Origin of the sequence: Clostridium sp. N3C (assembly GCF_900095445.1) — a bacterium.
In the GTDB taxonomy this organism is placed as follows: Bacteria; Bacillota; Clostridia; order Clostridiales; family Clostridiaceae; genus Clostridium_AU.
In genome coordinates, this window is record NZ_FMJL01000001.1 from 1 (window position 1) to 57,671 (window position 57,671).

General features: G+C 33.1%; 43 protein-coding genes and 1 pseudogene (1 of these 44 running past the window's edge). 38 read left to right on the forward strand and 6 right to left on the reverse strand.

Annotated features, from left to right (window positions below):
• The first annotated feature begins 20 nt into the window (after nucleotides 1-20).
• The 6 genes from N3C_RS00005 to N3C_RS00025 all read left to right on the forward strand — a co-directional run bounded on the left by N3C_RS00005 (nucleotide 21) and on the right by N3C_RS00025 (nucleotide 4,977).
• Nucleotides 21-2,078 carry a methyl-accepting chemotaxis protein gene (locus N3C_RS00005; RefSeq protein ID WP_074364140.1) on the forward strand — a complete coding sequence of 686 codons (2,058 nt, stop codon included), beginning with the start codon at nucleotides 21-23 and terminating at the stop codon, nucleotides 2,076-2,078.
• 349 nt (nucleotides 2,079-2,427) lie between these two features.
• Nucleotides 2,428-2,595, forward strand: a complete 168-nt coding sequence (locus tag N3C_RS15485) for a hypothetical protein (protein ID WP_373432789.1) — start codon at nucleotides 2,428-2,430, stop codon at nucleotides 2,593-2,595.
• Nucleotides 2,564-2,896, forward strand: coding sequence for a hypothetical protein (locus N3C_RS15490; RefSeq protein WP_373432790.1), 333 nt, complete (start codon nucleotides 2,564-2,566; stop codon nucleotides 2,894-2,896). The genes N3C_RS15485 and N3C_RS15490 overlap by 32 nt, the downstream gene beginning before the upstream one ends.
• 227 nt (nucleotides 2,897-3,123) lie before the next feature.
• Nucleotides 3,124-3,576 carry a peroxiredoxin gene (locus N3C_RS00015; RefSeq protein WP_074364008.1) on the forward strand — a complete coding sequence of 151 codons (453 nt, stop codon included), beginning with the start codon at nucleotides 3,124-3,126 and terminating at the stop codon, nucleotides 3,574-3,576.
• Nucleotides 3,577-3,579: 3 nt separating this feature from the next.
• Nucleotides 3,580-4,329, forward strand: a complete 750-nt coding sequence (yaaA, locus tag N3C_RS00020; RefSeq protein ID WP_074364009.1) for a peroxide stress protein YaaA — start codon at nucleotides 3,580-3,582, stop codon at nucleotides 4,327-4,329.
• 168 nt (nucleotides 4,330-4,497) lie between these two features.
• Nucleotides 4,498-4,977: a ferritin gene (locus N3C_RS00025; protein WP_074364010.1), complete on the forward strand. Its 480-nt coding sequence runs from the start codon at nucleotides 4,498-4,500 to the stop codon at nucleotides 4,975-4,977.
• Between the two features lie 94 nt (nucleotides 4,978-5,071).
• Here the strand turns inward: N3C_RS00025 and gdhA are convergent, their stop codons facing one another.
• Complete coding sequence (gdhA, locus tag N3C_RS00030; RefSeq protein WP_074364011.1) at nucleotides 5,072-6,406, reverse strand: NADP-specific glutamate dehydrogenase; 1,335 nt, start codon at nucleotides 6,404-6,406, stop codon at nucleotides 5,072-5,074.
• A gap of 474 nt (nucleotides 6,407-6,880) precedes the next feature.
• Between gdhA and N3C_RS00035 the strand changes: the two genes are divergently transcribed.
• The 10 genes from N3C_RS00035 (at nucleotide 6,881) to N3C_RS00080 (ending at nucleotide 23,357) form a co-directional block, all read left to right on the forward strand.
• The gene (locus N3C_RS00035; RefSeq protein ID WP_074364012.1) at nucleotides 6,881-8,152 is read left to right on the forward strand and encodes an adenylosuccinate synthase; all 1,272 of its coding nucleotides are present in this window, start codon (nucleotides 6,881-6,883) and stop codon (nucleotides 8,150-8,152) included.
• 93 nt (nucleotides 8,153-8,245) lie between these two features.
• On the forward strand, nucleotides 8,246-9,565 hold the full coding sequence (locus N3C_RS00040) for a glutamine synthetase family protein (protein ID WP_074364013.1): 1,320 nt from the start codon (nucleotides 8,246-8,248) through the stop codon (nucleotides 9,563-9,565).
• A gap of 162 nt (nucleotides 9,566-9,727) precedes the next feature.
• A complete protein-coding gene (locus N3C_RS00045; RefSeq protein WP_242944017.1) occupies nucleotides 9,728-10,174 on the forward strand; it encodes an ANTAR domain-containing response regulator in 447 nt (148 codons plus the stop codon).
• A 54-nt stretch (nucleotides 10,175-10,228) separates the two neighbouring features.
• A complete protein-coding gene (locus N3C_RS00050) occupies nucleotides 10,229-11,302 on the forward strand; it encodes a carbamoyl phosphate synthase small subunit (RefSeq protein ID WP_074364014.1) in 1,074 nt (357 codons plus the stop codon).
• Nucleotides 11,303-11,306: 4 nt separating this feature from the next.
• On the forward strand, nucleotides 11,307-15,302 hold the full coding sequence (gene carB, locus N3C_RS00055) for a carbamoyl-phosphate synthase large subunit (RefSeq protein WP_074364015.1): 3,996 nt from the start codon (nucleotides 11,307-11,309) through the stop codon (nucleotides 15,300-15,302).
• Nucleotides 15,302-16,900: a CTP synthase gene (locus N3C_RS00060; RefSeq protein WP_074364016.1), complete on the forward strand. Its 1,599-nt coding sequence runs from the start codon at nucleotides 15,302-15,304 to the stop codon at nucleotides 16,898-16,900. The genes carB and N3C_RS00060 overlap by 1 nt, the downstream gene beginning before the upstream one ends.
• 115 nt (nucleotides 16,901-17,015) lie before the next feature.
• Nucleotides 17,016-18,188, forward strand: coding sequence for an LL-diaminopimelate aminotransferase (locus N3C_RS00065; RefSeq protein WP_074364017.1), 1,173 nt, complete (start codon nucleotides 17,016-17,018; stop codon nucleotides 18,186-18,188).
• Nucleotides 18,189-18,314: 126 nt separating this feature from the next.
• Nucleotides 18,315-20,189 (forward strand): asparagine synthase (glutamine-hydrolyzing), encoded by a 1,875-nt coding sequence (asnB, locus tag N3C_RS00070; RefSeq protein WP_074364142.1) that lies wholly within the window; start codon nucleotides 18,315-18,317, stop codon nucleotides 20,187-20,189.
• Nucleotides 20,190-20,411: 222 nt separating this feature from the next.
• Complete coding sequence (locus N3C_RS00075) at nucleotides 20,412-22,499, forward strand: glutamine synthetase III family protein (RefSeq protein ID WP_074364018.1); 2,088 nt, start codon at nucleotides 20,412-20,414, stop codon at nucleotides 22,497-22,499.
• Between the two features lie 165 nt (nucleotides 22,500-22,664).
• On the forward strand, nucleotides 22,665-23,357 hold the full coding sequence (locus N3C_RS00080; RefSeq protein ID WP_074364019.1) for a manganese catalase family protein: 693 nt from the start codon (nucleotides 22,665-22,667) through the stop codon (nucleotides 23,355-23,357).
• Nucleotides 23,358-23,574: 217 nt separating this feature from the next.
• On the opposite strand, the gene N3C_RS15190 is transcribed toward N3C_RS00080, so the two are convergent.
• Nucleotides 23,575-24,489: a collagen-like protein gene (locus tag N3C_RS15190; RefSeq protein ID WP_074364020.1), complete on the reverse strand. Its 915-nt coding sequence runs from the start codon at nucleotides 24,487-24,489 to the stop codon at nucleotides 23,575-23,577.
• Nucleotides 24,490-24,968: 479 nt separating this feature from the next.
• Here N3C_RS15190 and N3C_RS00090 point away from each other — a divergent pair, with 479 nt between their 5' ends.
• On the forward strand, nucleotides 24,969-26,306 hold the full coding sequence (locus N3C_RS00090) for an MATE family efflux transporter (RefSeq protein ID WP_074364021.1): 1,338 nt from the start codon (nucleotides 24,969-24,971) through the stop codon (nucleotides 26,304-26,306).
• A gap of 92 nt (nucleotides 26,307-26,398) precedes the next feature.
• Here N3C_RS00090 and N3C_RS00095 read toward each other — a convergent pair whose 3' ends face one another.
• The 3 genes from N3C_RS00095 to N3C_RS00105 are packed head-to-tail and all read right to left on the reverse strand — an operon-like array spanning nucleotide 26,399 to nucleotide 28,949.
• Complete coding sequence (locus N3C_RS00095; RefSeq protein WP_074364022.1) at nucleotides 26,399-27,064, reverse strand: P-II family nitrogen regulator; 666 nt, start codon at nucleotides 27,062-27,064, stop codon at nucleotides 26,399-26,401.
• Nucleotides 27,054-28,547, reverse strand: coding sequence for a DUF1538 domain-containing protein (locus tag N3C_RS00100; protein WP_074364023.1), 1,494 nt, complete (start codon nucleotides 28,545-28,547; stop codon nucleotides 27,054-27,056). Before N3C_RS00100 ends, N3C_RS00095 begins: the two co-directional genes overlap by 11 nt.
• A gap of 27 nt (nucleotides 28,548-28,574) precedes the next feature.
• Nucleotides 28,575-28,949, reverse strand: coding sequence for a hypothetical protein (locus tag N3C_RS00105; RefSeq protein ID WP_074364024.1), 375 nt, complete (start codon nucleotides 28,947-28,949; stop codon nucleotides 28,575-28,577).
• Nucleotides 28,950-29,815: 866 nt separating this feature from the next.
• On the opposite strand from N3C_RS00105, the gene N3C_RS00110 reads away from it, so the two are divergent.
• From N3C_RS00110 to N3C_RS00120, 3 genes are all read left to right on the forward strand, one after another.
• The gene (locus N3C_RS00110; protein WP_074364025.1) at nucleotides 29,816-30,283 is read left to right on the forward strand and encodes a flavodoxin domain-containing protein; all 468 of its coding nucleotides are present in this window, start codon (nucleotides 29,816-29,818) and stop codon (nucleotides 30,281-30,283) included.
• A gap of 274 nt (nucleotides 30,284-30,557) precedes the next feature.
• Nucleotides 30,558-30,878 carry a glutaredoxin gene (locus tag N3C_RS00115; protein ID WP_074364026.1) on the forward strand — a complete coding sequence of 107 codons (321 nt, stop codon included), beginning with the start codon at nucleotides 30,558-30,560 and terminating at the stop codon, nucleotides 30,876-30,878.
• A gap of 104 nt (nucleotides 30,879-30,982) precedes the next feature.
• Nucleotides 30,983-32,335 carry an MATE family efflux transporter gene (locus N3C_RS00120; RefSeq protein WP_074364027.1) on the forward strand — a complete coding sequence of 451 codons (1,353 nt, stop codon included), beginning with the start codon at nucleotides 30,983-30,985 and terminating at the stop codon, nucleotides 32,333-32,335.
• 92 nt (nucleotides 32,336-32,427) lie between these two features.
• Here the strand turns inward: N3C_RS00120 and N3C_RS00125 are convergent, their stop codons facing one another.
• The gene (locus tag N3C_RS00125) at nucleotides 32,428-32,991 is read right to left on the reverse strand and encodes a cupin domain-containing protein (RefSeq protein ID WP_178377745.1); all 564 of its coding nucleotides are present in this window, start codon (nucleotides 32,989-32,991) and stop codon (nucleotides 32,428-32,430) included.
• A 245-nt stretch (nucleotides 32,992-33,236) separates the two neighbouring features.
• Here N3C_RS00125 and N3C_RS00130 point away from each other — a divergent pair.
• From N3C_RS00130 to N3C_RS00215, 18 genes and pseudogenes are all read left to right on the forward strand, one after another.
• Nucleotides 33,237-34,289 (forward strand): annotated as a pseudogene (locus N3C_RS00130) (anion permease).
• 21 nt (nucleotides 34,290-34,310) lie between these two features.
• Complete coding sequence (locus N3C_RS00135; protein WP_074364028.1) at nucleotides 34,311-34,934, forward strand: DUF47 domain-containing protein; 624 nt, start codon at nucleotides 34,311-34,313, stop codon at nucleotides 34,932-34,934.
• Between the two features lie 161 nt (nucleotides 34,935-35,095).
• Nucleotides 35,096-35,350: a hypothetical protein gene (locus N3C_RS00140; protein ID WP_074364029.1), complete on the forward strand. Its 255-nt coding sequence runs from the start codon at nucleotides 35,096-35,098 to the stop codon at nucleotides 35,348-35,350.
• Nucleotides 35,351-35,635: 285 nt separating this feature from the next.
• Entirely contained in the window at nucleotides 35,636-36,673 is a 1,038-nt protein-coding gene (locus tag N3C_RS00145; RefSeq protein ID WP_074364030.1) for a hypothetical protein, read from the forward strand.
• Between the two features lie 235 nt (nucleotides 36,674-36,908).
• On the forward strand, nucleotides 36,909-38,003 hold the full coding sequence (locus N3C_RS00150; protein WP_074364031.1) for an FAD:protein FMN transferase: 1,095 nt from the start codon (nucleotides 36,909-36,911) through the stop codon (nucleotides 38,001-38,003).
• A gap of 62 nt (nucleotides 38,004-38,065) precedes the next feature.
• Nucleotides 38,066-38,443 carry a hypothetical protein gene (locus N3C_RS00155; protein WP_074364032.1) on the forward strand — a complete coding sequence of 126 codons (378 nt, stop codon included), beginning with the start codon at nucleotides 38,066-38,068 and terminating at the stop codon, nucleotides 38,441-38,443.
• A gap of 519 nt (nucleotides 38,444-38,962) precedes the next feature.
• On the forward strand, nucleotides 38,963-40,918 hold the full coding sequence (locus tag N3C_RS00160) for a DNA gyrase/topoisomerase IV subunit B (RefSeq protein WP_074364033.1): 1,956 nt from the start codon (nucleotides 38,963-38,965) through the stop codon (nucleotides 40,916-40,918).
• An 18-nt stretch (nucleotides 40,919-40,936) separates the two neighbouring features.
• Nucleotides 40,937-43,849, forward strand: a complete 2,913-nt coding sequence (locus N3C_RS00165) for a DNA topoisomerase IV subunit A (RefSeq protein WP_074364034.1) — start codon at nucleotides 40,937-40,939, stop codon at nucleotides 43,847-43,849.
• Nucleotides 43,850-43,979: 130 nt separating this feature from the next.
• Nucleotides 43,980-44,540: a DJ-1 family glyoxalase III gene (locus N3C_RS00170; RefSeq protein WP_074364035.1), complete on the forward strand. Its 561-nt coding sequence runs from the start codon at nucleotides 43,980-43,982 to the stop codon at nucleotides 44,538-44,540.
• Between the two features lie 114 nt (nucleotides 44,541-44,654).
• Nucleotides 44,655-45,878 carry a M16 family metallopeptidase gene (locus N3C_RS00175; protein ID WP_074364036.1) on the forward strand — a complete coding sequence of 408 codons (1,224 nt, stop codon included), beginning with the start codon at nucleotides 44,655-44,657 and terminating at the stop codon, nucleotides 45,876-45,878.
• A 2-nt stretch (nucleotides 45,879-45,880) separates the two neighbouring features.
• Nucleotides 45,881-47,659: a single-stranded-DNA-specific exonuclease RecJ gene (gene recJ / locus N3C_RS00180; protein WP_074364037.1), complete on the forward strand. Its 1,779-nt coding sequence runs from the start codon at nucleotides 45,881-45,883 to the stop codon at nucleotides 47,657-47,659.
• A 33-nt stretch (nucleotides 47,660-47,692) separates the two neighbouring features.
• Nucleotides 47,693-48,763 (forward strand): undecaprenyldiphospho-muramoylpentapeptide beta-N-acetylglucosaminyltransferase, encoded by a 1,071-nt coding sequence (locus N3C_RS00185; RefSeq protein WP_074364038.1) that lies wholly within the window; start codon nucleotides 47,693-47,695, stop codon nucleotides 48,761-48,763.
• A 16-nt stretch (nucleotides 48,764-48,779) separates the two neighbouring features.
• The gene (locus N3C_RS00190; RefSeq protein WP_074364039.1) at nucleotides 48,780-50,312 is read left to right on the forward strand and encodes an MBL fold metallo-hydrolase RNA specificity domain-containing protein; all 1,533 of its coding nucleotides are present in this window, start codon (nucleotides 48,780-48,782) and stop codon (nucleotides 50,310-50,312) included.
• Nucleotides 50,313-50,454: 142 nt separating this feature from the next.
• Entirely contained in the window at nucleotides 50,455-53,970 is a 3,516-nt protein-coding gene (nifJ, locus tag N3C_RS00195; RefSeq protein ID WP_074364040.1) for a pyruvate:ferredoxin (flavodoxin) oxidoreductase, read from the forward strand.
• Nucleotides 53,971-54,129: 159 nt separating this feature from the next.
• Nucleotides 54,130-54,495, forward strand: a complete 366-nt coding sequence (locus N3C_RS00200; RefSeq protein ID WP_074364041.1) for a DUF1292 domain-containing protein — start codon at nucleotides 54,130-54,132, stop codon at nucleotides 54,493-54,495.
• A 93-nt stretch (nucleotides 54,496-54,588) separates the two neighbouring features.
• Nucleotides 54,589-55,230: an HAD-IB family hydrolase gene (locus N3C_RS00205; RefSeq protein WP_074364042.1), complete on the forward strand. Its 642-nt coding sequence runs from the start codon at nucleotides 54,589-54,591 to the stop codon at nucleotides 55,228-55,230.
• An 11-nt stretch (nucleotides 55,231-55,241) separates the two neighbouring features.
• Nucleotides 55,242-56,060 (forward strand): aminotransferase class IV, encoded by an 819-nt coding sequence (locus N3C_RS00210; protein ID WP_074364144.1) that lies wholly within the window; start codon nucleotides 55,242-55,244, stop codon nucleotides 56,058-56,060.
• Between the two features lie 328 nt (nucleotides 56,061-56,388).
• Nucleotides 56,389-57,671, forward strand: the 5' portion of a protein-coding gene (locus tag N3C_RS00215; protein ID WP_074364043.1) for a DUF342 domain-containing protein. Its footprint extends 631 nt past the window's final position; only the first 1,283 of its 1,914 coding nucleotides appear in the window; its start codon is at nucleotides 56,389-56,391; its stop codon lies beyond the right edge, outside the window.

Below are 57,671 nucleotides of genomic sequence, written 5' to 3' on the forward strand. Positions count from 1 at the left end.
TAATTATTAGGGGGGAAAAAATGAAAGCCAAAAGAATAAGTACAAAATTGATGTCAATTCTTTTACCAATCATTATGCTATCTGTATTTACACTTTCTCTATTGGCTTACTCTACCAGTAAGAAAATAATTAGTGATGAAATCGATAGCAAAATGACTACCATTCTAGATAACAACATAGCAAGTATTGACCAGTCTCTGACAAAACACATGAAAATTGCAGAATCTATAGCTAGAACAGTTGAAGTCACTCGTATGAGCCTAAAAAAAGAAGATCTCTTCAAGCTACTTGAGAAGCTCATTAGCACCAATAAAGAAACTTTAGCATCTGGAATATTCTTTGAAGCAAATAAATTTGATCCTGCATTAAAGTATTTCGGTCCCTATGCTTATAAAAATGGTGATACAGTTATTTTTAGCGAGGAGTATAATAATTCCCAGCATGATTATTTCAATCAGGATTGGTACAAATTAGGGGTAAACACTAATAAAAATGTGGAATGGTCCCAAGCTTATTACGATGAAACTATAAATGTAACTATGATAACAACCACAGCACCTTTCTATGACGAAAATAAAAAGTTCTTAGGTGTAGCTACAGCAGATATAGATATCACCTCAATTCAAGAAAATATTTCAAAAATTAAAATTGGTGAGAATGGAAGGGTTGTTCTTATCGATAATCAAGGGTATTACTTAGCTGGTGCAGATATTGATACCAATAAAATTATAAAAAGCAAAATTACAGAGGATGAAGATGAGGGGTTTAAATCACTAGGACAAGCTATCTTGGCTTCCGATAGTGGTAAAACTGAATTTACTAATAATCTTGGTAAAAATATTGCTTATTTTAATACGGTACCATATACCAATTGGAAAATTGCAGTTTATATACCTGAAAAAGAATTATACTCCGTTGTTAATAGCCTATTGTATAAAATGCTAGCAATAGGAATCTTATGCATAGCAGTATTAATTGTATCTTCTATCCTAATGGTAAAATATATAAAAGGTAATATAAATAAGGTTAACTCTTTAGCCCAAAAATTGGGTGAGGGAGATTTCACAAATAAAATTGAAATAAAGACAGAAGATGAGTTTGGTCAAATGGCTGAAAATCTAAATAAGATGATAGATAATATTAAGTCAATTATTTATAATATCACAAATTATTCTAATGATTTGAGCGCAGCAAGCGAAGAATTATCTGCAACTGCAGAAGAAGTTTCTTCACAGTTTGATACTATTAATGAATCTATAGATGAAATCAATGCAGGAATTCAGGAGACCTCCGCTACCGCTGAAGAAATATCTGCCTCTATGCAGCAAATCGATTCTAGCGTAAATATTCTATCTGATAAGGCCGTTGATGGAAATAGTAATTCTATTAAAATAAAGGAAAGAGCTTCAGAAATGCAAAAAAGCAGTACTGAAGCCCTTGAAGAAATTGGACGTGTATATGCTGAGAGACAAAAGAAAATTCTCAAATCTATTGAGGATAGTAAAGTTGTAGAAGAGATCCGCATCATAGCGGATACTATTGCCAATGTAGCGGAGCAAACCAACCTATTGGCCTTAAACGCCGCCATAGAGGCTGCTAGAGCTGGAGAACATGGTAAAGGTTTTGCAGTAGTGGCTGAGGAAGTAAGAAAACTTGCAGAACAGACTTCTGATTCAGTTAACGATATAAAGCTAATAATTGATAAGGTTCATACTGCCTTTACAGATCTTTCTCATAATAGCAGAAAATTATTAGTTTTTATGAATGAAAATGTAAAATCTCAGTTTAGTAACTTTGAGTCTATTGGAAGCCAGTATAATAAAGATGCAGACTTTATCAGCGATATGTCAGAGGAATTGGCATCCATGTCTAGAGACTTAAAAGATACAATTGAGCAAATATCTTACGGGGTTCAATCCTTAGCAGAATTGTCACAAAGTTCATCAGTAAACTCACAGCAAATAAATGAAAGTGTACAGGACTCTACTTTAGCTATGGAGCAAATTGCCAAGACAGCACAAAGCCAAGCCGAATTAGCGCAACAGCTACATGAATTAATCTTAAAATTTAAAATATAGCAGTTACTCTTAGTATAAGTTAAGAAAAAAAGAAGATGTATAATTACAAACATCTTCTTTTTTTGTACAATAAAAATAAACTTTTCTGATATAGAAGAAAAAATATCTTTGATGGACTTGGCGGAAGTAGCACACTTCTCACCATGGTAATCAGCAAAAATTTTTAAATTGCCTTTGATATGGGGGTGAAAGTGTTGATGGATATCAAAGGGCTTTCCGGAGAGAGTTTGGCTGTAACCCAAAGGAATATGCACAAAATCCTGTCTCCGTATCACTGTTCACACCCTATGGCGTAAAATACAGCAAATTATTTAAGAGGGGGGGTATCCAACATGGAAAAATAAAAAATGTGTTCATTCAAGTTATTGAAAAGCCTGAAAGAAAGGCCATTATTAAAAGAGGAAGCAAAGCTGAGGGGTATTGGGATTACTGCGAGGAAGTTGGATGTGATGTTTGCGGTATATTAACAAGTATGAAATCTCTTTGTGGGGAGCCAGTGTGCTTATGGCTACCCTGAAAAGTATCGTAAGGCCAACACTTCAAAATACGTACAAGGCGTTGAAGTAACCATTGACTATGATGGTGAAATTCCTGAAGGTTTTGATATCATAGAGCTACCTAAAGCAAAATACTTAATGTTTCAAGGTGAGCCTTTTAAGGAGGATTATTGTGAAGCTATTGAAACAGTGCAAAGATTAATGGAGAAATATGATCCATCAATTATCGGATATAGTTGGGACGAAGAAAATCCTAGAATTCAATTAGAGCCAATAGGAACAAGGGGCTATATTGGGATGAAAGCTATTAAAAAACTATAACAATGAAAATAATATCATGATTTGTAACAGGAACACTGCTACTAAATTAATCAGAGTTGTGTGCCTATTTTGCATTATTTGCTATCAATGTTTACATAGTAGTTCATTTAAAATAAATCTTTTGAAGTATGGATAATACTTTAATATAATTGGATTATAGATTCTATTGATGGAAGAGAAGCAAAAAATATTATGGCTATTATTAAAAAGAATAAGGAGGTAAAGTTATGTTAGAAATAGGTACCAAGGCGCCGGGATTTTATTTACCGGATCAGAATGGAAAGATGCATAGCCTGGAGGACTACAAGGGTAAGAAGGTAATTTTATATTTCTATCCAAAGGATAATACTCCCGGTTGCACTAAACAAGCTTGTAATTTCGGAGAGATGTATCCTCAGTTTCAGGAAAAGGGAGCGGTGATTATTGGAGTAAGCAAAGACACTGTGGCCTCCCATAAAAAATTTGAAGAGAAATTTGGACTACCATTCATCTTGCTTTCTGATACAGAACTTACTTGTATTAAGGCTTATGATGTATGGAAGAAAAAAAAGAATTATGGCAAGGTAACTATGGGAGTGGTTCGTACTACATATTTAATTAATGAAGATGGTATCATTGTAAAGGCCTATGGTAATGTGAAGACCTCTGAGAAACCAGAATATTTGCTGGAGGAATTATAATATATGAAAATTATTATATCTCCAGCTAAGAAGATGAAGGTAGAGAGGGATGCTTTTGATGTTAATGGAATGCCTGAATTTATAGATAAAGCATCAATGTTAATGGAAAAAATACGGTCTTTATCATATTCAGAGGCAAAGGACCTATGGCAATGCAATGATAAGATAGCAGAATTAAATTATGAGCGTTATCAGAGTATGGACTTAAAGTTAAGATTAACACCAGCCATAGTATCTTATGAAGGTTTACAATATCAGCATATAACTGCTGATATATTGACAGAAAAAGCACTTTCTTACCTATCAAAGCATTTGAGAATTCTATCAGGTTTTTATGGAATACTAAAACCTTTTGATGGAGTGACCCCATATCGACTAGAGATGCAAGCTAAGTTATCTGTTAATGGCTGTAAGGACTTATATGAATTTTGGGGAGACTCATTATATAAGAAACTAGTGGAGGATGATGATAGGACAATTATCAATTTGGCTTCAAAGGAATATTCTCAATGTATAGAAAAGTATATTACAGAAAAGGATAAATTTATTACTATTGATTTTGGTGAGTTAGTGAATGGCAAAGTGAAGCAAAAGGGAACGCTGGCAAAGATGGCTCGGGGAGAAATGGTGAAATTCATGGCGAAAAATCAGATATCAGATTTGAATAACATCAAGGAATTTAGAGAGCTTGGATTCGTTTATTCTGAGGACTTTTCAACTGAAGAAAAATACGTATTTATTAAGAATTTTTAATGTTTTATACAATAAGGTGAGAAATATTCAGCAGTAAAGGATATTTGAAGATAAGGCATCTTCTGACTTTATTAAATTAATTTTCTTTAAAATCTACTCATAGAAGATTGGAAATATTGGAACAATATATTAGGTGTTATTACTAAAATTAATTTGGAGGAATCTTTTATGAGTAAATTATATGATAATTTAAATGAACAAATGAATTTTGAATTAGAGTCTGCATATACCTATGCAACTATGTCTGCTTATTTAAATTATATGAATATGAAAGGTATGGCTCATTTTATGGATGGGCAGGCAAAAGAAGAAATAGAACATGCGTCAAAAATTAAAAATTTCCTTCAGACAACTGGCTATAAAATAAAGTATCGTCCGCTAGACCCAGGAGATGGAAAATTTGCTTCTATTGAAGAGGTATTTAAAAGAGCCTTAGCTCATGAAAAAATAATAACAGCTCACATTGATGATTTAATAAAGGAAGCAAGAGCTGAAGGGGATCAAAGAGTGCTTAATCTTCTTGCTTGGTTTGTAGATGAACAGATTGAAGAAGAGGATATCTTTAGTGTACTTGTTGAAAGATTAGAAAGAATCAATGGACAATGGAATGGTTTATATATCCTTGATAATGAGCTTGCTGCTAGATAATTTGGAAGAATAGTTTACATAAAAAGAAGTAATGTATTATCCACATTACTTCTTTTTTTATGTTATCTTATATAATCTTAGTAGTGCATATGATTTAGATTATTCCTTGAGCTAACATAGCATCTGCTACTTTGATAAATCCAGCAATATTAGCACCAGCTACAAGGTCACCTTCGCAGCCATACTCTTTTGCTGCAGTAGTTATGTTTGTGTAAATATTTTTCATGATGTTTTGTAATTTTGCATCTACTTCTTCAAAAGTCCAGGATAAGCGCATGCTATTTTGAGACATTTCTAAAGCAGAGGTTGCAACTCCCCCTGCATTAGCTGCTTTAGCAGGGGCAAATAAAACATTATTATTCTTAAATACTTCTATAGCCTCAGCAGTTGATGGCATATTTGCACCTTCCGCAACAGCAAAGCATCCATTCTTAACAAGTGTTTCAGCAGCTTCTTTGTTAAGTTCGTTTTGTGTAGCACAAGGAAGGGCAATATGGCAAGGTATATTCCAAATATTAGAACATCCTTCATGATATTCAGCTTTAGGATGATATTTTACATATTCTTTTATTCTGCCTCTTTCCACTTCTTTAATCTGTTTTACAGTATCTAATTTAATACCTTCAGCATCATATACATATCCATTAGAATCACTAAGAGCAACTACTTTAGCTCCTAGTTCCATTGCCTTCTGTGCAGCATATATAGCAACATTTCCTGAACCGGATATAACAGTAGTAGCACCATCCATACTTTTACCGTGATCTTTAAGCATTTCGTTAGTTAGGTAGATTAGACCAAAGCCAGTAGCTTCTGTTCTTGCTAAGCTACCGCCATAGCTAATTCCTTTACCAGTTAATACACCTTCAAAGGAATTTTTAATTCTCTTATATTGTCCAAATAAATAACCTAATTCTCTTCCACCAACACCGATATCACCGGCAGGAACATCTGTGTCTGGTCCAATATGCCTGTACAATTCAGTCATAAAGCTTTGACAAAAACGCATAATTTCTCCATCAGATTTACCTTTTGGATCAAAATCGCTTCCTCCTTTACCACCGCCAATAGGAAGTCCTGTAAGAGAATTTTTAAAAATCTGCTCAAAACCTAAAAATTTAATAATTCCTAGGTTAACTGAAGGATGAAAACGTAGCCCACCTTTGTAAGGACCTATAGCACTGTTAAATTCTACACGATAGCCCCTATTAACTTGTACCTTTCCGTTATCATCTACCCAAGGTACACGGAAAATAATTTGTCTTTCTGGTTCTACAATTCTTTCTAAGATGCCTGCTTTTTCATAGTCTTGACGCTTATTAAATACAGGTTCCAGTGATTCTAGCACTTCTTTTACTGCTTGATGAAATTCTGGTTGTCCAGGATTCCTTTCAATAGTTTTTTCAAGTATTCCTGTTACATATGACATTATACCACTCCCCAATTTTTATCTAAATCAATTTTCAATTGATTTGAATACTTAGGACCATAGAAAATTCCATAAAAAAATTCATCTTTTGAATAAAATGTAAAATAATTTTGCAATTTAAAATTTAGTATACAATTTTGTGTTTGCAATTATAGCACTATATATATTAAAATGCAATATATAAATAAAAAAACTTTAATAAATATACATAAAAAGTTATAAATATAACCGTCCCTTTTTATAGTTAATATATTAGAACTAATTTCTTAAATTCCATTGACTAACTAATGAACATAATGTATAATAGCTTAAAGTGAACAAAGGCGTTCATCAGATAATGTACAAGTAGTGAAAAATCGACTCTATAAGTCGATTAGTTTTTGTGCTACTTTACATTGTGTGATGAGCGTCTTTTTTTATAAGAAAAACACTATTGATCCAATTTTTATTTATAAATTATTAGGAGGTAGATCTATGCTAACTGCAATAGTAGGTATCAATTGGGGGGATGAGGGTAAAGGCCGTATGGTGGACTTACTTTCCTCTGATTATGATGTCATCTGTCGTTATCAAGGTGGAAATAATGCGGGACACACTGTTATTAATGAAAAAGGTAAGTTTATACTGAACCTATTACCATCCGGAATTTTACGTGACACAACTGTTAACGTAATGGGTAACGGTATGGTTATTGATATTGAGCATTTATGTGGTGAGATAAAAACCCTTCAAGAAAAAGGAATTAAAATTACCCCAGAGAACCTAAAAATAAGCGATAAAGCAATCGTATGTATGCCTTATCATAGGTTACAAGACAGACTTGAAGAAGAAAGACTTGGAGATAAAAAATATGGATCAACCTTACGAGGTATTGCACCAGTATATGGTGATAAATACATGAAAAAGGGTATCAGAATGGGAGATTTACTATTAAATTCAGATGCCCTGGAAGAAAAGGTGTCTAATATTGTTGAATGGAAAAGTATGGCGTTAACTGGTTATAAACAATCTAATATATTAAAAGAATCTATTTTGCAATGGCTGGAGGAGTATGGCAAAGCTCTCTTGCCTTTTATAACAGATACAACAGAATACTTGTTAGCTGCAATAAAGGAAAACAAGGATATAATGTTTGAAGCACAGCTTGGTGCATTACGTGATATAGATTTTGGGATTTATCCTTACACCTCCTCTTCATCTACTATAGCAGCTTATGGACCTATTGGTGCAGGTATACCAGGAAAAAAACTTGATAAAGTTATTGGTATAATGAAAGCATATTCAACCTGTGTAGGGGAAGGGCCTTTTGTGGCAGAACTTTTTGGAAATGAAGCTTCAGAATTGAGAGAAGCCGGTGGAGAATACGGCGCTGCCACTGGAAGACCCCGTAGAGTAGGGGGCTTTGATGTAGTAGCTTCTGCTTATGGTGTGAAAGTTCAAGGAGCAGATGAATTAGCTTTAACAAAGTTAGATGTGTTGTCATATCTTAATAAAATTCCTGTGTGTGTAGCCTATGAGGTAGATGGAGAAAGGACAACAGTTTTCCCTAGCACAGATAAACTTCTTAGAGCAAAACCTGTTTATGAATATCTAGAAGGTTTTCATACTGATATAAGCAAATGCAGAAAAGCAGAGGATTTACCTAAAGCTGCACTTAATTATATACGTTTTATTGAAGAGGCGGTAGGCTGTCCTATTAAGTATGTATCAGTAGGCCCAAAGAGGGAAGACTATTTAGAACTATAAAGAATCATGTTTTAGGAATATTGAAGGTGAAGATTTATATGATAAAAATGAACATCAAAAATTGAACATAAAATTGAGACAGGAGGTAAATAGATGACAAACACAGTGAGTGAAGTATTAGAGTTTGTAAGAGAAAATGATGTGAAGTTTGTAAGACTTGCCTTTTGTGATCCTTTCGGCGTACAGAAAAATATATCAATTATGCCTGAATTACTTCCATCGGCCTTTGAGGAGGGAATATACTTTGATGCTTCCGCTATAAAAGGATTTAGGGATGTAACCAAGTCAGATTTGTTATTATTTCCTGATCCTTCTACTTTATCAGTGTTGTCCTGGCGTCCAGGTCCAGGAAGGGTTATACGTTTTTTCTGTGATATAAAAAATCCTGACAAAACTCCTTTTACTCAAGATAGTAGATATATACTCAAAGAAATGATAAAACGTTGCCGAAATTTGGGTTACACTTGCATGATTGGTGTAGAGTGCGAATTCTATTTATTTAAAATCAATGAAGAAGGAGAGCCTACTTTAGAAACCCTTGATTATGGAGATTATCTTGATATTGCACCTTTAGATAAAGGAGAAAATATTAGGCGTGAAATTTGCTTGTGTCTTGAAGAAATGGGCCTTGAACCTGAAACCTCACACCATGAGAGAGGTCCAGGGCAAAACGAAATTGATTTTAAATATAGTGACGCACTAAGTAGTGCTGATAATATGATGACCTTTAAGTCGGTAGTAAAGGCTATTGCAGCACGAAACGGTTTGTTTGCTTCCTTCATGCCTAAACCCTTAAAGTACAAAAGTGGAAGCGGACTTCACATAAATTTATCTCTTTCTAAGAATGGTTTTAATATTTTTAAGAATAAGCAGGGAGAACATTCACATGTAGCAGAAAGCTTTATTGCTGGAATTCTTGAAAAAACCCCTGAAATAACCTTGTTTCTTAATCCTATAGCAAACTCATATGAGCGTTTTGGACAGTTTGAGGCACCTAAATATGTGTCTTGGTCACATCAAAATCGTTCCCAGCTTATTAGAATACCAGCAGCTATAGGAGAAAAGGTGCGAATGGAACTGAGATCACCGGATCCTACTATAAATCCTTATCTTGCATTTGCACTTATTATAGGAGCAGGTTTGGAGGGGATCGAGAAAGGCCTTAAGTTGCCACCAGCTGTTGACTTGGATTTGTATAAGATAGATGAAAGCGTTGCAAAGAACTTGGTTTTATTACCAAATAGCCTTGAAAAAGCTATTGAATTGGCTGAAAACTCCCAGTTTGTAAAAAGCGTTATTGGTGAGGAAATGGCTAGAAAATATATAGAAATAAAAAAGGAAGAAGCTAAACTATATGCTGAAGCAGAAGATAAAGATAGCTTTTACAAGGAGAAATATTTTAGGTTTATGTAGCTCATTTACAACATTTTAATTTGAAAGGTGGCGATTTATACGAAAACTGCCTTAATTGTCACGCTTACCGAAAAAAGTATAGTTTTTTTCACTGAAGTTTTGCAAGCATTTTCCGTAAGCAGAATTGTCACCGTAAAATCTTGTTCGGAAGCCAGGCGCATATTGCTTGAACAGGATTTTGACTTGGTTATCATTAATGCGCCTCTTCGTGATGAAACAGGAGAAAGCTTATCTAGGAATATTGCTACAAAAGGTATTAGTCAAGTAATCCTTGTAGTTAAAAGTGAATATTATGACGATGTATCCAACGTGGTTGAGGATTATGGTGTAATCACTATTGCAAAACCAATAAATAAAAATCTTTTCTGGTCTGCATTAAAGATTGCAAAAGCATCACATAACCGATTAAAGAATATGCAAGTGGAAAATTCTAAACTGATCCAAAAAATCGAAGATATACGTATAGTTGATCGGGCTAAATGTATTCTTATATCTTATTTAAATATGACTGAGGCAGAAGCACATAAATATATCGAACGTCAGGCTATGAATAATAGAATGACAAAAAGAGCTGTTGCTGAAAGTATATTGAGAACCTATGAGAGTTAGTAAAACTCCTCAAAAAATGCACTTAAAGGATTTTTTATGTAGGAGGGATGAGTAATGTCTAAAAAGGCATATTTAATACTGGAGAATGGACAATGTTTTGAGGGGCAGACATTGGGTGCAGTAGGTGAAGTAATAGGTGAAATTGTATTTACCACAGGAATGACTGGATATTTGGAAACTTTAACAGATCAAAGTTACTATGGTCAAATAGTTCTCCAAACCTTTCCGCTAATTGGTAATTACGGCATTATCCCCTCTGATTTTGAAAGTGAGTTTATTGGGGCAAGTGCATATATTGTAAAATATCCTTGCGAAAATCCTTCAAATTTTAGAAGTGAAGGTGAACTTGACGAATTTTTAAAGAAAAGAAATATTATCGGTTTATCTCATATTGATACTAGAGCTGTAACAAAGATAATACGGGAATATGGTGTGATGAACGGTAAAATAACAGATAAGAAACCGGAGAATATAGATCTAGAGGAAATAAAAAATTATAAAATAAAAAATGCTGTTGAAAGTGTTTCTGTTAAAGAGGTAATAGAATATAAATGTGTCAATCCTAAATATAAAGTAGCACTTCTTGATTTTGGGCTTAAGCGAAATATAGTGCGGGAGCTTACTAAACGTGGGTGTAATGTATGGGTATTCCCATATAATAGCACTGTAGAAGATATAAAAAGTATTAATCCAGACGGTATTATGTTATCAAACGGTCCTGGGGACCCTTCTGAAAATTACATTATTATAGAAAATGTAAAAGAAATTATAAATACAAATATACCTATGTTTGGCATATGTCTTGGTCATCAGATTTTAGCCCTTGCCCATGGCTTTAGAACACATAAGCTGAAATATGGTCATCGTGGAGCAAACCAGCCAGTAAAAGACTTGATAAGTGGTAGAGTATATATTTCAAGTCAAAATCATGGATATGCAGTTACTTCGGAAAGCATTGATAAAGATGTGGCCGATCAATGGTTTGTTAATGTGAATGATAAAACTTGTGAGGGAGTTATATATAAAAATTCTCCTATTTTTTCAGTACAATTCCATCCTGAAGCCTGTGGAGGACCGCATGATACAGCCTTTCTCTTTGATAAATTTATAGAAAGTATGGGAGGTTAAGAATATGCCGTTAGATAAAAACATAAAAAAAGTTTTGGTCATAGGTTCAGGCCCTATCGTAATTGGGCAAGCTGCTGAATTTGATTATGCAGGAACACAGGCTTGTCGTGTTCTTCGTAAAGAGGGCATTGAAATTGTGCTTGTTAATTCTAATCCAGCAACTATCATGACTGATAAAAATATTGCAGACAAAATATATATTGAGCCTCTTACTTTAACAACAATCAAGAGAATTATTGAGAAAGAAAGACCAGACAGTATTTTGTCAGGACTTGGAGGCCAGACAGGACTTACTCTTTGCATGCAGTTAGCTAAGGAGGGCTTCCTAGATAAGATGAATGTAAGGTTACTAGGTAGTTCTCCAGAAACTATAGATAAGGCTGAGGATAGACAACTTTTCAAAGAGACTATGGAGAAAATAGGTGAGCCGGTTATTCCATCTATTATAGCTACGGATGTTAGTACAGCAGTAGAGTTTGCTGAGGAAAACGGATATCCTGTTATAATTAGACCTGCCTTCACTCTAGGAGGAAGCGGTGGTGGTATAGCTAACAATAAGGATGAACTTTTGGAAATTGCTAGAAACGGTTTATCTTTATCACCAATTCATCAGATACTTGTAGAAAAATCTATTGCTGGATGGAAGGAAATCGAGTTTGAAGTGATGCGAGATAGAGCTGGTAATGTTATAACGGTATGTTCAATGGAAAATTTCGATCCTGTAGGTGTGCATACCGGGGATAGTATAGTTATAGCTCCAGCTGTTACATTGGCAGATAAAGAATATCAAATGCTTAGAAGTGCGGCATTGAACATTATTACGGCTCTTGAGGTAGAAGGTGGTTGTAACTGTCAGTTTGCTCTACATCCTCACAGCTTTGAATATGCAGTAATAGAGGTAAATCCGAGAGTATCTCGTTCATCTGCTTTAGCATCAAAGGCTACTGGTTATCCTATTGCAAAGGTTGCTACTAAAATTGCTATTGGTTATACCTTAGATGAGATAAAAAATGATGTTACGGGAACAACTTTTGCTGCTTTTGAACCTACTCTTGATTATGTGGCAGTTAAGTTACCTAAGTGGCCTTTTGATAAGTTTGTTTATGCAAAAAAGGAATTAAGTACTCAAATGAAAGCTACCGGTGAAGTGATGGCTATTGCAGATACCTTCGAGGAGGCTCTATTAAAAGCGGTACGAGGTGCAGAAATTGGACTTAACAACCTTGATTTAAAAAGACTTAAAAATAAAAGTGACAGTGAAATAATGGAATTACTTTCTACTGTAACAGATGAGCGTTTGTTTTTGGTGTATGAAGCAATTTTACGTGCATTGAGCAAAGGTACTGTTAAGGAAACTATAGATGAAATTCATTTAATAACTAAAATAGACCGATGGTTTTTGTATGCTCTTAAAAACATAGCCGAGGGAAAGGTTAAAACACAGAGCTTATCATATAAAATGGTTGATACCTGTGGTGGTGAATTTGAAGCTAAGACACCTTACTTTTACTCCATATCAAATAGTGTTGAAAATGAGGCACTGCCATTTGTGGAAAGAAGTAAAAAGGAACGTATACTAGTATTAGGAAGTGGTCCAATACGTATAGGACAAGGTATTGAATTTGATTATGCCTCCGTTCACTGTGTTTGGACTCTTAAGAAAATGGGCTATGAGGTAATAGTAATTAACAACAATCCTGAAACAGTATCTACTGACTTTGATACTGGAGATCGTCTTTATTTTGAGCCTCTTTGTATAGATGATGTTATGAGTGTAGTTGATATTGAAAAGCCAATAGGTGTAATTGTAGCTTTCGGTGGAGGTACAGCAATAAAGCTAGCACAGAAATTGCATCAACGTGGGGTGAATATTATAGGTACATCTGCAGAAAGCATTGATATATGCGAAGACAGAAAGCGCTTCGATGATTTACTTGAAGGTTTAGGTATTAAGAGACCAAAAGGATATGGTGTATTAACAAAAGAAGAAGCACTTGATGCTGCAGAGAAATTAGGCTATCCAGTATTGCTTCGTCCTTCTTATGTTCTTGGTGGTCAAAACATGATTATTGCTTTCTCACCGGAGGACGTTAAGGAGTATATGGATATCATTCTACGTCAGAAGCAGGATAATCCAGTGCTTATTGATAAGTATTTGGCTGGTTTGGAGATAGAAGTTGATGCCATTAGTGATGGTGTTGATGTATTAATACCAGGTATTATGGAGCATATAGAGCGAACAGGTATACATTCAGGTGACAGTATAGCGGTATATCCTGCACCAAATGTAGATGACCAGTTGGCTCAAAAGATATATGAAGAAACAAAAAGACTTTGCATGGCTTTAAATGTGAAAGGTCTTGTGAATATCCAATATGTGCTTTATGATAATGACATTTATGTAATAGAAGTAAATCCACGTGCTTCTAGAACTGTTCCTTATTTAAGTAAGGTAACCGGTGTTCCTATGTGTGAGCTTGCTACAAGGGTAAGTGTAGGTGAAAGTTTAAGTAGTTTAGGATATTCTTCAGGTATAGCTAAAATACCACCCTATGTAGCAGTTAAGGTACCTGTATTTTCTTTTGAGAAACTTACTGATTTAGATACACATTTAGGACCAGAAATGAAGTCCACTGGAGAAGTATTAGGAATTGGAAAAAATATAGAGGAAGCCTTATATAAAGGTCTTATAGCAGCGGGATACAAAATGCACAAAAGCGGTGGCGTATTTTTAACTGTTCGTGATAGCGACAAGATCGAGATACGTGATATAGCAAAGAAGTTTTATGATTTAGGATTTAAGCTTTATGCAACTAGAGGAACAGCAAAAGTACTTGCAAGTAAGGGCTTTGATGTTGAAGTAGTGAACAAGATACATGAATGTGAAGAAAACAATACGGTCACTTTGCTTGAAAGTGGTAAAATCAGTTACATCATATCCACATCAGCAAAGGGGAGAAATCCAGCAACAGATGATGTGAAGATTCGAAGAAAGGCTTGCCTTTTAGGTATTCCTTGTCTTACCTCCATCGACACAGCAAATGCATTAGCAGATTGTTTATTATCAGGATATAGTGAAATTAACACAGAACTTATAAATATAAATAATCTAAGGAGGGAACGTATGAAAATTAATTTTACAAAAATGCAAGGTTGCGGAAATGACTATATTTATATAAATTGCATAGGAAATGCAGCTACAGATGGTATGGAAATAAATTCGCCAGAATCTTTATCAGTATATTTATCTGATAGACATTTTGGTGTAGGTGGAGATGGTATAGTTTTAATCTTACCTTCTAATGTAGCAGATGCAAAAATGAGGATGTTTAACCTTGATGGTAGTGAAGGGAAGATGTGCGGAAATGCTATACGTTGTGTAGCTAAGTATCTATATGATAATGGTATTGTAAAAAAAGAGCAAATATCAATTGAAACTTTATCCGGTATAAAGGAATTACAATTGTTCACACAAAACGGAGCAGTTTCAAAAGTTAAGGTTAACATGGGAAAAGCAGAACTTAGACCAGAAAATATTCCTGTTAGTTTAGAAGGTGACAGCATAATAAACAGAAAAGTGAGTATAAATGATAAAGAGTATGCTATTACTTGTGTTTCTATGGGAAATCCTCATGCTGTTGTATTTTGCGATGAAGAAATCAACGAGGTAGAGTTGGATAGTTTTAAAATTGATGAAATAGGACCTTTATTTGAAAACAATGAAATTTTCCCTGAAAGAGTTAATACAGAATTTGTTAAGGTTCTAGAAAGAAATAGGTTAAAAATGCGTGTATGGGAACGTGGAAGCGGGGAAACCCTTGCTTGTGGTACAGGGGCCTGTGCTTCAGCGGTGGCAGCTGTTTTGAATGGATATTGTGATAAAGATACAGATATTACAGTTGAATTACTTGGTGGTGAACTTACTATTCGTTACACAGATGATGCTGTATATATGACAGGTGATTGCAAAAAAGTATTTGAAGGAACGGTGGAGATATAATGACGAAGTATATATTTGTAACAGGTGGCGTAGTTTCAGGTCTTGGTAAGGGTATAACTGCTGCAAGTCTTGGAAGACTTCTTAAACAAAGAGGATTAAAGATTGCTGCACAAAAGTTAGACCCTTATATGAATGTTGATCCAGGGACCATGAGTCCCTTCCAGCATGGAGAGGTTTTTGTAACAGATGATGGAGCAGAAACAGATTTGGATTTAGGACATTATGAACGTTTTATTGATGAAAACTTAACTAAATTATCTAATCTCACTTCTGGAAAAGTATATTACAATGTGCTTAATCGAGAACGTACCGGAGCTTATTTAGGTCAAACAGTACAGGTTATACCACATATAACTAATGAGATAAAAGATTTTATTTATAGTAGTGCAAAATTAAGTGGTGCAGATGTGCTTATTACAGAAATAGGTGGTACTATCGGTGATATTGAAAGTCAGCCATTTTTGGAAGCAATAAGGCAAATATCTCTTGAGGTAGGAATATCAAATTGTCTATTTATTCATGTTACTTTAGTACCTTATTTAAAAGGTTCAGGAGAGCATAAATCAAAGCCTACCCAACATTCAGTAAAGGAGCTACGTGCACTAGGTATTTCTCCTAATATTATTATTGCCCGTGCTGATGAACCCATTGATAATAGTATAAAGGAAAAAATAGCTTTATTTTGCAATGTAAAGCCTGATTGTGTTATAGAAAACCTTACATTAAACAATCTTTATGAAGCTCCATTAATGCTTCATGAAAATGGTCTTGATGAAGTAGTATGCCGTGAGTTATCACTTCAAACTAAACCTGCTGATTTAACAGAGTGGAAGGATCTAGTATCAAAAATTAGGCAGAGAAAATCCGAAGTGATTATTGCTATTGTTGGTAAGTATGTAAAATTACATGATGCATATTTATCCATAATAGAAAGTCTTAACCACGCAGGCTTTAATTTAGGAGCGGTGGTAAAGATAAAATGGATCGATAGTGAGGATGTTACACCGGAAAGCGTAAGTATATTACTTAATGATATAGATGGTATTATCATACCGGGAGGCTTTGGTGACCGTGGTATAGAAGGTAAAATTGAAGCTTGCCGATATGCAAGGGAAAATAACATCCCTTTCCTAGGGATTTGTCTTGGTATGCAGATTGCTGTTATTGAATATGCTAGAAATGTATGTGGATTAGAAAATGCTCATTCTGCTGAATTTTCACAGAATACACCACATCCTGTAATTCATATTATGGAAGAACAGCTTGGCATTACTAAAAAGGGTGGCACAATGCGTTTAGGAGCTTATGGTTGTAAGATAATTCCAGGAACACGAATGGAAGAAGTGTATAATGCAAACCAAATATCTGAAAGACATAGACATAGATATGAATTTAATAACGAGTACCGTGAGTTGTTAACAGAAAAAGGTCTTGTTATTAGCGGAGTTTCACCGGATGGTACTTTGGTAGAAACAGTGGAGCTTACTGATAAGCCTTTCTATATTGGTGTACAGTTCCATCCTGAATTTAAGAGCAGACCAAATAAACCACACCCCTTATTTGTAGGACTTGTGAAAGCTGCACTTAAGGATAAATAAAAGATTATTCGTAAACTATCTTCCTTGCTTATTAATAATCTATAAAGATTGCTAAAAAAGTTATAGGAATAAATAACGGAATGGAAAAACAAGACAAGACATGAGGAGGGGGATTATGAAAATAAATGAAAACTATTTAAAGCTTCAAGATAGTTATCTCTTTTCTAGAATTGCACAAAAGGTAAATGATTATAAGGTAGAAAATCCTGATAAGGAAATTATTAGATTAGGAATAGGGGATGTTACATTACCTCTTGTTCCTGCCGTAATATCAGCAATGCAGAAAGCTGTTTTGGAAATGGGAGAAAGAGAAACCTTCAAGGGTTATGGAGAAGAACAGGGATATTCATTTTTGCGTCAAGCAATATGCAGATACTATAAGAAAAAAGGAGTATCTCTTTCAGAAGATGAGGTTTTCATAAGTGATGGTGCAAAAAGTGATCTGGGAAATATACTTGATATATTTGATGTGGATAATACTGTTCTCATTCCAGATCCTGTTTATCCAGTTTATGTTGATACAAATATAATGGCTGGACGTAAAATATTATTTGTAGAAGGGGATGAAAATAATTCCTTTTTACCCTTGCCAGATAAAAATGTGAACGCTGATATTATTTATCTATGTTCACCTAATAACCCTACAGGAGCGGTTTATAATAAAGAACAACTTAAAGAGTGGGTTGATTATGCATTAGCTAAGGATGCGGTTATTTTATTTGATAGTGCCTATGAGTTTTTTGTTACAGATGATAGTCTACCTACAAGCATTTATCAGATTGAGGGTGCAAAGGAGTGTGCTATAGAATTTTCTTCTCTATCTAAAACAGCAGGCTTCACAGGCACTCGTTGTGGATATACCGTAGTACCAAAGGAGCTTATTAGAAACAATGTGGCCTTAAATAAATTATGGCTAAGACGTCAATGTACAAAGTTTAATGGAGTTCCTTATATTGTTCAACGAGGAGCTGAAGCTGTATTTACCGATGAAGGGTATAAGCAGATTAAGGAGAATGTTAACTATTACCTAGAAAATGCAAGAATTATGGCAGATACCTTATCACAACTAGATATATGGTTTACTGGAGGAAAAAATTCTCCATATATTTGGTTAAAATGTCCTAAGGGTTTATCTTCCTGGGAGTACTTTGATGAACTTTTGACTAAATATAATATAGTAGGTACACCGGGAGTAGGTTTTGGAGCAAAGGGAGAGGGCTTCTTCCGATTAACAGCTTTTGGTAATAGGGAAAATGTAATCAAAGCCATGGAAAGATTAAAAGGATAATCTTTTCATCATTTTATACTTCCCTACATATATTGATATTATGAACAAAGGCGTTCATTCTTAAGTGCCAATTTTAATTGGCATAGGAGAATGTGCGCCTTTTATTTATTAATGGGAGGTATTGTTGTGTGTGGATTAGCAGGCTTTTGCAGTTTTGAAGAGAATTTTTTATTGCAGAGGGAAAGATATAATAGGGTATTGATAGATATGAGAAAGTCCATAGCCCATCGTGGTAAGGACAGTACTGGAGAATATTTAAGTAAATATAGCGGTTTTAGTCATGCCCGTTTATCAATAAGAGATTTGACATTAGGAACCCAACCTATGATTAAAAAAATAGGAGAAGTAGAATATGCTATTGTATACAATGGAGAAATCTACAATGTAGATGAAATAAAGCCAGATTTGATTATGGCAGGATACAGCTTTGAGACGACTTCTGATACAGAGGTTATTTTATTAGCTTATATACACTATGGGGTAGAATTTGTAAGCAAGCTAAATGGCATATTTGCTTTTTCTATTTGGGATGGAGGAAAAAAACAGCTACTTTTGTATCGAGATCGATTAGGTGTAAAGCCTTTGTTTTATTCAGTGAAGGATAATATGCTAGTGTTTGCTTCAGAACTTAAGGCCCTCTTTTGTCACCCTCAAATTAGACCAGAAATAAATATGAATAGCTTTAGGGAAATCTTTGGACTAGGACCAGCTAGAACGCCAGGTTGCGGAGTTTTTAAAAATATTTTTGAGTTATTACCGGGATATTTTATAGTATTTTCTAAAGAGGGATTGAGAGCATGTAAGTATTGGCAACTAGAAATAAGGGAACACAAAGATGATTATAAGCAGACCATAGAAAGAGTTTCTTATTTGGTACGAGATGCCATTGTAAGACAGATGGTAGCAGATGTGCCAGTATGTAGTTTTTTATCTGGAGGAATCGATTCTAGTATAGTAACCGCTGTGGCCTCAGATTATTTACAAGATAGAGGAGCAACATTAAACACCTTTTCTTTTGATTTTATGGAGAATGAAATTTTTTTTAGTACTAATGCCTTTCAACCGGAAAGGGATAGACCTTTCGTAGATTTAATGAAAAAACATTATCCTGTTAATCACACTTATTTAGAATGTGATGAAGAAAAGTTAGTTGAATTTCTATATAAATCAGTAGATGCCAAAGATTTACCTGGGATGGCAGATGTAGATGCTTCACTTTTGTACTTTTGTTCATTAGTATCTGAGCATAACAAGGTGGCATTAACTGGAGAATGTGCTGATGAAATATTTGGGGGATACCCTTGGTTTTATAGAGAAGACCTATTGAAAGTAAAGGGGTTCCCTTGGTCCCATGATATAAGTATGAGAACAGCTTTGTTATCCGAAGAATTTAAAAAGGAGCTTAGGCTTGAAGAATATGTTAATGACAAATATATGGATTCACTGAAAGCTATGCCAAAGGGAGATAAAGGATTTTCAGCTGATAAAAAGTGTAGAGAGATCACATACTTGAATATTAAGTGGTTCATGCAAACTCTACTTGATCGCATGGATCGAGCAAGTATGTATTCTGGTCTTGAAGCAAGAGTTCCTTTTGCGGATCATCGAATTATTGAATATGTCTTTAATGTACCTTGGGAAATGAAGTATAGGAAGGGTGTTGCAAAATCACTACTTCGAGAAGCCTGCAAGGATTTGCTACCATGTGAAATACTTCATAGAAAAAAAAGCCCTTATCCCAAAACCTATCATCCTAATTATGAAAATCTCTTATCTCAGCATTTAAGAAAGATTATCCAAAATTCAAATTCACCTATTCAATTTATTATTGATAAGAAAAAGGTGGAGAATTTTTTGAAGGCGCCTTCTGATTATGGTAAGCCTTGGTTTGGACAGCTAATGTCTGCGCCGCAGTTAATTGCTTATTTAATTCAAATAAATTATTGGTTAGAAAAGTTTATGAATAGTAAATTCACACAAAAGAGTTTGACTAATATTTAGTTATGTGTTATATTAAAAATATATACAATGAACAGCAAAGGCGCTGTGGATTTAGTTCCGCAGCGCCTTTTTACTTTTTGTTAAAGAAGAATGGACTTATATATGAGCAAATTATCAATTTCCAGTGGCCCTAATCCGTTTATAAGCATTTTAAAGATTGAAAATCAGTGATATTGGGGTAGAAGGCTACAGGAATTGAATTATTATAAGGGGGAGTTAGTAATGAAAAATGTACCAGAGATATTTGGTAGTCAGGTTTTTAATGATGCTGTTATGAAGGAAAGATTGCCTAAGGATGTTTACAAGGCTCTTAAGAAAACTATTGCAGAAGGTACCCATTTGGAACTAGATGTTGCAAATGTAGTTGCCAATGCCATGAAGGATTGGGCTGTAGAAAAGGGAGCAACACACTTCACACACTGGTTCCAGCCAATGACTGGAGTTACTGCTGAAAAACATGATAGTTTTATATCACCAGAAGGTAATGGAAAAGTTATAATGGAGTTTTCTGGAAAAGAGTTGGTTAAAGGTGAACCGGATGCATCCAGTTTCCCATCTGGAGGACTAAGAGCAACTTTTGAAGCAAGAGGATATACTGTTTGGGATACAACTTCTTATGCTTTCATCAAAGATGGAACTCTTTGTATACCAACTGCCTTTTGCTCCTATAGTGGAGAAGCTCTTGATAAAAAGACACCATTACTTCGTTCAATGGAAGCTCTTGATAAACAAGCTATAAGAATTTTAAGACTTTTTGGAAATACTACTGCTAAGCGTGTAATTACAACTGTAGGACCAGAACAGGAATATTTCTTAATAGATAAAGAACTTTACCTAAAGAGACCGGACCTTGTAAATTGTGGACGAACCTTATTTGGAGCAAGACCACCAAAGGGACAGGAGTTAGAAGATCATTATTTTGGAAGTATAAAGCCTAGAGTATCTGCATTTATGAAAGAGCTAGAAGAAGAGTTATGGAAGCTTGGGATCTTGGCTAAAACGAAGCATAATGAGGTTGCTCCAGCGCAGCATGAGTTGGCTCCTATTTTTTCAATAAGTAATATTGCTACGGACCATAATCAGCTTGTTATGGAATTAATGAAGAGTATTGCTAACAAGCACGGATTAGTTTGTTTATTGCATGAGAAGCCTTTTGCAGGAGTAAATGGAAGTGGTAAGCATAATAATTGGTCTATCTCTACAGATACAGGAGTAAATTTACTTGAGCCAGGAGATACACCTTATGAAAATGCTCAATTTCTTCTATTCCTAACAGCAGTAATAAAAGCTGTAGATGATTATCAGGATTTACTTCGTGTTTCTGTAGCAAGTGCAGGAAATGATCATAGACTAGGTGCCAATGAAGCGCCACCTGCAATTGTATCTATATTCTTAGGGGATGAACTTACAGAAATATTAGAAGCTATTGAAAATGATTCTGTTTATGTAGGTAAGGAAAAGAATCAAATGGAAATTGGAGTTACAGTGCTTCCTCACTTCTCAAAGGATACTACAGATCGTAATCGTACTTCACCTTTTGCTTTTACAGGAAACAAGTTTGAATTCCGCATGCTAGGTTCTAATTTCTCCATTGCAGGACCAAACATTGTTTTAAACTCTATAGTAGCAAAGGTGTTAAGTGATTTTGCAGATAGACTTGAAAATAGCAGTAATTTTAAAGAAGATCTTAATGCATTAATTAAAGAATCAATTAAGAATCATAAACGAATTATTTTTAATGGTAATAATTATTCAGATGAATGGGTTAAAGAAGCAGAAAGAAGAGGTCTTCTTAATTTAAAAAATACTGCAGATGCAATTCCGACATTTATTGCACCTAAGAATGTAGAAATGTTTACTCAGCTTAAGGTTTTCACTGAAGCAGAGATGCATTCAAGATATGAAATAATGCTTGAAAGTTATCAGAAGACTATTCATATTGAAGCTCTTACAATGATTGATCTTGTTAAAAAGGAAATATTGCCAGCGTCTTTAGGATATCAGAATGAACTTGTAAGTTTGGTTAATGGTAAAAAAGCTTGTGGTATTGAAAGCGAACCAGAAGGAACCATTCTTAGAAAACTTTCAAGCTTAACAGCCTCCTTGTATACTAAATTGGAAGAATTAGAAACTACTGTTTTAAATGTTAAGACAATATCTGATAGCTTAGAATTAACTAAGTATTATAGAAATTCAGTGTTCATGGCAATGACTGAACTTAGACTAATTGTTGATGAGCTTGAAACATTGGTAGCTAAAAAGTATTGGACTTTACCAACCTATGCAGAACTTTTATACAGTGTAAACTAAATAATCCAAGGTATAAAATTATTAGCCTACTGCGATTAATTCGTAGTAGGTTTTCCTTTTTTATTATTTTATTCATTCATATAGTAATTAATAGCCTAATGAATATTTAGTAAAAATGGAGTAAAGCTAATAAAGTAATTTTATTATGTTAAAAGGAGGATAGAAATGTTTAAACATGAAAAAAAGCTACTGCATGAAGTTCGGGTGGATGCTGTAAATCCTAATTATGCAGCTATGCTTCAAGAGCAACTTGGAGGGCCTCAAGGTGAATTAAAAGCAGCTCTTCAATATCTTTCGCAAAGTTTTCGTATAAAGGATAAGGAAATTAGAGACTTATTTCTTGATATAGCTGCAGAGGAATTAAGTCATATGGAAATGGTAGCTACAACTATAAATTTGCTTAATGGACATGAGCTTAATGCCAATAATGCTACTATTGGCAATATTGAAGCCCATGTACTAACAGGGCTTACACCTATGCTCAGCAATGCTTCTGGATACTTGTGGACTGCTGCTTACATAAATGAAACAGGAGATTTGGCAGCGGATATTTTATCAAATATAGCAGCAGAACAAAGGGCTAAGGTAGTATATGAATATTTATATAGACAAATAAATGATAAGGGTGTAAGAGATACTATTGAGTTCCTATTAAATCGTGAAGAAGCTCACAACACAATGTTTAGAGAGGCTTTTAATAAGATACAAGATACAGGTTCTCTAAAAGATTGGGGAATCACAAAGGATTCAAAACTTTATTTCAATCTTTCAACTCCAGGAGGTCAGTACTTTAATACTGATAATCCTCAACCACCTAGCTTTAATAGTCCAAATGAAAAGCCTTTGCAATATCATTAATTTTAATGCTACATTATAGATTTAATATTTTTAACTGGAGCTTTTGCTGTTTTAGCTTTATATGTAATCTCATATCACACCATCTTTGCAAAATTTTTATACTTATTTTGTCTTTAAAAGTGTAAAAAAATATAATTAAAAATTGTTATGATAATATTGAAATAAAAATATCTCGGTTCATAAAATTATTGTGAACCGAGATATTTTTATTAAGCTTTTAGAATTTGCACCAAGTACCTTTATTGGATTTGACATAAGAAATACTTTCAATCTTACAAGTAGATACGATAGTGTTTTTTCCTAGAACAACTATACCGAAATCTGCAGCGGTTACTATATTTGCTGGTAAGGCGGTTCCACCGGCTACGATGCTCACTGTTTTATTAGCATAGGCTGCAGAAATTAGTGAATTTCTTATAGCATATTCACATTTGTAAGCTTTACTATCTAATATCTCTGCGCAAGGTTTAAGAAAATTAAATCTGATAATTCCTCTTTTATCAAAGAAGGACTTTTCACAGTTATCAAGAAGAGTTATAGCAGCAATCTTGCAAATATTAATATTGGTAGTTACATTTCTACATGGGTCATCTAATTTTAAGATACAAGCTTCTCCATGTTCTGGATACAAATTAACCGGTGTTCCTATAGCGTAGCCACCGTGCTCATAATTAACTAACAGTTTTGAATTTGGAAACATTAATATTATCTGTTTTAGAACGTTAGAGATTTGTGCCATGCATATACAGTCAAAGGATTTTCCAGGGTCACCCTTTTCACCTTTAGGACCTCTAGGACCAGGATCACCTTTTTCGCCTTTAGGACCTCTAGGACCAGGACAGCCAGGGTCCCCTTTTTCACCTTTAGGACCTCTAGGACCAGGATCACCCTTTTCACCTTTAGGACCTCTAGGACCAGGATCGCCCTTTTCACCTTTAGGGCCTTGGGGACCTCTAGGACCAGGTAAGCCGCAAACAGTTACACAACGAGGGGTTAAGTCATGCTCTTTGTTGCAGTCATTATTTTCTAAATCGTAATCTAAGTTGTTACAATTATCACTATTATCTAAGTTATTGAAAGTATCTCTATTATCATCTTCATATAAATAATTATTATCCTTTTCTGAACTCATATTTTATCACCCTTGAAGTAATTTTTAATATAGTTGATTACTAAATTATATAGATTTTATATAACTAATAAAACAGACATTTAGTTAGATTTCTATTTAAAAGATGTCCGCTCATAACCTTACTTATTTTGGCTTTTGATTAAGGTATATTTTATTTTATTCAAAATTTGTTAAAATGGTTCCTAATAGAAAATTTTATGTTACATGATGTTATAAACTGTAAATAGATAATGAAAATGGACAATAGGATTAATAAGTTGAGTTTGTATTTTATTAAAAACATTCCCAGATAATTTGCAGGAAAATTATTAGTTGACATATAAGAAATCTTATAATAAGATTATCATAGTACAATTTTATATATATTTTAGAAACTTAAGCTTTGCCACCGGGTAAAGTTTTTAAGGTGTTCTGAAACATTCCGTTAGGTCTTAGAAGGGATGTTAGGGACACCTTTTTATTTTGAGAGGGGGATTTACATGGGAAAAGCTATTATTAAAGATTTTGCTAAGTACGTAAGTTTGAATATCTTAGGTATGTTGGGAATTTCTTGTTACATTCTTGCAGACACATTTTTTGTGTCAAAGGCATTGGGAGCAACAGGTATTACAGCCCTTAATTTCTCAATTTCTATTTACAGCTTTATACATGGCATAGGCTTGATGATAGGTATAGGTGGGGCCACAAGATACAGTATTTTAAGATCTCAAAATAAAGCTCTAAAAGCCAATGTAGTTTATACGACTTGTTTGAAAGTAGGACTATTTCTAGGAATATTGCTGGCCATAATTGGTATATTCTGTTCTGAAACTTTGGCTTTGCTACTAGGTGCAGATAGTTCAACTTTACCTATGACTAAAACCTATTTATCTACCATATTGTGTTTTTCTCTATTTTTTATTATGAATAATGTGCTTATTGCTTTTGTACGTAATGATAATAATCCTAATTTAGCAATGATAGCGATGCTTACAGGAAGTTTTTGTAATATTATTTTAGATTATATATTTATGTATCTACTAAAGATGGGGATGTTCGGTGCAGCTTTTGCTACATGTCTTGCTCCTATTATAAGCATAGGCATATTGACTGTTCATTATTTAAAAGGGAAAAATAATTTTAAATATACTAAAAATAAGCTTAGTTTATCTATCAGTTTTGATATTTTAAGATTAGGTTTGTCATCCTTTATTACTGAAATTTCCTCAGCAGTGGCTCTTATAACTTTCAATTTAGTTATATTAAGGCTAGAAGGTAACCTAGGAGTGGCTTCCTACGGAATTGTTGCTAATATTGCCCTTGTAGCTGTGTCAGTATTTACTGGCATAGCACAGGGGATACAACCTCTAATAAGTAAGGCTTATGGTTTGAAAGACTCCTTGGTGATAAAAAAGCTAATGAAGTATGCCATACTAACTTCCGTTATGATAGCAACTCTTATTTATTTAGTATTATTCTTTAATACAGATATCATAGTTGGAATTTTTAACAGTGAAAAGAATAGGGAAATAGCACAGATTGCAAAAAAAGGTCTGAGAATTTATTTTATAGGATTTTTCTTTGCAGGTATAAATATATGTATGTCTATGTATTTAAGTGCTACAGAGAAGGCTAGGGATTCCTTTATAGTATCAGTAGGTAGAGGATGCGTAATAATTGTTCCATTAGTACTTATATTAAGTGCTTTGTTAAAAATGACTGGTATATGGTTATCTTTTGTTTTGACGGAATTTATAGTAAATATAATATCAATAATTATGATAAATTTTCAAAGGGGAGTAAGTAATAAAGATAAAATTATTAGCAGGGCAAGTTAACTATATAGAGGACAAAATAAAAATTACTATAGTTTTTACCTATAGTAATTTTTATTTTATATGATATAATTGAAAATTTTTATATGAATAGCTTAATACAAACCATAAGCTCTATTTATATCTTGAATAAAGATAATTCCATTACCTGGCTCATCAATTTTAAGGTCATTTCTTATAGAATTAGCTATTGCTTCTGTTAAGTGCTCTTCACATATTATTAATGCAATTTCTTTTTCCGGTTCTATTTCCATAGAAAATATTTTGCTGGTTTCATGAATACCAGAACCTCTACCATGGATAATAGTGCCGCCTCTAGAACCTGCCTTAGATGCGGACTCAATTACTGCTTCTGCCTTACCTCTATCAACTATTACCGTAATAAGATTATACATAGGATTTTCAGCACCTCTACTTTCTATATTCTTTTTAGGCGTAAAACTTTTAGTTCCTAAGATACTTGTTATAGGAGTACTAAAAGCTATACCATGATGGGGCTTGCAAAACTTGAATTTATGATTTAATTCTTCTAGTACAGTATAGGCTGTAGTAGATTCTGCACCCATTAGAACAATCTCTTTTCGGCTTTCAGCTAAATCTAAGAATTCTAGGAAAGTGTTTTTTATAGTACCTTTACCTAAAAGAATAGTAGCGCCATTTATTCCTAATTCTTTGGAGTGCTTTACTATTTTACTTCCTAATCCATAATTTACAATTACACAGAGCAATTCAAGTCCATTGACTTCAGGATTATTTTCCATTTTCTTGAATACCCTCCTTTTTAGACTTCATTTTAAAGATAAACCCTAATATTTGTAAGGTGATTATTGGAGTGAGGGCTACCATTGAAATCATTCCGAAGCCATCCTTTAAAACGCTTGCTCCTTCAATAGCTTCAGCAGCTCCCTGAGTGAAAGCTAATATAAAGGTTGCAGTCATAGGTCCTGTAGCAACTCCTCCTGCATCAAATGCAATCCCTACAAAAAGTTTTGGTACAAAATAACTCATAGCAATTGATATTATATATCCTGGTAATAAATAATGCCATAACTGAATTCTGGGTACTATTATTCTTATCATGGATAGAGCAATTGCAAAACCAACACCAATACAGAGGGGAATTAGTACTGCCCTTCGTTTAACATACCCACCTGTTACATCTTCTATTTGATGAGTTAATACATAAACTGCAGGTTCAGCCAACATTGTTACAAAACCAAGAATAAAGCCTGTTATTATAATATACCATTTATTGTCTAAGGTTGCAATGTTATAGCCTACTAAACTTCCCACTTCCATAAATCCAGCATTAACACCAATTAAGAATATTACTAATCCTATAAAGGTATATATAAATCCTTTTAATATCTTAATAAAGGATTTTCTACTTAACTTAAAGGATATAAATTGCCCAAGGATGTAAATTATTACTAAAGGTAAAAGGGCAATAAAACTCTCTTTGAATACTGGGGGGATTTCTCGAATAAATGGAGCTATAATTGAATTTGATTGAGATAGATTAAAATCCAGGCTACCGGAAAAATCACTGGTGCCTGAAAATATATTCAATAGCATAACGGATATAATTGCGCCTGCAGATGCTATTGCAACTAAACCGAAACTATCTTTTTCTGAGGACTTACTATCTTTCTTTAGGTTAGAAATACCTAGAGAAAGAGCGAGAATAAAGGGGACTGCTAACACACCTGTGGTAGCACCTGAAGCGTCAAAGGCTATTGCCTGAAACTCTGCTGATGTAAAGAGAGCTAAAATAAAAATTAGTAAATATAAAACTGTCAAGGTTTTATATAACGGTATATTATATATTACTCTGATAAAACCGAAGGCTATCAATATAGCTAAGCCTATAGAAACTACTATTAGGATACTGCTGCTTGATATCTGTCCTAAAGTTACGGTAGCCACCTGATTAGCAAGCACTAATAAACCTGGTTCAGCAATTGAGATAAAGAAACCGAGAATCAATCCAGAAATAACTACTATCCACAATTTGTTGGATTTGGTTATACTTGATCCTAGAATGGCACCTAGAGGAGTTACAGCTAAATCCACTCCAATTAGGAAAAAAGTCAAACCCAAAACAACTAATACCGCACCGATTATAAATCTAATGATAAGAGGTGGTGCTAAAGGAGATATGGTAAAGTGTAATAATAATACGATTATAGTAATCGGAATAACCGATGTTAAAACCTCTTTTAATTTTTCTGTAAATATGTTCATTTCAATTACGTCCTTTCTATAACTAATTTAATTTAGATATAATGTAAGTAAGTCCTTGTATTTATTACCCTCAAAATAGTTGGTAAGCAATCTTATTATTCTTTTTCTTAGGTCTATTAGTAATACTATTAATATGAATAGTGGTTCTAGACTTATTTGGAATTTTATAAGATCACGTAATTTTGAATTTGCATTTGGAAATATACTTAATTCAAAATCAAAGTTTTGCTTTGACAATAATATAGGTATAGAAGTATTTTTTTCTTTTAAAGATATGATATTAGACATTTTATTTTTTGTTGTAGATTGAGAATTATTGTCAATAGGTAAATGAATTGTCTTAAAAAGTATAAATATAATCAATAAAATGGGAACTAATTTTTTGCTAATTATAGCATTCATAAACACACCTCCCTCAAATTTCTTTATTTTTGACCAAAAAATCAAATGAGGGGCTATTTATCTAAATTGAAATAAGTTATATATGAGTTTCTTTGAAAATCGTAAGTATTCTTAGCTTTATGATATCGTAGAAGCTAGTCTATGTCAAGAATAAATAACCGCTAATAGCTTGATTTAACTAGCGTTATTATTATTTATAAAAGTTTTTATTATTAATATTATCATATAAATTAGAAAAGCAGGAGCTTTTTACAATTAGGTGGTATGCAAGTGAAAGTAGACTAGGTAAATTTTGTATACTAAGTGATAAGGAAAAAGAAGTATATAGGCAATTAAAAAAGAATGGATAATCATTTCTAATCAATTGGAAGTTTTATTGAAAGATGAAGGAGATATTGAAATTAATTGATCGTTATTTATGCGTTGTAAAGAAATAATTTGCCTGGGGAAATTTATGAATATGATAATTATATTTCTGTGCTTAAAAAGGTCATTGGTATATGTGCCTTTATCTATAGACTTTCTGATTTAGATACTAGAATTTTCTATGGATTTGTATGAAGTAAATAATATAGCAAATACTATTTATAACACTGCTATATGTATTTTAATTGTAGTAATGTTATGTGATAATCTTTTGATAAATGAAGGAATCATTAATTATAGCTCCTATAAGTGTGTTCGATTAAATGTTGATGAATAGAGCTAAAGAGAATTTTCGCTTTAACTCTATTTTAATTATTAATAGCATATAATAAAAAAGTCTAAATGATATATAATAAAAGAGTTGTGTTTAAATTATTTAAAGTGAAAAATTTTGTGGTAACTGTAATATTATAAAGTAAATTTGTATGAGGTACTTGTTTATGAAAAGCTTAATTATATATTGCTCTGTTTATAAGAATAATACTGAAAAAATTGCAAAGTTATTTGCAGAGAAAACGGGATCAGACTTATTAAATATACATGATATTAATAATGTTGATATAGAAAAATACAACTTAATTGGATTTGGATCTGGTGTCTACAAGGAGAATCTGTCACCAAAGATATTCAACTTGGTTAAAAAACTAAATTTAAGAGATAAAAATACCTTTGTATTCTCCACTAGCGGATTAGGAATGAAGTTTTACAATAATAAACTAATTAAACTGCTTAAATCGAAGGGGGCTATAAATAAAGGGAGCTTTGCATGCAAAGGTAGTTTCAAAGCTAGTGAATTTTCTAATAATAAAATTTTTCATATTATCGGAAAACTGTCTCAAGGACATCCAAATAATAGAGATTATAAGAGAGCAGAAGAATTCATTGAGAAGGTATGTAGAAATATTTAATCAGAATTAATAGGTATTAACTTACAGGATTTAGAAAGTATCATTATAAGAAATATAAAGTTTATAAATCAAAGTCAATATACTATAAGATAGTATGACAGCAATGGAACTAGTTATCCAACAATCTTAGAAAATAGTAGCATTGATTTCAATGATATAGCTAGTGGGGGCATAGAGTACCTACAAGATTAAAATACTATTTGCCCAAGTCTATATTTTATGGTTTAATTAGAGAAAAACGATAAGATAAATTATTAGGAAGGAGCAGATTATTATGAAAATTATTATGTATGGTGCAGATATTTGTCCAGATTGTGTTGAGGCTAAAGAACAATTAAATAATTATGATGATATTCAGTTAGAATATAGAAATATCACAGAAAGAATATCTACCTTAAAAGAATTTTTACATTATAGAGATACGGAATCAATCTTTACTTCTGTTAAAGAGAAGGGGAAAGTTGGAATTCCTTTCTTTATTTTAGAAGATGGAAGCAAAACTTTTGATATATTTGAACATATTAATATAAAAAAATCAGAAGAATCAAAGTCTCCAGTAAATGCTTGTTCAATTGACGGCACCGGTTGTTGTTAATATAGGATGCTAAGATCTATTGAAAGATTTACATAATAACTAAAGCTAAAAATGATTTACCTTATACTTAGTATAAGGTATTTCTTTATGGAAAGGATCGTAAAATGGAAGCAAATTTAAAACTAAAAAAGGACTATATTTTTTCTAATAAAGCTTTGATAAGATTAATATTCCCGCTAATAATTGAGCAATTTCTTGCAGTTGCTGTAGGTATGGCAGACTCCGTTATGGTTGCTAAGGTTGGAGAAAGTGCAGTATCAGCAGTTTCTCTTGTGGATTCAATTAATATTTTAATTATTAATATCTTTGCAGCACTGGCTACCGGTGGAGCAGTAGTTGCAGGTCAATATATTGGGCAAAAGCGTAACGATAAGGCATCTAAGGCAGGAGAGCAATTATTGATTTTTGTAACCTTAATTTCAATAATCATTATGGCTCTATTGTATTTAGGTAAAGATTTTATATTAAATGTGGTATTTGGCAAAATTGAAGAAGATGTAGCAGCATATGCTACCACATATATGTTAATAGTTTTTGCAAGTATTCCATTTATTGCTCTGTATAATAGTGGAGCAGCATTATTTAGAGCTATGGGCAATTCTAAAATTACTATGATAACTTCAATAATAATGAATGCCATTAATGTTATAGGAAATGCTGTGCTAATATTCGGTTTTAAAATGGGAGTGGAAGGGGTTGCTTTTCCTACTCTAATTTCAAGGGCGATAGCCGCTATAATTATTGTAGCTTTACTTAGAAATGAGGATCTAGTTATACACATTAGTAAGCACTTTCGTTATAAATTTAATAAGAGAATGGTAATTAAGATCCTCCATATAGGTATACCTAACGGAGTTGAAAATAGTATGTTTCAGCTTGGTAAAATTATCTTGTTAAGTGTTGTAGCGACTTTTGGTACTGCATCTATAACAGCTAATGCGGTGGGAAATACTGTTACATCCTTTCAAGTTCTGCCTGCTTCATCAATAGGACTAGCTTTGGTAACGGTAGTAAGTCAGTGTGTAGGTGCAGGAGATTATGAACAAGTAAGGTATTATAATAAAAAACTTTTAAAATACGCATATATAGCTTCTATTATTATAAATATAATTATTATTTTGCTGCTTCCTTTTATATTAAAAATATATAATTTATCTCCACAAACTACTGCAATGGCTAAGCAAGTTATAATATTTCATGGCATAAATGTCTGCTTAATATGGCCACTATCTTTTACACTGCCTAATACCTTGAGGGCGTCAAATGATGTGAGTTACACTATGGTAGTTGGTATAGTATCTATGTGGATCTTTAGATTAGGCTTTGGTTTTCTTTTTGCTAAGTATATGAATATGGGGATGTTTGGTGTTTGGGTTGCGATGATTATAGATTGGATATTTAGATCTGCTTTCTTTATAGTAAGGTATAGAGGAAGTAAGTGGATGGCTAAAGCTTAGAAATGATATATAAAAAAAGACTATAATATTAAATGAAGGGGCTTGTTCTTTTAAAATAGAACAAGCCTCATATAATTTAAACTATTGCAATATTAACGGTGATTTTCTTCTGCAGCATCTGCTATAGCTTTAGTAGCATGAACAGTACCTTTTGGATGTTGAGGTGGAGCATAAATTGAATATAATTTTAAAGGTGTATTGCCTGTATTAATTACATTATGCCATTTACCTGCAGGTATTATTATGGCATAGTTATCATAGACTCTTCTTTGGAAATCTAAATTATCTTTATTGTCACCCATCTTAACAATACCTTGTCCTTTTTCTATACGTATAAATTGATCAGTGTTTGGATGGACTTCCAAACCAATTTCTCCACCTACTTCTATACTCATCAAAGTAAGTTGTAAATGCTTTCCTGTCCATATAGCAGTTCTAAAGTTAGGATTTTCTTTAGTAACCTCTTCAATATTAAGAACATAGGGTTCTGGACCATAGTCATTCAGTTGATAGTTTGGAGTATAGGGGGAATATCTGTATGGATAGCCGTAGTAAGGACATTGATATAAATTACTAGTATTATTCATAATGTTACAGTTAGGTACTTTGGTATTAATGCAATGAGCATAAGGAAATCCATTGTAATAATTATACATAAATATCACTCCTTTTATATTCTTACAAGAGTATCATATGAACTATTGCTGAAAATGTGATTTATTTTTATCGGTGACAAAATAGATTGCTATATATAAAGGTATAGAAAAATAAAACAGAAAACGTATTGGAATAGAGTGAGAAAAACTATATAGCTCTTTATGTCATTAAAAAAATATAGTGATAATATTATAATTGTGGAAACATACTAGCAAATAAGAAGAAATAAGCCGGAGGCAATGTAATGAGTATTTCATTAAGCGAATTTTTAAGGCAGATCACATCAAATCCTATTTTGCTTATTACAGTGTTACTTACTTTAGGTGTTATATTAGTTAATGGATGGACAGATGCACCTAATGCTATTGCTACCTGCGTTTCAACTAGAGCAATAAGCCCTAAAAATGCCATTCTTATGGCAGCGGTTTTTAACTTTTTGGGAGTACTGATTATGACTGTTATAAATGCAACTGTTGCACATACAATTTACAATATGGTAGACTTTGGTTGAAATCATAAGAATTCGATAGTAGCCCTTTGTGCAGCTATGTTTGCTATAGTCATGTGGGCCTTAGCAGCATGGGCCTTTGGTATTCCTACCAGTGAGAGTCATGCCTTAATTGCTGGACTTTCTGGGGCTGCTATAGCACTTCAAGGTGCTTTTTCCGGCATAAACGGTAATGAGTGGATTAAGGTTATATACGGATTATTTATGTCAACTATTCTAGGATTTTTCGTTGGTTTTGTTGTAGTTAAGATAATAGAGAGAATTTTTAAAAATACAGATAGAAGAAAATCAAGGCCTTTTTTTGAAAAAGCTCAGATCGTTGGTGGAGTAGCCATGGCTTTTATGCATGGTGCCCAAGATGGGCAGAAATTTATGGGGTTTTTTTTGCTGGGAGTGTTTCTAGCTAATGGACAAAGTAATGTAACTAACTTTACAATACCAATATGGTTGATGTTGCTTTGTTCAGCAGTAATGGCCTTTGGGACTTCCATAGGCGGATATCGCATTATTAAAACTGTAGGAATGGGCATGGTAAAATTAAATGCCTATCAAGGTTTTTCAGCAGATCTAGCTGGGGCTATTAGTCTATTAGTGGCATCTGTATTTGGACTACCTGTTAGCACCACCCATACCAAAACAACAGCAATTATGGGGGTAGGAGCAGCAAAAAGGCTGTCTTCTGTTAATTGGAGTATAGTTAAGGAGATGATGACAGCTTGGATTTTAACCTTTCCGGGATGTGGTATTGTAGGATATTTGACCTCATATCTATTTATGAGAATTTTTTAGTGTAGGAGAGGAACAAGGTATATGAAAAATAGTAAAAATTATAATTATTTTAAAGCCTTTATAGATTTATGTAGCTATTTAGCAAAGGCTGCTGATATTTTGATGAACACATTAAAGAATTTTAATAGTAGCAAAATCGAAGAACATATAAGAGAAATGCATAATATTGAACATTCTGCTGATATTGCAAATCATGAACTGATAAACAGATTAGCAAAGGAATTTTTGCCACCTATTGAAAGAGAAGATATAATCAGTCTTTCAAAAAAGATAGATGATGTAACTGATGCTATTGAAGATATTTTAATTGCGATTAATATGTATAATATACAGGTTATTCGTCTAGAGGTTCTTAAATTTATTGATTTAATCATGAAATGCTGCAAATCTATCTATACTGTATTAGTAGAATTTGAAAACTTTAAAAAGTCTAAAAATCTCCATAATGAAATTAGAGCCATATATGAATTAGAGGAAGAAGCAGATGCTCTGTATGTAAATGGAGTAAAGGAGCTTTATCAAAGCTGTAAGGATCCAATAGAATTAATGGTTTGGACAGAAATATATAATAGATTAGAAAAGTGTTGTGATAAATGTGAGCATGTAGCAGATGATATAGTAAATATAGTAATGAAAAATTCATAAAACACATTATAAATCGGTGGAGCTAAAAAACTTTACCGATTTTTTGTTGATTTTTATAATAATTAGCTATTATAAAGCATAAAATTAATTGGAACTATTGGTCAAGAAAAGTTTTATCTAAATGTGAAGTAGATATTCAAAGATTTAGGAGGGAAGATAATATGCAGGATACTTACTTATTAGATAAGATATCAAATTCAATTAAGGAAATTTGTAATAGTAAAAACATTAAGCGTATTCGAGAATTTACAATAGTGGTAAATCACAATAGTGATGTAAATGAAGAAAATTTGAGAAAGCATTTGACTCGATATAATAAGGAGCATATAGGTGAAGAAATAAAGATAAAAATACAAAGAGAAGATATAGAAGAAGAAACAGCAATAATTCATAGTATTCAAGGAGAAAATGCTTAATACTATTGGAATAATTTTCACATAGAAAGTGAGGAGGTTTGAGTGAGATAAAACTTAAGCCTTCTCATTTTTTATTATAACATAAACAGTGTAGGTTAGTGCATATAATTAAAACTGGATTTAAAGGCAAAAATATTAAATTTCAGCAAAAATAAGGTGGTAATAAAGAGAAAAATGTAGAAAAATATAAAAATATTAAAAAATATATTGTTTAAATCTTAACAATGTGTTAATATTTATTTGGGAATGAAAAAAACATTTTTATATCAAAATGGAGGGTGAAACATGAAAAAAGTATTATCAATTATTTTAGCACCAGTGTTAAGTATGGCTTTATTAACTGGATGCGGTTCAAGTTCTGAGAACAAAAATACAAATAACACAAGCAATTCAGAAACTAAAACTACTACTGAAACTAAAACTGCTGAAGGAAGTATCGCTAAAATAGGTTTAGGACATATTACTTCAATAGCAAAATCAAAGGATTTAACAGATGGCGTTGCAACTGGACAAGTTGATACAGTTATGGCTGCTGTAGGCTTTGATAAGGATAATAAAGTTGTGAAGATTACAATTGATACTGCACAGACTGCAGTTAAATTTGATCAAGATATGAAACTTACATCAGATGTAAATGCTGAATATAAGACTAAGCTTGAGCTTGGTGATAATTACGGTTTAAAGGCTAAATCTGGTATAGGCAAGGAATGGTATGAACAAATAGCTGCCCTTGAAGATTGGATGAAGGGTAAAACTGTAGAAGAAATTAAAGCTGTAAATACTGCTGAAGATGCAGATTTAAAGACTTCTGTTACAGTAAGTGTTGATGACTATGTTAAAGCAGTTGAAGAAGCTTTTGCTAATGCTGTTGCCGTTGATGGTGCAGAGAAACTAGGATTAGGAAATGATATATCTATAGCTAAGTCAAAGAGCGCAGAAGGAGAAAATGGTGCTGTAGCTCAAGTTGATACAGTTATGATGGTTACTGCTTTTGATAAAGATGGTAAAGTGGCAGGAGCTATATTAGATACAGCTCAAACTAAGGTTCAATTTGATAAAGACGGAAAAGTAACTACAGACAAAAATGGTGAATTCAAGACTAAGGTTGAACTTGGTGACAATTATGGAATGAAAAAGGCATCTTCTATCGGCAAGGAATGGTATGAACAAGCTGCTGCATTTACAAGCTGGATGAAGGGTAAGAAGGTAGATGAAATAAAAGCTGTAAATGCTGCTGAAGATGCAGATTTAAAGGCTTCTGTTACAGTTAGTGTTGACACATACCTAAAGACTTTAGAAGAAGCAAGCAATAAAGCAAAATAATATGGGTTTGGTAATTTAGTATCTTTGATTAAAATTGATATATCCCAAATTAAGATAGAAGGCTGTTGCAAAAAGTAGTAGGGCAACAGCCTTTTTGTAATGAATATTAAGAAAAAATAGTCTATTGAAGTTCCATTTAAATTAATCTTATTTTTAAACCTTGTTATAAATCATATATTTTGATAACATAATCAATACTAATTTCTATAAATCAAAGTTCCCAGGAGGTAACGAAATGTTTTGTAAAAAAATAACGTCTATGTTTCTGTCAATGATTTTAATTACGGGTGCATTAACTGGCTGCCAAGAACAAGAGAAATATGAAAAGTATACAGATTCTTTTTTTGATACCTTTGATACAGTGGTAACAGTTATGGGTTACACTAAAAGCAAAGAAGAATTTGATGGCTATGTGGAAAAGATAGAAGCTGAATTTATAAGGCTTAATAAATTGTTTGATATTTATAAAAATTATGAAGGTATGAACAATGTAAAAACCATAAATGACAATGCAGGTATTAAGCCAGTAAAGGTAGATAAGGAAATAATTGATCTTATTCAACTTTCAAAGAAATGGTATGAGTCTACAGGGGGAAAGACTAATATTGCTATGGGCGCTGTTCTGAAAATATGGCATGATTACAGAACAGAGGGAAAGGATAATCTTGAAAGTGCTAAACTTCCTCCTATGGAAGATTTGCAGGAAGCTGCAAAGCATACTGATATAAACAAGGTAATTGTAGATGAAGAAAACAGCACCGTTTACCTTGAAGATGAAAAAATGAGCTTAGATGTAGGCTCTGTGGCTAAGGGCTATGCAACAGAGTTAGTTGCAAATATGATTGTTGAAGAGGGATTTACCTCCGGTATTATTAATGCTGGTGGAAATGTTAGAACCTTTGGAAAGCCTTTAGATGGGCAGCGTGAATACTGGGGAATTGCAGTTCAAGATCCAGATAAACAAATAGTATCCAATGAAAGTACTTCCCTTGACACCTTATTTGTAAATGATAAATCCGTTGTAACTAGTGGTGACTATCAAAGATATTATGTGGTAGATGGTAAGGTTTATCATCATCTCATAGATCCAACTACGCTAATGCCAGGCGATTATTTTAGGGCTGTAGTTGTAGTTACAGAAGATTCAGGTCTAGGAGACTTTTTATCTACAACAGTATTTTTAACACCCTATGAAGAAGGAAGAAAATTAGTGGAAAGTCTTGATGGGGTAGAGGCCTTATGGATTAAGAAAGATGGCACAATAGAGGCTACTGAAGGTATGGAGCAAATTATGAAAAGCAAAGGAGCCACTTCTAGTAAAATCAATTAATACGTAGCATTTTTACAATGTTGCATATAATAATAATATAGCAATTTAAAAGAAGGTATAAAATGACAGCACTAATAATTCAATATGTATTATTAGTACTAATGGTGCTTGCCATTGCTTACTTTGTTTATCTTTTAAATGATAAAGGAATACTGCAAGAAGATGATTATTATGGTATAACTTATACTATACTTAAGGAATTAGATAGAAACGAAGCTACAAGGGAAAATGTGAGTAATATATTAAAAACAGTAGCTTCTACGGTGAAGTTTGTAGAAGAAGCTTATGTTGATGATGATTATAAAATTAAAGAAGAAAGGGCTATAGCCCTTTCTAGGGAAGCTGTACGGGAGCTTGGTATTTATAGTGATTTAGGTGATAAGGCTTTGAGATATTTAATTAGATTAGCCTATGCTTACTTAGTTGATAATTCTAAATAAGTAAGTTAGCCTTAATAAATTTCTAAATGCGGTTTTCATTAATTTTGTCCTATCTAAAATTAATCTTAATTTGCAACTTCTAATTTCTAAAGTGGCTAATAAGCCACTTTTATACTTTCTTTTCTGTTCTAATACATGATAAAATATAACTTATGTATTATAGAATTAAAATATAACTTTTAATTATAAGCACTTTAATATTCGTAAGAATTTAATTTGGTAGTTGTAATACATATTGACAAGAGGATGAATTTTTGCAATGATTAACTTTAGAAATCCCAAACATACATTTGGGACTAATATAAGATTTAGGTATATTTATGCTTAAGATGATTTATAGTATAGAAAAAATCCTTTAATAACAGAATATACTCAAAACTTCATATTGAATTTTATTCATGAGAATAGATTATTTAAGAACAAGTGTAAATATAATTTAATACTACTAAATGAACATAGTGTTGAAAAATTTAGAGAAATAGTCACATTATGATTATTTAGTTGGGGGAGGACACATTCATGAGTAACGAGAAGATGGAAAAAAACAGTTATGATGTGACAGACCTTACTTCTTTAGAAAAGTTAGAGCCTGTAAGGGTAAGGCCTGGTATGTACATAGGTTCCACAGGGAGTAAAGGACTGCATCATTGTGTGTGGGAAATACTAGACAATGCTATTGATGAAATTTCTAATGGCTATGGAGATAAGGCGACAGTTATATTAAATAAGGATAAAAGTGTAACTGTTATAGATAACGGTAGAGGTATTCCTACCGGAATTCATCCTGTAAAGAAAAAGTCTGGGGTGGAGATGGTCTTTACTGAACTTCACACTGGAGGTAAGTTTGATAATAAAAATTATAAAACTTCTGGAGGGCTTCATGGAGTAGGAGCCTCTGTAGTTAATGCTCTTTCTAAGTGGTTAGAGGTAGAAGTATACCAGAATGGTAAGATATATAGGCAGAGGTTTGAGTATGCCTATGATAGTTCTGTGAATAAGCTTATGCCGGGAACACCTGTTACTAAATTAGAGGTAGTAGGTGAAACAAAGGAAACTGGAACAAAAATAACTTTTATGCCAGACGATGAAGTTTTTTCTGTTACTGAATTTAAAGCAGAAGTTATAGATGAGAGATTACAAGAACTATCCTTTCAAAATAAGGGAATAACTCTTGTGTTTATAGATAATAGACAGGAAGAACCTGTTACTAAGCAGTATCATTCTGAAAGAGGTTTATTGGATTTTATAGATTATTTAAATGAAAGCAAAACTGTACTTCATCATGAACCTATATTATTTGAAGGAGAAAGAGAAATAAATGGATTGTCTATGTATGCAGAGGTCTGTGTGCAGTTCACAGATTCTTCTTCTGAATATATAGCTAGCTATGTTAATAACATACCTACAACGGAATCAGGAACTCATGAAACAGGTTTTAAGACTGGAATGACTAGAGCTTTTAAAGAATGGGCTAGAAGGCTAAATATTGTAAAAGATAAGGACAAGGAATTTGAAGGAGATGATTTAAGGGAAGGTATGACTGCCATAGTTAGGATTAAGCTTACTAATCCTATCTTTGAGGGTCAGACTAAAACTAAATTAGGTAATAATGAAGCCTATACTATGATGAATGATTTGTGCTACACTAAATTTTCTGAATGGATAGAAGATAATAAGGATTTGGCTAGCCAAATTATCACTAATGCCGTTCAAGCTGCGAAAAGAAGAGAGAAAATAAAAAAGATTAATGAAGCGGAAAAGAAGAAGATAGGTAAAGGAGCAGCACCTTTAGCAGGAAAGGTAGCAGTATGTACCACGAAAGATCCTGAACTAGCAGAGTTTATTATAGTAGAGGGAGATTCAGCGGGAGGTAGTGCTAAGCAGGCTAGAGATAGAAGATTTCAGACCATTATGCCTTCTAAGGGTAAAATCATGAATACAGAAAAGCAAAAGTTGGAAAATGTTTTATCTAGTGAGGAGTTAAAAATCTTTAATACTGCTATAGGTACAGGTATTCTGGATAATTATAATGAAAAAGATTTAAGATATAATAAAATTATTGTTATGAGCGATGCGGATGTAGATGGATATCATATTAGAACTCTTTGGATGACTTATATTTATAGATATATGAGACCATTAATAACCAATGGACACTTGTACATTGCTTTACCACCTCTATATAAAGTATATAAGCAGACTAAAAAGGGAGAAATAGTTAAATATGCTTATAGTGATGAAGAGCTAGAAGCTGTTAAGAAAGAAGTGGGAAAAGGGGCTTTAATACAGCGCTATAAAGGTTTAGGAGAAATGAATCCAGATCAGTTGTGGGAGACTACTTTAAATCCAGAAACAAGAACCTTGCAACAGGTAACTATAGAGGATGCTTCAAAGGCGGAAAAAATGGTTTCCTTGTTGATGGGCGATGTGGTAGAACCAAGAAAAAACTATATGTATAAGAATGCTGAATTTTAACAGATTGGAGATGATAGCATGGTAAAAAAGAGCAGTGCAATTCCTAAGGATCGTAATATTATAAAAGTTCCATTAGAAGAAGCCATGCCGGATAATTACTTACCTTATGCAGTAGAGGTGGCAAAAGATAGAGCACTTCCAGATGTAAGAGATGGATTGAAACCGGTTCACAGGAGGATTTTATATGGTGCCTATTTGCTTAAGGCTACTCCTGATAAACCTTATTATAAATCTGCAAGAATTGTAGGGGATATTCTAGGTAAATTTCACCCTCATGGTGATGCTTCCGTTTATGATTCCATGGTTATATTGGCTCAGGATTTTACCACAAGAAAACCTTTGATAGATGGTCACGGAAACTGGGGATCCATAGATGGAGACAGTGCAGCGGCTATGCGTTATACGGAGGCAAGATTAACTCCTATTGCTTTGGAAATGATAAGGGATATAGATAAAAACGTTGTTGATATGATACCAAACTACTCTGAAAGTGATATGGAGCCAAAGGTGCTACCAAGTAGATATCCCAATATACTAGTTAATGGCGCCTTTGGTATAGCTGTAGGACTTGCTACCAATATACCTCCTCATAATTTAAGGGAGGTAATTCAAGGATTATTAGCCTATATTGATAATCCTGATATTACAACTAAGGAATTAATGAATTACATAAAAGGACCAGATTTACCTACTGGAGGTGTATTAATAGGGGCTGAATCCTTACTTTCTGCCTATGAAACAGGAATAGGTAAGGTGACTTTAAGAGCAAAGGCTTCTATTGAAAAGCTTGAAAGCGGTAAACTGGGGATTGTTATTACTGAATTCCCTTATAGAAAGAACAAGGCAAAGTTACTGCAAACTATTTCTGAAATGACAGGAGACAAGAAGCACGCTAAAGTATTAGATCCTATTATAGATATTAGAGATGAGTCCGATAGAAATGGTATTAGAGCGGTTATTGAATTTAGAAAGTCTACAGATTATGAAACAGGCGATAAGATTTTAAAGTACTTATATAAAAAGACAGATCTACAAAGTAATTTAAGTTTTAATATGGTGGCTTTGGCAAAGGGGAAGCCTGAAACCTTAGGACTAAAGGCTATTTTATATCATTATTTACAACATCAAAAAGAAGTTATTACCAGAAGAACTCAAACAGAATTAGATATTGCTTTGAAAAGGTTCCATATTGTAGAAGGTTTTATTAAGGCTATAGATATAATGGATCAAGTAATAGCAACAATAAGGGCTTCAAAATCTAAAAAAGATGCTCAGGACAATTTAGTTTCAAAGTTTGGCTTTACAGAGCTTCAGGCAGAAGCTATTTTGGAATTAATGTTATATAGATTGACAGGTTTAGAAATTACCGTGTTTCAAAAAGAGTATAAGGAATTAGAAAAGAGAATTAAGTCTTTAAGAAAAATATTAGGTGATGAGCAAGTTTTATTGCAGGTAATAAAAGATGAGCTTATAGAGATAATGGAAAAGTACGGTGATGACAGAAGGACGGAAATTATTCATGATGAAAATGAAGCTAAAATTGATGTGGAAGAATTAATTGTAATAGAAGATACTATGGTAACAATGTCCAATGAAGGATTTATTAAAAGAGTACCACAAAAATCCTATAATAGATCTAATGCTGATGAGTCAGAAATAGAATATAGAGAGGGAGATTATAATAAATTTTTATTTCCATCTAATACAAGGGATACGGTGTTATTCTTTACAGACCTAGGTAATATGTATCAAATAAAGGGAATAGAAATTCCAGAATATAAGTGGAGAGAAAAGGGAGAGAAGTTAGACACCTTAATTAAGGGGTTGGATTTAAATTTGGAAAAGATTATAGCTGTATTCTCTTTTCAAGAGCTCGCTGCAGATAAAACACTTATGCTTATTACCAATAAGGGCTATATCAAGAGAACTTCCTTAAATAAGTTTGTAACAAGCTATACCAAATTACTAGCTTTAAAATTGAAAAAGGATGAAAGATTGATATATGTTGGCCTTGAAAATCCTGATGTGGAAATAAATTATATAAAATTAACTAGTAAGCTAGGTCTTACCTATACAGTAAGAAAACCAGAATTGGACAAAGTTGATAGAAATGTGTTAGGAGTTCAGCTGTGTCCAATTGGTGGGAGAGATGAACTAGTAGCAATAGACTTTGTGGATAATTATGAATTTGAACCATATACGTTAGCTGTTAGCAAAGAAGGCCTTATTAAAAGGCTGGCAAGCGAGAGACATAAAAGTGGTTATAAGCTTACTGTTTCTTATGGTCAGGATATTTTGATATTCAGTAGTAGCGGACTAGTTTATAAGTTCCCTTACTATTTATTTGAAAATGCAGAGGAAGGTATAGAACTTAAAAATTTAGTGGAAGAATATGATCCAAAGATAAATAAAATACTGTATGTTATGGTTGTTGATAAATATACAGAACAAAACTATATTTATTTCTTTAGTAAAAAGGGCTTACTAAAGAAAACTCCTCTAGAAGATTTTCAAGGCAACTACATCACCACACAAGCTTATAAATTTAAGACTGCAACAGATTCTTTAGTGTCAATTACTAGCTCAAAACAGGAGGATAGTAGTGCTATTATTGTTACTAAGAAGGCTATGAGTATTAGATTTTTAGTGTCCTCTATAAATACAATGGGGAAAATTGCTTCTGGAGTTACTGGTATAAGTTTAAAGGAAGATGATGAAGTAATTTTTGGTGGAATAATCAATGCCGGAGAAAAGGATTCAGAAGTGGCTGTTAATTCAGATACTGATGGGGAATTAATCTTAATATCTTATAAAAAACAGGAAAGAAGAATAAAGGTGGAAGATATAAAAATCCAAAACAGAGCTGGTAGAGGTAATAACTTAATGTTAATAGTATTGGATGACTATATTAAAGATGTTAAAATAGTGTGAAAAATGTTGCTAAATTATTGTAATAGTTATTAATGCGAAATATAATTATAAGCAAATATAATAAGTCGGGGCGCATACCCCGTTCTTTTTTTGGGAATTATTAAGATTATAATTTCGGAGGTGTTTTTGTATGAAAAGGCTATTATTATTTTTAGCGGAAGGCTTTGAAGAAATAGAAGCATTAACTGTTGTTGATGTTTTAAGAAGAGCAGAAGTACAGGTTGACATGTGTACTATATCAGAAGAGTATGTTAATGGTGCTCACGATATTAAAGTTAAAAGTGACTTGAATTTAGATAATTTAGATCAAAATAATTATGATGGATTAATTTTACCAGGGGGACCAGGTACTGATAATTTAAAGAACAATGTAAGAGTGGTACAGTTAGTAAAAGATTTTTATATGAGCGGTAAATTAGTTGCAGCTATTTGTGCTGCACCAACAGTATTGGCTGAGGCTGGTATTGTAAATGGACATAATATAACCTCTTATCCAAGCGTGAAAAATTTCTTAAACAATTCTATTTATAAAGAGGAAGTAGTAGTTTTAGATAATAACATACTTACAAGTCGCGGTCCTGCCACTGCATTGCCTTTTGCCTTTGCTATATTAGAAGCTTTAGGACTTAATGAAAAGAGTGAAGAGTTAAAGGAAGGAATGCTTTACAATTTCTTTTTGGCAAATAAGTAAAAATTGACATAGCTGAAAAGTTTATTGTTTATAAAATATGTAAGGATAATTTTGATATAATAAAGGATGTTGAATTTTATTTCACATCCTTATTTTTTATTTTTGGAGGAAGGTATGAAAATTTACATTTTAGACAATGGCATAAAGTTGTTTTATCAGTATAGAGAAGGAACTATCACATCCTTCTGTATTGGGTTTAAAGCTGGAGCTTTAGAAGAAGAAGGTTACCATATTGGTACTGCTCATGTAGTAGAGCATATGCTTTTTAAAGGTACATCAAAAAGAAGTGAAAAAGAAATTAATAGTGAGATGGATAAGATTTTTGGTTTTAATAATGCTATGACTAATTATCCTTATGTAATATATTATGGGTCCGTAAACAGCATGGACTTTGTTGATGCTTTTGACATATATAGCGATATAATACTTAACCCTACTTTTCCAAGGGATGGGTTTCAAGAAGAGATGAAGGTAATTAAAGAAGAGCTTAGAGACTGGAAGGAAGATTTAAGTCAAAGTTGTGAAGATAATCTTTTTGCAAATGCTTTTAGACATAGAAGAATTAAAGATTTAATAATTGGCACTGAGGAAAATCTTGAGAAAATAACTTTAGAGGAGGTGAAAAGATTTTATCAAGAGCATTATTTCCCGGGAAATTGTGTTATAACTATCGTTACTTCTCTAGATGGTGATTATATATATAATGTGGTAAACCAAATCTTTGGTAATTGGAAAAGAGAGGCTAGGCCACTAACAAAGATCCAATATGAGAAAAATAATATGGGTACTTTTGTGGACTTTGCAGATATGGAAGGAGCCAAGATACAATATATCTATCCTATTGATCAATTAAGTAGAAGGGAATTAATTGCGCTTAAATATATAAATGTCTTATTTGGAGAGGGTACAAGTTCCATATTATATGATGAGATTAGAACAGAAAGGGCTTTAGCCTATGAGGTATTTAGTAATATAAAATATGAAAGAGGTATAGAGCTTTTTTCCATAAATATTAGTACTTCAAAGAAAAAAATTGAAGAAGCTATGAAAGCGGTGGAATTTTGCATATATAAGTTAAAAAATTATAATTGGATGGAGAAAGAAAACATAGAAAATATTAAAAAGAGATTGATATTAAAAGAAGGCTTAGCTTTTGAGAGGTCCATAGAGTATTGTAAAAGAATCACTGTAGATCAACTAATGTTTGATGATTATGGATATATCTTGGAAAGTTATAATAATTTTAATATTAGTCATGAAGATATAAGTAAAACTATTAACAAGGTTTTTGTAAATCCTACAATACAGATCTTGTGTGCAGATGAAGGAGAGAAATAGATATGGAAAAAAGGTGGATGTTAAAAGGAACTAGTATAGATATAAAGGATGTAGCTAAAAAGGCAGAAGTAAATCCTATAATAGCAGCTTTACTAATCCACAGAGATATAAAAGATCCAATGGCTATAAAAAAGTTTCTTTATGGCACTTTAAAGGATTTACATTCAGCACATTTAATGAAGGATATGGACAAAGCTCTTGCCATCATAAAAGATGCTATAGAAAATAATAAAAAAATTTGTATTTATGGTGATTATGATGTAGATGGTGTTATGAGCATATATATCTTATATAAGGCTTTAACTAGATGCGGAGCAGATGTATTTTATCATATTCCTGACAGAGAAGATGAAGGCTATGGAATGAATAGCCATAGAGTTAAAATTATTAAGGAGCAGGGCTGTGAAGTAATTATTACCTGTGACAATGGTATAGCAGCAATGGAGCAGATTAAGTTAGCTAAAGAACTGGGGATGACAGTAATTGTTACAGACCATCATGATGTGCCTTTTGTAGATTTAGAAGGCAGTAAGGAATATCTTCTACCACCAGCAGATGCAGTAATTAATCCTAAGCAGCAGGACTGCAATTATCCTTTTAAATTGCTATGCGGTGGTGGCATAGCTTTTAAATTTGTACAATGCTTATATGATCAAATGGGTATAGACAGTGCTGAGTGTGAAGAATATATACAATATGCTGCTATAGCTACTATTTGCGATGTTGTGGATTTAGTTGATGAAAATAGAATTATAGCTAAGTATGGTCTAAATATGCTTAATAGGACAGAGAATATAGGTTTACAAGCCCTTATAGATGAATGTTCTTTAGCTGATAAAACTATAACTGTTTATCATATAGGCTTTATTATAGGACCTTGTATTAATGCTACCGGAAGATTGGAAAGCGCTAGATTGTCTGTGGAGTTATTTCTGGCAGATGATTATGAAAGAGCTAAAAAACTAGCTAAGAAATTAAGGGAATTAAATATAGAAAGGCAGAATATTACTTTACAGGGGGTAGAGAGAGCAGAGGGTATTATTGAGAGGAACCATATGGAGAAAGATAAGGTTCTAGTAATTTATGATGAAGAGATCCATGAAAGTGTAGCTGGTATAGTGGCAGGGAGAATAAGAGAAAAGTATAATTTACCAACTATTATTTTAACAAAGGGTAAAGATATGCCTAAAGGTTCTGCTAGATCCATTGATGAGTATAATATGTTTGAGGAGTTATCTAAGTGCAAGGATCTTTTAGATAAGTTTGGTGGACATCCTATGGCAGCAGGACTTTCTTTATGTTTTGAGAATATTGATAAATTAAGACAGAGGCTCAATGAAAATTGCAAGCTAACAGAAGAAGAATTAATTCCTAAAGTGAGAATAGATCAAAGGTTACCTTTAAAATATGTATCTTTTAAGTTGGTAGATGAAATAAAAAGCTTAGAACCTTTTGGAAAGGGGAATCCAAGTCCCTTATTTGCTGAAAAAGGAATCATAATAGAGAGGGTATATGTTTTAGGGAAAGAAAAAAATGTATTTAAATTGCTAATACGTCCAGAGGAAAGCTATAATAAAATTAATGGTATATTTTTTGACTCAAGTGGATATTTTAAGGAAGCTTTTCTTAGAGCCTATGATGAAGTGACCTATGATAGGTTTTTAGAGGGAGTGTTGGGGGATATAAAAGCGGACATAATTTATTATCCTGATATTAATGAATATAATGGAAGTATAACTTTGCAACTGGTAATAAAAGATATAAGATTTTCTACTAATTGAATTGATTAGAGTTGAATTTTAAGGAGGCTTAATATGGCAAAATATAAAATAATAATGACAGGCGGAGGATCTGCTGGACATGTAACTCCTAATCTGGCTTTAATACCAACATTAGAAAAAGAGGGGTTTGAAATACAATATATAGGCACTGCTGATGGAATTGAGAGGAAGATTATTTCGCAAGAAGGTATAAAGTATCATGTAATTTCTAGCGGTAAATTAAGAAGATATTTTGATTTAAAGAACTTTACAGATCCCTTTAGAGTAATTAAGGGGGTTTTTGAAGCTAAGAAAATAATTAAGAAAGAAAAGCCTGACGTAATATTTTCAAAGGGTGGTTTTGTTGCAGTTCCAGTGGTTATAGGTGCCTTTTTAAATAAGGTTCCAGTGGTTTCCCATGAGTCTGATATTACGCCGGGTTTAGCAAATAAAATTGCCTTACCTTATAGTAAGAAAGTATGTGTTACCTTTCCAGAAACAATGGAACATATTAAAAAAAGTAAGGTTGTGCTTACAGGTACTCCTATTAGAAAGGAACTGTTGGATGGTAGTAGATTAAAAGGACTAAGCTATTGTGGTTTTTCTAAAGATAAGCCTGTTTTGTTAGTTATCGGAGGTAGCCTTGGTTCTAAGAAAATAAATGATTTGGTAAGAAAAAATATAGGTCCGTTATTGGAAAAGTATCAGATAATTCATATTTGTGGGAAAAATAATTTGGATAATAGTTTAGCTTTAGAAAATTATAAGCAATTTGAGTTTGTTAGTGATGAATTGCCGGATCTTTTGAATTGTGCTGATATAGTAGTTTCTAGAGCAGGGGCTAATGTGATTTTTGAACTGCTAGCTTTAAAAAAGCCTAATCTATTAATTCCTTTATCCAAAAAGTCTAGTAGAGGGGATCAGATTCTGAATGCCCGTTCCTTTGAGAAAAAAGGATATAGTTTGGTTTTGGAGGAAGAAGATCTTGAGGATAAAAGATTTATAGAGGAATTAGATAAACTATATGAAAATAGAAGTAAGTTTATAGCAGCTATGGATAAAAGTGAATTGCAAAATGCCGTTGAAAGAATTGTGGAAGTTATAAAAGATTCTATGAAGAGGTAACCAAGGAGGAAGTAATATGAAAATTGAATTTATGGGAGCAGCAGAATGTGTCACTGGATCCTGCCATAAGCTAACGGTTATGGGAAAAAACATTTTGCTAGATTGTGGTCTTTTTCAAGGAAGTGATGATGAAGAGGGAAAAAATGAAAGCTTTCCCTTTGATCCAAAGGAAATAGATTTTGTTATACTATCTCATAGTCATGTAGATCACAGTGGTAGAATACCTTTGCTTTATAAAAAGGGATATCAAGGACAAGTGTATTGTACTAAGGCTACGGAGGCTTTAAGTGATGTAATGCTTAGGGATAGCGGTCATATAGCTGAGATGGAAGTAGAGTGGAAAAATCGTAAAAGAATGAGATTGGGACTACCACCTATAGAACCAATTTATACTGCTATGGATGCTGCTAAATGTATGGTTAATTTTTTGAGCTTTGAATATGATGAAATATTTGAGATTTTTGAAGGGGTTAAAATCCGTTTTAGAGATTCTGGACATATGCTTGGTGGAGCTATTGTAGAAATGTTTATAAAAGAACCGGGAAAGGAAGAAATAAAACTAGTATATAGTGGGGATCTAGGTAATATTAATATACCGATATTAAAGGATCCTACCTACATAGATACTGCTGATTACGTTATTATGGAAAGTACTTATGGAAATAGGATTCATAAAAATGCTAAAAATGAAATAGAAAAATTAGTAGATATAATAAAAGAAACCTTTAAGAGAGGGGGAAATGTTGTAATACCTACCTTTGCAGTAGGAAGGGCCCAAGAAGTTTTATATGCACTAAATAACTATGTAGAAAATAATATTCTAGAAAATATTACAGTATATGTGGATAGTCCATTAGCTCAAGAATCTACTAAGGTTTTTCAAAACTTTACTCACATTTATGATGATGAGGCTAGAGAACTAGTGGATAAAGGGGATGACCCTTTCTCTTTTAAAGGCTTAGTATTCACAAAAACTGCACAAGAATCCACTCAAATAAATAAGGTAAGGTCTGGAGCAGTAATAATTTCATCCAGTGGTATGTGTGAGGCAGGAAGAATTAAGCATCATCTTAAGCACAATCTTTGGAGAAAGGAATGTTCCGTTGTTTTTGTAGGCTATCAAGCAGAAAATACTTTAGGTAGAGCTATTATAGAAGGAGCAAAAAAAGTAAAAATCTTTGGTGAAGAAGTGGCTGTAAATGCAAAGATCTACAAGCTTAACGGTTTATCCGGCCATGCTGATAAAGATGGATTGATAAAATGGATAAGTTCTTTTAGAAAAAAACCAAAAGAAATTATTTTAGTTCATGGTGATAAGGAGGTGGTTTTAAGCCTTCAAAAGGAATTAAGTGATAAAGGCTATAATGCTTATATCGCCAAGGAAGGTGAGACAAGATATATTGGTGCAGATATTCATAGGGAGATGTTAGATGCAGATAAGCTAAAAGAAAAACTGTCAGAATTTATTCTTTCTATAGAAGATAAGTATGTTCACAAGGAAGAAATACTAGAAGATATTAACAATATAATAAATAATTTATTATCTTAGGTTTTTTTTGATGAATTTTAGTAATAATAAAAAAGATTTAATCCCTTATAGGCCATGATAGCTATTGCAAATTGGCTCATTTGGTATATAATTAAAATTGTTAAGCAACTTATAATAATCTACGAGAAAGAAGGTTTGTACAATGAGAAAAATGAAAACAATGGACGGTAATACCGCCGCAGCGTACATATCATACGCCTTTACAGACGTTGCTGCAATCTTTCCTATCACTCCATCTTCTCCAATGGCAGAACATGTAGATGAATGGAGTTCACAAGGAAAATTAAACGTATTTGGACAAAAAGTAAGGGTTATGGAAATGCAGTCCGAGGCTGGAGCAGCTGGCGCCGTTCATGGTTCTCTTCAAGCTGGAGCACTGACAACTACTTATACAGCTTCTCAGGGATTACTACTAATGATTCCTAATATGTATAAAATCGCAGGTGAATTGCTACCAGGTGTATTCCATGTTAGCGCAAGAGCTTTAGCAACAAATGCACTTTCTATATTTGGTGACCATCAAGACGTAATGGCAGCTAGACAAACAGGATTTGCAATGTTAGCTTCTAGCAGCGTACAAGAAGTTATGGATCTATCACCTATTGCTCACTTAGCTGCAATTAAGGGAAGAGTACCATTCTTAAACTTCTTTGATGGTTTCAGAACATCCCACGAAGTACAAAAAATTGAAGTGCTAGAATACGATGAGCTTAAAGAATTAGTGGACATGGATGCTGTTAATGCCTTCAGAAGAAGAGCTTTAAATCCAGAACATCCAGTAACAAGAGGAACAGCTCAAAACCCTGATATATACTTCCAAGGTAGAGAAGCTTCCAATAAATTCTATCAGGCTATTCCTGAAATAGTAGAAGATTATATGGCTAAAATTAGCAAACTTACAGGAAGAGAATATCATTTATTCAACTACTATGGAGCAGAAGATGCAGAAAACATTATAATCGCAATGGGATCCGTTTGCGATACAATTAGAGAAACTGTTGAATATTTAAATAAAAAGGGAGAAAAGGTCGGAGTATTAGTAGTCCATCTTTACAGACCATTCTCAATTGAACACTTCTTTAAGTATATACCAAAGACAGTTAAGAAAATTGCTGTATTAGATAGAACAAAAGAACCTGGTTCAGCTGGTGAACCATTGTATCAGGATGTAAGAAATGCTTATTATGAAAAAGCTGAAAAGCCAGTAATAGTTGGTGGAAGATACGGATTAGGATCTAAGGAAGTTACTCCAGGTAGCATCCTAGCAGTATTTGATAACCTAAAGAGTGAAAATCCAAAGAACGGTTTCACACTTGGTATTGAAGATGATGTAACATTTACTTCCCTACCAATAACTGAAGAAATAGATATCACTGCTGAAGGAACTACAGCATGTAAATTCTGGGGACTTGGTTCCGATGGTACTGTTGGTGCTAACAAGAGTGCAGTTAAGATTATCGGTGACCATACAAATATGTATGCTCAAGCATACTTTGCATATGATTCCAAAAAGTCCGGTGGTATAACTATATCTCACTTAAGATTTGGTAAGAATCCAATTAAGGCACCTTACTTAATTACAAAGGCAGATTTTGTAGCTTGCCATAATCAATCCTATGTAAATAAATATGATGTTTTAGCAGGTTTAAAGGATAATGGAGTATTCTTACTAAATACTTTATGGGACAAGGATGAATTAGAACTTCATCTTCCTGCTAAGATGAAGAGATACATTGCTGAGCATAATATTAACTTCTACACTATAAATGCTGTTAAGATAGCTCAAGAAATTGGTCTTGGCGGAAGAATTAACATGATAATGCAGGCAGCCTTCTTTAAGTTAGCAAACATAATCCCACTAGAGGATGCTATTAAATACTTGAAGGATGCAGTTGTTCAGTCCTACGGACGTAAGGGTGAAAATGTTGTTAACATGAACCATAAGGCTATAGATATGGGTGTTGAAGCTCTTGTTAAAGTGGACGTGCCAGCAAGCTGGAAGGAAGCAGTAGATTCAGAGACAGAAGAAAAGAAAGTTCCTGAATTTATTAAGAATATTTTAGAGCCAATGAATGCTCAAGAAGGTGACAAGCTTCCAGTTAGCGCTCTTTTAGAACATGTAGACGGATCTTTCCCATCTGGTACTGCAGCTTATGAAAAGAGAGGAATAGCTGTAAAGGTTCCAGAATGGCAGGTAGACAATTGTATTCAGTGTAACCAGTGTTCATTCGTTTGTCCACATGCTGCTATAAGACCATTCTTATTAAATGAAGAAGAAGTAGCAAATGCACCTGAAACATTTAAGAGCAAGAAGGCAAATGGTGGTAAGACCTTTGAAGGACTTAACTACAAGATTCAAGTATCAACATTAGATTGTACAGGTTGTGGTAACTGCGCAGATATCTGTCCAGCACCTAATAAAGCTTTGGTTATGAAACCAATTGATACTCAAGAAGCAGAAGTGGCAAATTGGGAATATGCAATGACACTTTCACCAAAGGCAAACCCAATGAAGGCAGATACTCTAAAGGGAAGCCAATTCCAGAAGCCATTATTAGAGTTCAGCGGAGCTTGTGCAGGTTGTGGAGAAACTCCATATGCTAAGTTAATAACTCAATTATTTGGCGATAGAATGATGATTGCTAATGCTACTGGATGTTCATCCATCTGGGGTGCTAGTGCTCCATCAACACCTTACACTGTAAACGCAAAAGGTAGAGGACCAGCATGGGCTAACTCATTATTCGAAGATAACGCAGAATTTGGACTTGGTATGTACCTTGGTGTAAAGCAGATCAGAGAAAAGTTAGCTGATTTAGTAAGCCAAGCTTTAACTATGGATATCAGCGAAGAACTTAAAGCAGCTCTTCAAAACTGGTATGATAATAAAGATAATGGCGAAAGATCAATGGATGCAGCAGATGCATTGATTCCTGTATTAGCAGAGGAAAAAGATAAGAATGCTGTTTTAGCTGAAATCTTTGAAAATAGAGATTACCTTGTTAAGAGATCACACTGGATCTTCGGTGGAGACGGTTGGGCTTATGATATCGGATACGGCGGACTAGATCATGTTCTTGCTAGTGGAGAAAATGTAAATGTTCTTGTATTTGATACAGAAGTTTACTCTAACACTGGTGGACAATCTTCTAAGTCAACTCCAACATCAGCTATTGCTAAATTCGCTGCTTCTGGTAAGAGAACTAAGAAGAAGGATTTAGGTATGATGGCTATGAGCTATGGCTATGTATATGTTGCACAGATAGCTATGGGAGCAGACAAGAATCAGACTCTTAAGGCTATTGCTGAAGCTGAAGCATATGATGGTCCATCCTTAATAATTGCTTATGCTCCATGTATTAACCATGGATTAAAGGCTGGAATGGGCAAGAGCCAAGAAGAAGAAAAGAGAGCTGTAGAATGTGGTTACTGGGCACTTTACAGATATAACCCAACTCTTAAAGAAGAAGGAAAGAATCCATTCATATTAGATTCTAAGGAACCAAAGGCTTCCTTCAGAGACTTCATCTTAGGTGAAGTAAGATATGCATCTCTTGCAAAAGCTTATCCAGAGGAAGCTGAAGAGCTATTTGCAAAGACTGAAAAAGATGCTATGGAAAGACTTGAAAACTACAAGAGACTTGCTAATCAGCAATAATAAAGTTCAGGGCGAAAGCCCTGGGCTTTTTTGCATATAAAAGAATTTTATAAAATTAATAAAAAACTCTTTTAATATTTTGCTTTTAGAGTTAAAATTAAAACATCAAGCTTAAAGGAGGTGAAATCGTATCTTGCTTCAGTAAGATGCGATGCTAATATGGATAATGAAAAAATGCACAGCTGTGGTTGTGGAGAACATGACTACTGTGATTGCGGAGAACATGAACATGAGCATAATCATTGCGATTGTGGTGATGATGATTGCGATTGTGGCTGTGGACATGAACATGGAGCTATGTTGGTTGATTTAGAAGACGAAAATGGAAACATAGTTCAGTGTGAAGTTGTAGATGGATTTCAATATAAAGATAATGACTATGTATTGGTTCAAAATCCTGAGGATGGCTCAGTTTATATGTTTAAAGTAGTAGGTGAAGGTGATGAAGGAGAGCTTGTAGTTCCTGATGATGCAGAATTCGAAGAAGTTACTGCTTACTACCAAAGTACTTTTAGTGAAGAATAAGAAAAAGAGCCTTAGGGCTCTTTTTCTTATATGATAAATAATTTTTGGACATATAATTTTAATCTTTAAATAAAAATATATATGGAGGTAAGATTGGTTAAGTTAGGAATATTCGATATAGATTACACTATTACTAGAAAGGAAAGTATGACAGAATTTTATAAGTTTATGTTGAAAAAAAAGCCTAAACTTGTGAAGCATCTGCCATCTATTTTTGTAACGGGACTTTTATACATAAATGATAAAATAGAATTGAAAAAGGCTAAAGAATCCTTTGCTTCCTTCGTGGAGGGGATTCACCAAGATGAAATGCAGCAATTAGTAAAGGAGTTTTACGAAAAAAGACTTAGTAAGTTATTTTATAAAGATGCTTTGGATATGATAAAAAAGTTAAAAAGAGAAGGATATCTTATATATTTAATTTCAGCGTCACCAGAGTTTTACCTTAGAGAGTTTTACAATATTCCGGAAGTTGATATGGTTATTGGAACTAAATATAGGATAAAGGATCAGTATCATACTTGTTTCATTGATGGTGAGAATTGCAAGGGAGAGGAAAAGGTTAAGAGGCTCATGGAAGTATTAAAGGAAAAAAAATTAGAAGTAGATTTTGAAAACTCCTATATGTTTTCTGATTCCTTGTCAGACTTACCCCTGTTTAATTTGGTAGGTAACCCCTATTTGATAAACTATAAAAAGGGACATGACACCATTAAGGTGCTAAAATGGAAGTAGAGGTGCTTAATATGAGTGAATGCTTTAGTAAACACTTTTTAAAAGATGGTCAAACGCTAAGTAATGATGTCTTTAGAGATGACGAAATAAAAAAAGGAAAATCTGTCTATGAGGTAATAAGAATAATAGAAGGAGTTCCACTGTTTCTAAAAGAGCATATTGATAGATTCGTAAATTCTACTACTTTAATAGGTAAGGAAATGCTTATTAATAAGAAGGAAATTGAAAACAATATTGCTAAGCTTATTGACACAGAAGGTATAAAAAATGGCAATATAAAAATTGTTTTTAATTATGGAGATGAAAAGGATAATTGGTACATGTATTTTTTAAAACATTCTTATCCTACAGAAGAAATGTATAAACTTGGTGTTGATACTATACTGTATCACGGAGAAAGAGAAAATCCTAATGCTAAGGTTATAAATTTAAACTTTAGAAAGAGGGTAGATGAAGCTATTAAAAATAAAGGAGTTTACGAAGCTATATTAGTTGATAGGAATGGTCATATTACAGAAGGAAGTAAGTCTAACATTTTTATGGTATATAATAATAAGGTTATAACTTCACCTGTGGAGCTAGTTCTACCTGGGGTTACAAGAGGAGTTATTATATCAGTTATCAAAGATGCTGGTATAGACTTTAGTGAGGAAAGATTTCATTATAAAAACTTAGATAAGCTACAAGGGTTGTTTATATCTGGCACATCTCCAAAAGTATTACCTATTAGAACCGTTGATAATTATTCTTTTGATTCAGCAAACAATGAAATAATAAGAACTATTAAAAGTTTATATGATAGAAGGATAGCTATAGATATTGGGAGATAGTGCTTTAATTCATTATTGGTAGCAATGAATAGGCAATTTAAGCGACAGAGTGATATGATACTTCCAAAATAGACAGTCTAATTAATTAAAATTAGATTATCTACTTGGAGGTATTTTTTGTGGTAGTAAACTAGTTTTTTATAAGAAATTAATAGAGAAGTAAAATTAAATTTATAATTTTTATTAAAGAATCTTAAAAAACTTACGATTAATAAATATGCATAATATTTAATACAAAAATATGTAACTTTCTTTATGAATTCTAGTAGTTTTATGATATACTTATCTTAATAAGAATATCCTTTTGCTATTGCAGGGAGGAAATGTTATGAGTGAAAAGCTATTTAAAGCTGGCTCTTTAGATGAGTGCATTAAAATTGCCTGCTCTGAATTAAATATATCCCAAGATAGTTTGAAATATAGAATTGTTGAAGAAAAGAAGTCTTTATTTAAAAAGTATGTTGTAATTTCTGTAGAGGAAATTAAAGATAATAATGGTAAGGTTTCTGTTAATGATGGTGTCATTATAGTAAAGGATCCAGAAGAAGGGGGCAAGCCTGCCATTATTTCAACGGGTAAAGGTATATATTTAACAGTTAATGGGATTGATGTAAAAGATGAAATAGAAGTGTATGCTAAAGATGAAATAAAATATTCCTTTGATGAGGATGAAAGCCAAAGGTTTATAGATGTAAACATATCAGAGGATAAATTGGAGTGTAAGATTAGCGTTAAGTATATACCAAAAAAAACATATAAATTAATAGACTGTTCCGAATCAAAAAGATTAGTTTTACGTAGACAAGTAAGCGGTAAAGTCATGCCACCGAAGTTTACCTTTGAAGAGGTGAAGGAAGAGCTAGCAAGAGTTGGTGTGGTTTACGGTATTCAGGAAGAGGATATAAGAAATTATCTAGATAGTGGCAAGGAGGAAATCATAGTAGCTGCAAGAGGAGAGCCTGCGGTAGATGATATTCCAGATGTTATTAAATATAAATTTGATGTAGAAGAAAAAAATAAAAAATATGATGATAGTAATTACGATAATATAGATTATAGGGATGCCAATGAGATTGTTTGTGTTAAAAAAGGTGACATTATAGCAGAAAGAATTCCCGGCTCTGAAGGTAAGGATGGTAAAGATATTTTTGGAAAGGTAATAAAAAAGAAAAGCTACAAGAGCAAACCATTAAGAGTAGGTACTGGATGTAAAATAGTAGATGATAATATAGTAGTGTCTGAATTGGATGGACGACCTTATGTAAAAAGTAATATTATTTCTGTTAAAGAGATGTATGAAGTACAAGGTGATGTAAATATTAAAACCGGTAATATAAAATTTATAGGTGATGTTAAGATTCATGGTGCTGTTACAGAAGGTATGACTATTGAGTCTGGTGGTATTGTAGAGATTATGAGAAATGTGGAAAATTCAACTGTTTCTGCTGTGGGAGACATCATAATAAGAGGTAACATACTGGGTTCTAATATATCTGCCGGTGGAGATGATGTAACAACCTTGAAAAGAATCAAGGATTTAGAAAGTTTTGCAACTAACATGACCTCCCTTATGGAAGCAGTATCTCAAGTTAAGAAGTTTAATCTTCTTGG

Coding starts and splice junctions, on each gene's coding strand:
- N3C_RS00155 (WP_074364032.1), top strand. CDS start 38,066: ATGACAGCACTAATAATTCAATATGTATTATTAGTACTAATGGTGCTT.
- N3C_RS00095 (WP_074364022.1), bottom strand. CDS start 27,064: ATGGAAAATAATCCTGAAGTCAATGGACTTGAATTGCTCTGTGTAATT.
- N3C_RS15190 (WP_074364020.1), bottom strand. CDS start 24,489: ATGAGTTCAGAAAAGGATAATAATTATTTATATGAAGATGATAATAGA.
- N3C_RS00025 (WP_074364010.1), top strand. CDS start 4,498: ATGAGTAAATTATATGATAATTTAAATGAACAAATGAATTTTGAATTA.
- N3C_RS00150 (WP_074364031.1), top strand. CDS start 36,909: ATGTTTTGTAAAAAAATAACGTCTATGTTTCTGTCAATGATTTTAATT.
- N3C_RS00110 (WP_074364025.1), top strand. CDS start 29,816: ATGAAAAGCTTAATTATATATTGCTCTGTTTATAAGAATAATACTGAA.
- N3C_RS00035 (WP_074364012.1), top strand. CDS start 6,881: ATGCTAACTGCAATAGTAGGTATCAATTGGGGGGATGAGGGTAAAGGC.
- recJ (WP_074364037.1), top strand. CDS start 45,881: ATGGAAAAAAGGTGGATGTTAAAAGGAACTAGTATAGATATAAAGGAT.
- N3C_RS00115 (WP_074364026.1), top strand. CDS start 30,558: ATGAAAATTATTATGTATGGTGCAGATATTTGTCCAGATTGTGTTGAG.
- N3C_RS00210 (WP_074364144.1), top strand. CDS start 55,242: ATGAGTGAATGCTTTAGTAAACACTTTTTAAAAGATGGTCAAACGCTA.
- N3C_RS00160 (WP_074364033.1), top strand. CDS start 38,963: ATGAGTAACGAGAAGATGGAAAAAAACAGTTATGATGTGACAGACCTT.
- N3C_RS00190 (WP_074364039.1), top strand. CDS start 48,780: ATGAAAATTGAATTTATGGGAGCAGCAGAATGTGTCACTGGATCCTGC.
- N3C_RS00090 (WP_074364021.1), top strand. CDS start 24,969: ATGGGAAAAGCTATTATTAAAGATTTTGCTAAGTACGTAAGTTTGAAT.
- yaaA (WP_074364009.1), top strand. CDS start 3,580: ATGAAAATTATTATATCTCCAGCTAAGAAGATGAAGGTAGAGAGGGAT.
- N3C_RS00120 (WP_074364027.1), top strand. CDS start 30,983: ATGGAAGCAAATTTAAAACTAAAAAAGGACTATATTTTTTCTAATAAA.
- nifJ (WP_074364040.1), top strand. CDS start 50,455: ATGAGAAAAATGAAAACAATGGACGGTAATACCGCCGCAGCGTACATA.
- N3C_RS00200 (WP_074364041.1), top strand. CDS start 54,130: ATGGATAATGAAAAAATGCACAGCTGTGGTTGTGGAGAACATGACTAC.
- N3C_RS00125 (WP_178377745.1), bottom strand. CDS start 32,991: ATGTATAATTATTACAATGGATTTCCTTATGCTCATTGCATTAATACC.
- N3C_RS00040 (WP_074364013.1), top strand. CDS start 8,246: ATGACAAACACAGTGAGTGAAGTATTAGAGTTTGTAAGAGAAAATGAT.
- N3C_RS00100 (WP_074364023.1), bottom strand. CDS start 28,547: ATGAACATATTTACAGAAAAATTAAAAGAGGTTTTAACATCGGTTATT.
- N3C_RS00170 (WP_074364035.1), top strand. CDS start 43,980: ATGAAAAGGCTATTATTATTTTTAGCGGAAGGCTTTGAAGAAATAGAA.
- gdhA (WP_074364011.1), bottom strand. CDS start 6,406: ATGTCATATGTAACAGGAATACTTGAAAAAACTATTGAAAGGAATCCT.
- N3C_RS00060 (WP_074364016.1), top strand. CDS start 15,302: ATGACGAAGTATATATTTGTAACAGGTGGCGTAGTTTCAGGTCTTGGT.
- N3C_RS00050 (WP_074364014.1), top strand. CDS start 10,229: ATGTCTAAAAAGGCATATTTAATACTGGAGAATGGACAATGTTTTGAG.
- N3C_RS00105 (WP_074364024.1), bottom strand. CDS start 28,949: ATGAATGCTATAATTAGCAAAAAATTAGTTCCCATTTTATTGATTATA.
- N3C_RS00165 (WP_074364034.1), top strand. CDS start 40,937: ATGGTAAAAAAGAGCAGTGCAATTCCTAAGGATCGTAATATTATAAAA.
- N3C_RS00015 (WP_074364008.1), top strand. CDS start 3,124: ATGTTAGAAATAGGTACCAAGGCGCCGGGATTTTATTTACCGGATCAG.
- N3C_RS00065 (WP_074364017.1), top strand. CDS start 17,016: ATGAAAATAAATGAAAACTATTTAAAGCTTCAAGATAGTTATCTCTTT.
- N3C_RS00175 (WP_074364036.1), top strand. CDS start 44,655: ATGAAAATTTACATTTTAGACAATGGCATAAAGTTGTTTTATCAGTAT.
- N3C_RS00140 (WP_074364029.1), top strand. CDS start 35,096: ATGCAGGATACTTACTTATTAGATAAGATATCAAATTCAATTAAGGAA.
- carB (WP_074364015.1), top strand. CDS start 11,307: ATGCCGTTAGATAAAAACATAAAAAAAGTTTTGGTCATAGGTTCAGGC.
- N3C_RS00080 (WP_074364019.1), top strand. CDS start 22,665: ATGTTTAAACATGAAAAAAAGCTACTGCATGAAGTTCGGGTGGATGCT.
- N3C_RS00075 (WP_074364018.1), top strand. CDS start 20,412: ATGAAAAATGTACCAGAGATATTTGGTAGTCAGGTTTTTAATGATGCT.
- N3C_RS00185 (WP_074364038.1), top strand. CDS start 47,693: ATGGCAAAATATAAAATAATAATGACAGGCGGAGGATCTGCTGGACAT.
- N3C_RS00135 (WP_074364028.1), top strand. CDS start 34,311: ATGAAAAATAGTAAAAATTATAATTATTTTAAAGCCTTTATAGATTTA.
- N3C_RS00005 (WP_074364140.1), top strand. CDS start 21: ATGAAAGCCAAAAGAATAAGTACAAAATTGATGTCAATTCTTTTACCA.
- N3C_RS00145 (WP_074364030.1), top strand. CDS start 35,636: ATGAAAAAAGTATTATCAATTATTTTAGCACCAGTGTTAAGTATGGCT.